The sequence below is a fragment of the Nitratireductor sp. PBL-C9 genome, from assembly GCF_050877045.1.
Classification (GTDB): domain Bacteria; phylum Pseudomonadota; class Alphaproteobacteria; order Rhizobiales; family Rhizobiaceae; genus Nitratireductor; species Nitratireductor aquimarinus.
The window spans coordinates 55,082-110,338 of record NZ_JBPAXW010000011.1; the positions used below are offsets into that span (position 1 = coordinate 55,082).

Consider the following 55,257-nt stretch of genomic DNA (forward strand, 5'->3'; position numbering starts at 1 on the left):
CCAGCTGAAACCGGCAGACCGCGCGCTTATACAGGTTCTGGGCAAAGATGCAAGGCGATTGCCTCAGGCGAGCACATACCAGAAATCGAGGTCCAGACTGGCCGGATCGCACAGATCCAGAAGCGGCTGGCAGACCGGGTGCCCGACATAACCATCGCACAGACGCTTTGTCTTTCCAAGTGAGCGGCCGCTTCGACCCGTTCTTGCCTTCACGTCTTCAGGCGGTAGCCGGTTCTGAAGATCCACCAGATCGCGCCGAGGCACAGAACCAGGAAGAACGAGATCATGCCGATGCTCACGCCGATTCCCACATCCGAGGTCTCGTAGAAGCTCCAGCGGAAGCCGCTGATGAGATAGAGAACAGGGTTGGCGAGCGTCACCTTCTGCCAGAATTCCGGCAGCATCTGGATCGAGTAGAACGAGCCGCCCAGAAACACGAGCGGCGTGATCACCAGCAGCGGAATGAGCTGCAGTTTCTCGAAATTGTCGGCCCAGATGCCGATGATGAAGCCGAACAGGCTGAAGGTCACCGCCGTCATCACCAGAAAGAAGAGCATCCAGAAGGGGTGCCTGATCTCGATGGGCACGAAGAGATGCGCCGTGGCCAGAATGATCAGGCCCAGAATGATCGATTTGGTGGCCGCAGCCCCCACATAGCCGAGGACGATCTCGAAGAACGAAATCGGCGCCGACAGAACCTCATAGATCGTGCCGATGAATTTTGGGAAATAGATGCCGAAGGATGCGTTGGAGATCGAGTTCTGCAACAGTGTGAGCATCATCAGGCCCGGCACGATGAACGCGCCATACTGCACGCCGTCGATCTCCTCGATGCGCGAGCCGATGGCCGCGCCGAAGACGATGAAATAGAGAGAGGTGGAGAGCACCGGCGAGATCACGCTTTGCAGGAGCGTGCGCTTCATGCGCGCCATCTCGAAGAGATAGATGGATTTGACGGCTTCGAAGTTCACTGCTTTTCCTCCACCACCAGGCTCACGAAGATGTCTTCAAGCGAGCGCTGCTGTGTATCGAGATCCTTGACGATGATGTCGGCCTCGCCAAGCGCCGAGAGAAGCGTGGCGATGCCTGTCCGGTTTGCCTGCGTGTCATAGGAATAGATGATCTGCTGGCCGTCGTCGGTCAGCTTCAGATCAAAATGGGAGAGCGTCTCGGGCAGGCTCTCGAGCGGCTTTTGCAGGTCGAGCGTCAGTTGCTTCTGGCCGAGCTTGCGCATCAGTTCGGCCTTGTCCTCGACCAGAAGAAGCTCACCCTTCCGGATGACGCCCACCCGGTCGGCGATTTCTTCCGCCTCCTCGATGTAATGCGTGGTCAGAATGATGGTGACGCCCGTGTCGCGCAGGCGCTTGACCAGCCGCCACATATCCTTGCGCAGCTCCACGTCGACGCCGGCGGTCGGCTCGTCCAGAAAGAGGATGCGCGGCTCATGGGCCAGAGCCTTGGCGATCATGACACGCCGCTTCATGCCGCCTGAAAGCGCGATGATCTGGCTGTCTTTCTTTTCGTAGAGCGAGAGGTCGCGCAAAATCTGCTCGACCAGAGCCGGGTTCGGCTTCTTGCCGAACAGGCCGCGGCTGTAGCTCACCGTGGCCCAGACCGTCTCGAAGGTTTCGGTGTGCAGTTCCTGCGGCACGAGGCCGATCAGCTTTCGCGCCTCGCGGTACTGGCTGACAATGTCATTGCCTTCCACCGTCACCGTGCCGGTGGAAGGGCGCACAAGCCCGCAGATGATGGAGATCATCGTCGTCTTGCCGGCGCCATTGGGGCCGAGCAGGGCGAGGATTTCACCGCGTTCGATGTCGAGATCGACCGATTTGAGCGCGGTGACGCCGCCTTTATAGGTCTTGGATAGATTCTTTATGGAAAGGGCTGTCGTCATGGAAGCGCGTCCGTGAGATCGGAAAAGGGGAGCCGCGCAGATATAGGCAATAAGCCGTCATCATGCCAGCGGACCGCCATGCCCGCTGACAAACCCTGACATCGTCCGGATGGAAAGGTGAGGGGCGAACGCTCCTCGGGACAGACCTAATTGTTTTCCGGGTCCGTCTCCGCCTCGAAGGCGAGCTTTCCGCAGCGCACCATTGCATAAAGCGCCGGCAGGCCGACGATCACTGCAAGCACGATTTCTCCGACCGAGTTGAGGTGCAGAAGACCGGAAAGTCCCCACACGCCCGCAGCTGATGCCACGGCCACTTCGGTGGACACAAAAAGCGTCACCGAAACAAAGCCAAGCATCTGGAGAAGTGTGACCTTGCGCGCCGACACCTTCACCTGCGGCTGTTCAGTTTCAAAAGACATGTCTGAAAATACCCCTGCACGCCACCGGAATTGGGGCGGAGCCCGGCAACTACTCTCCTCAATTGTGGAGTTTTCATGTCAGGGCAGGAGCAGGACCCGAAATGCCCAAAAAGCTTGACGCGCCAGTTGTGTTGCGTCACCAGATGCGCCCGATAACGATGTTATTTTGGAGATTTGGCGATGGGCATCGCTTTCACCTTTCCGGGACAGGGCAGCCAGGCTGTCGGCATGGGACGCGATCTGGCGGATGCGTTTCCGGAAGCACGGGATGTGTTCCACGAGGTCGACGACGCGCTGGAGCAGAAGCTTTCCAGCATCATGTGGGAAGGCCCCGAGGATGAGCTGACGCTCACGGCCAATGCGCAGCCGGCGCTGATGGCGGTTTCCATTGCCGCAATGCGTGTCATGGAAAAGGGTGGTCTGTCGCTGAAGGACAAGGTGTCCTGCGTGGCCGGTCATTCGCTCGGCGAATATTCCGCGCTCTGCGCTGCCGGCATGTTCTCGCTGGCCGATACGGCGCGCCTCCTGCGCATTCGCGGCAACGCCATGCAGGCAGCTGTTCCGGTTGGCGAGGGTGCGATGGCGGCGATCATCGGCCTTGAGGCGGCAGACGTCGAAGAGATCTGCAAGGCGGCCGCCGGGAGCGGCGTATGCCAGATCGCCAATGACAATGGCGGCGGACAGCTGGTGATTTCCGGCGCAAAGGCGGCTGTTGAGCAGGCAGCGGCGTTTGCCACGGAGAAGGGCGCGAAGCGCGCGATCATGCTGCCGGTGTCCGCGCCGTTCCACTCCGCGCTCATGAAGCCGGCCGCAGACGCCATGCGCGAAGCACTGGCCGATGTGAAGAAAAACGCGCCGGTCGTGCCCGTCGTGGCCAATGTCACGGTGTCGTCGCTGAGCGATCCCGAAGAGATTGCCGAGCGGCTGGTCGAGCAGGTGACGGGCCGCGTGCGCTGGCGCGAAACGGTTGGCTGGTTCGGCGAGAATGGCGTCGACACGCTTTACGAGATCGGTTCGGGCAAGGTCCTGTCGGGGCTGGCGCGCCGCATCAACCGCGATCTCAAGGCGGTTCCGGTTAACACGCCGGCCGATATCGAAACGGCAATGGCTGCGCTCGTCTGAGCTGCAGCGCCACGATGGGCAATCGTGCCCAAACAATGAATCAGGTGACTGAAAAGGACAACGTCATGTTTGATCTGAGCGGCCGCAAGGCACTGGTGACGGGCGCCACCGGCGGCATTGGCGAGGCGATTGCGCGCATTCTGCATGCGCAGGGCGCCATTGTCGGCCTGCATGGCACGCGCGTCGAGAAGCTCGAGGCGCTCGCCGCCGATCTGGGCGACCGCGTAAAGCTTCTGCCGGCGAACCTGTCGGATCGCAGTGAAGTCAAGCAGTTGGCCGAGAAGGCGGAATCTGAACTCGAAGGCGTCGACATTCTGGTCAACAATGCGGGCATCACCCGCGACGGCCTGTTCGTGCGCATGAGCGACGAAGACTGGGATTCGGTCCTCGAGATCAATCTCGGCTCGGTTTTCCGTCTGACCCGCGAGCTGACGCACCCGATGATGCGCCGCCGATTCGGCCGCATCATCAACATCACCTCCGTGGTGGGCGTCACCGGCAATCCCGGCCAGGCGAATTACTGCGCCTCCAAGGCGGGCCTGATCGGCTTTTCCAAGTCGCTGGCGCAGGAAATCGCCAGCCGCTCGATCACGGTCAACTGCGTTGCTCCGGGCTTCATCGAATCGGCCATGACCGACAAGCTCAACGACAAGCAGCGTGACGCCATCATGGGCGCCATTCCGATGAAGCGCATGGGCAATGGTGCGGAAGTCGCATCGGCTGTCGCCTATCTCGCATCCAACGAGGCTTCCTACGTGACCGGCCAGACCGTGCACGTGAATGGCGGCATGGCAATGATCTGATCGGTTCACACCGGTCGACACGATGAGCGGGCTCGAGACAAAACGCTTTGTTCTGCGGGATTTCGAGCCCGCCGATGTGGCCGCGCTTGCGGCCTATCAGGCGGATCCGCGTTTCGTTTCCGCACGCCGCAGGGCCGGACAGGCCGCAGGCGATCCGGCAGAGCTTGTTGCGCTCTTTCGCCAGTGGGCAGCGGAGAATCCGCGCAAAAACCACCAGTTTGCAGTGATCTGTCGTAAAACCGGCCGCCTTGTCGGCTGTGCGGGGCTGCGCGCGGCGAATTGTCCACAGGACAGTGGCGAACTCGGAATCGAACTCTCTCCCGACCTCTGGGGACGTTATGGCAGCGCTGCCGAGATCGCATGCGCATTGCTCGATTTCGGCTTCTCAGAGCTCGGCCTGGTGGAAATATTCGGCGACACCACTGCTGAAAATCATCAGGCGGCCCGGCTCGCCTCGTTTCTGGGCGCACAGCCGGAAACCGTCGAAGCAGCCGCAAAGCAAGGTGAGGAAAGCGGTTCAGCGCCTGTCCGATGGCGGTTCTCGCACAAGGCATGGTGGGCACGGGATGGATCGCGTCCGGGGGCTCGTCCAAAGTGGATGTCGGGTGATTAACGCTTGGCTCGCGCAGTTAAATCGTGATATGCGCCCGCCGAAAGCCGTTCCACGAGCCGCGCGTAACCCGTGTATCGAGGACGGAATAACGAAGGCTTCGCGCTGGCCATGTCAGCGGGTTAGTCGTCATTTAGCTTGATTAGCGGCAATCGTGCGGCTAACGAAGATCGGAAATTCAGAAAGTCGAGGGTTCTCTCATGAGCGATACTGCAGAACGCGTTAAGAAAATCGTTGTCGAGCATCTGGGCGTCGAAGGCGACAAGGTGAACGAAGGCGCAAGCTTCATTGATGATCTTGGCGCAGACAGCCTCGACACCGTCGAGCTGGTCATGGCCTTTGAAGAAGAGTTCGGCGTTGAAATCCCGGACGACGCTGCCGAGACGATCCTCACCGTCGGCGACGCCGTGAAGTACATCGACAAGGCGACCGCCTAACGCCTCCGGCGTTATCGCTACAAAAACGTAGTCAAGGCGGATATTCAGCATATGAGACGTGTTGTCGTCACCGGTATGGGGCTTCTTTCACCGTTCGGCCTCGGTGTTGATCATGGGTGGAAGAGCCTGCTTTCGGGCAAGAGTGCGGCCAGCCGCATCGACAGTTTTGAGGTCGATGATCTGCCGTGCAAGATCGCCAATACGATCCCGCGCGAAGGCGAAGGGGCGTTCAACCCCGACGCCTTTCTGGAACCCCGCGAGCAGCGCAAGATCGGTGAGTTCATCACCTACGGCATTGCTGCGGCAGACCAGGCGCTGGAAGATTCCGGCTGGAAGCCGGAAACCGAAGACGACAGATACGCCACCGGCGTTCTGATCGGTTCGGGTATCGGCGGCATCGAAGGCATTGCTGAAAACGCCTTGACGCTGGAGCAGCGCGGTCCGCGCCGCATCAGCCCCTTCTTCATCCCCGGCAACATCATCAACATGGTGTCCGGCCAGGTGTCCATTCGACACGGATTGAAGGGGCCGAACCATGCGGTCGTGACCGCTTGCTCCACCGGCGCGCACGCCATTGGCGATGCCGCGCGCCTCATCATGCTTGGTGACGCCGACGTCATGCTTGCGGGTGGTGCTGAAGCACCGATCACCCGTCTGTCGATCGCCGGCTTCTCCGCATGCAAGGCTCTCTCCACCAGCTTCAACGATACGCCGGAAATCGCTTCCAGGCCCTATGACCGCGACCGCGATGGTTTCGTCATGGGCGAGGGTGCAGGCGTGCTCGTGCTGGAAGAGCTGGAGCATGCAAAGGCGCGTGGCGCCAAGATTTACGCCGAAGTGGTTGGCTATGGCCTGACGGGCGACGCCTATCACATAACGGCGCCGGCGGAAGATGGCGACGGTGCCTATCGCTGCATGAAGGCAGCGTTGAAGCGCGCCGGCATGACACCTGCCGATCTGGACTACATCAACGCACATGGCACTTCGACCATGGCGGACACCATCGAGCTTGGAGCCGTGGAGCGCCTCATGGGCGATGCCGCAGGCAATGTTTCGATGTCGTCCACCAAGTCGGCCATCGGCCATCTGCTTGGTGCCGCGGGTGCAGCAGAAGCGATCTTCTCGGTTCTGGCCATTCGCGACAACATCGTGCCGCCGACCATCAATCTGGACAATCCACAGGTTGAAACGGCCATCGATCTGGTGCCCAACAAGCCGCGCGAACGTCAGGTTGACGTAGCGCTCTCCAACTCCTTTGGCTTTGGCGGCACCAACGCGTCTCTCGTATTCAAGCGTTATGAGGCCTGAACGTTTCCGATAGCGGGCTTGCAGTTTTGCCATTTTCGCAATTCATTCTGTTCAGACACGAATCGAAATGGCGCGCGGCAAGCTCCGGTGACGCAATTTTCGAAACTTGCGTAAACGTTCATAACGCGAACACAGAATAGGACAGGACCGGCGGCAATTGGCGCCGTTCTGAAAGGGAGCGGTCCAAGAAGCATGACAGGGACTTCCGGCGATAATTCCAGCGGCTATGGCCGCCAGCCAGACGAAGAGCGCGGCCGTACTTTCAAACCGGCCAGCCAGACATTACGACCGGAGGCGGGAACCCCGCCGCCGAAGCGCTCCAGGCGCGCGCGCAGCCAGTTCGTGGTGTTCTTCAACTTCGTCTTCTCTTCCATCGTCTTTCTGGTGGTTCTGGCCGGCTTCGCCTTCTATTTCGGCAAGCGCGAATTCCATCAGCCCGGCCCGTCAAGCACGGCCGAGACCGTTCTCATCAAACCGAACACGGGTGTGAACCAGATCGCCAGCCTGCTCGAGCGCGAGGGCGTGATCAGCGATGCGCGCATCTTCTCCATCGGTGTGCGCGCCTATGGTGCCGATTCCGAGCTCAAGGCCGGTGAGTACGCCATCGACGCCCGCGCTTCGATGCATGACGTCATGGAGCTTCTGAAGAGCGGCAAGAGCGTTCTTTACTCGCTCACCATCCCGGAAGGGCGGACCGTCGTCGAGGTGTTCCAGCGTATTCAGGATACCCCGGAACTCTCCGGCAAGCTGCCGGATGAGATGCCGCCGGAAGGCAGTCTTGCAGCCGACACGCTGCGCTTTACGCGCGGCATGGACCGCACGGCGGTCGTCGAGAAGCTCCTTGAGGATCAGCGCGAGCTGGTCGACAGCATCTGGGAGCGCCGCGACGAGGGACTTCCGGTCAAGGACAAGAACGAGTTCGTAACGCTGGCCTCCATCGTGGAGAAGGAAACCGGCATTGCCGACGAGCGCCCGCGCGTTGCAGCCGTCTTCATCAACCGTCTGAACAAGGGCATGCGTCTGCAGTCGGACCCGACCATCATCTATGGTCTGTTTGGCGGCCAGGGCAAACCGGCCGATCGCCCGATCTACCGGTCCGACATCGACAAGAAGACGCCTTACAACACCTATCAGATCGACGGGCTTCCGCCCACACCGATCGCCAATCCGGGCCGTGCGGCGCTTGAGGCCGTGGCAAACCCGTCGCAGACCGACGAACTTTACTTCGTCGCGGACGGTACGGGCGGCCACGCCTTTGCCAAGACGCTCAAAGAGCACAATGAGAACGTCGCACGCTGGCGCAAGCTGGAGCGCGAGCGCCAGACGGAAGACGAGGCCGGCTCCAACTGAGCCGGACCGTCGCGCGAAGAGGGGGACGCATGAGCAGGCTTCAAAGCATGACGGGCTTTGCCCGTGCTTCGCGCGACCATGATGCCGGTGGCATCGCCTGGGAGCTGAAATCGGTAAACGGGCGCAGCCTTGAAACCCGCTTTCGCCTCCCTCCCGGTTTTGAACGGATCGAGCAGGGCGCGCGCCAGCGTCTGCAGAAGCGCTTTTCGCGCGGCAATGTGCAGGCTTCGCTGAATTTTACGCAGAATGGCGCTCTGCGCCGCCCGGTTGTCGATGAAGAGTTCCTGAAAGAGGTCGCAGAGCTGGCCGGTCGCCTGCACGAGCAGTTCGGCGCTGCTCCTGCAACGGCAGACGGGCTGCTGGGCTTGCGCGGTGTGCTCGACTATGCCGATCCCGTGGCGGATGAAGAGGTTCGCGCCTCGCTCGATGAAGCCATTCTTTCGACCTTCGATGAGGCGCTTGTCAGCCTTGAGAGCGCGCGGCGGGATGAGGGCGCGGCGCTCGAACGCATCCTGCTTGACCAGGTGGCGCGCATCGAGACGCTGACCGATCAGGTCGAAAATGATTCCTCCCGCTCGCCCGAGGCCATACGCCAGCGTCTGAGCGAGCAGGTCGCCCGCCTCATGGATGCGACCACCGGCTTCGATGAAGCCCGCCTCCACGCCGAGGCCGCCATCCTTGCAGGCAAGGCGGATATCCGTGAAGAGATCGACCGTTTGCGCGCACATATCGCATCGGCCCGGGCTCTGATCGCCTCCGGCGGCCCCATAGGTCGAAAGCTTGACTTCCTCGGTCAGGAGTTCAACCGCGAATCCAACACGCTTTGCTCAAAGTCCAACGCGACAACCGTCACGGCCATCGGCCTTGAATTAAAGGCCGTCGTCGATCAGTTCCGCGAGCAGGTCCAAAATCTGGAGTAGACCATGTCCTCGCAGACGTCTCCTGCCGTTTCGACCGAAGTCGCGCGCCGCGGCCTTATGCTCGTCCTGTCTTCACCTTCGGGTGCAGGCAAGTCGACCATCGCACGCACGCTTCTGGCCGAGGTGAAGGGGTTTGAACTTTCGGTAAGCGTTACCACGCGCCCCCGCCGCGCCAGCGAAATTGAAGGGGTGCACTACCACTTCAAGACGCAGCGCGAATTCGAGATCATGCGCGACAATGACGAATTGCTGGAGTGGGCCGAGGTTCACGGCAATTTCTACGGTACCCCCCGCGCGCCTGTCGAAAAGGCGCTGACCGAGGGGCGCGACATGCTGTTCGACATCGACTGGCAGGGCGCGGAGCAGCTGCGCGAGAAAATGCGCGGGGATGTGGTCTCCATCTTCATCCTGCCGCCCAGCATGAAGGAGCTGCTTGGCCGTCTCACGCGGCGCGCCGAGGATACGCCCGAGATCATCCAGACGCGTCTGAAGAATGCGCGGACGGAAATCGAGAAATGGCTGGATTACGATTATGTCGTGATCAATGAAGAGCTCGATCACGCCTTTTCGTCGGTGCGCTCCATCGTAGAGGCAGAGCGCCTGCGGCGCGACCGCCGCCCCGGCCTGTTCGATTTCGTTTCGGGCCTGCTCAGCGAAGACGGCAACTGAGCTTCATTTGCATTTCATGGTCGGGCTGCCTTACCCGACCATCTGCAAAATCTGTCAGGATGAACTGGTCTGGGAAGCGTTGGCCAGCGCCACGAATTCGGCCACAGAGAGCGTTTCCGCACGTCGCGTCGCATCGATCCCTGCGCGCGCCAGAAGCGCTTCACCACCCAGCGATTTGACGCTCTGGCGCAGCATCTTGCGGCGTTGGCCAAACGCTGCTTCCGTGATCTTCGCCAGCCTTTTGGGCTCGACCGCCAGCGGCTCGGCGCGCGGCACGATATGCACCACGGACGACGTCACTTTCGGCGGGGGCGTAAAGGCCTGTGGAGGCAGGTCAAAGGCGATCTTGGAGACGGTGCGCCAGCCGGCCAGAACGCCAAGCCGACCATAGGCCTTGTCGCCGGGTTCGGCGACGATGCGCTGCGCCACTTCGCGCTGGAACATCAGCGTCATCGAGGCGTAGAAGGGCGGCCATGCGTCGGGCGTCAGCCAGCGTACGAGAAGCTCCGTTCCGATATTGTAGGGCAGGTTGGCGACAATCCGCACCTTGCCGTGCGCCTCCGGGGCGAGGGCTGCGAAGTCCGTTTCCATGGCGTCGCCATTCACCACGTCGAGCCGGCCCGGATAGTTCGCGGCGATCTCCGCCAGCGCATCGAGACAGCGCTCGTCACGTTCGATGGCGATCACGCGTTCTGCGCCGGCCATCAGCAGGGCGCGCGTCAGACCGCCCGGTCCGGGGCCGACCTCGATCACCGTCGCGCCTTCCAGATCGCCCGCAGCCCGGGCGACCTTGGCCGTCAGGTTCAGATCCAGAAGAAAGTTCTGGCCGAGCGATTTCTTGGCGGCGAGGCCATGCCTGGCGATGACCTCTCTGAGTGGTGGCAGGCCATCGGCCGTCATTTTATGGTGTCCGTATTGTCTGAGAGCCGGCGCGCAAGCCTGATCGCCGCAATCAGGCTGTCGGGCCGGGCGATGCCGCGTCCGGCAATGTCGAATGCCGTGCCGTGATCGGGCGATGTGCGGATGAAGGGAAGGCCGAGCGTGACGTTCACCGTCTCGTCAAAGGCAATGGTCTTCACGGGGATCAGCGCCTGATCGTGATACATGCAAAGTGCGGCGTCATAGCCAGCGCGGGCGCGGGCGTGAAACATCGTGTCGGCGGGCAGGGGGCCGAATGCGTTGATCCCGTCTTCCTGAAGCGCGTGGATCGCCGGCGCGATGACGTCACGGTCTTCCGTGCCCATGGCCCCGCCTTCGCCGGCATGCGGGTTGAGCCCGGCAATGGCAAGGCGCGGTTCTGCTATGCCGAAGCGCTGGCGCAGCTCCCGATCTGTGATCCGCGCGACCTCTTCCACGAGCGCCTGTGTCAGGGTTTCAGGAACCCCTGCCAGCGCCTGATGAACGGTCACCGGAACGGTCCGCAGATCGGGGCCCGCAAGCATCATGACAGGCGTGGCCGGCCTTCCGGTCAGCTCCTCTGCCAGATGGCCCAGAAACTCCGTGTGGCCCGGAAAACGAAAGCCTGCATCATAGAGTGGCTTCTTGGCGATGGGCGCGGTGACCACAGCCGCCGCACGGCTTTCCACCGTGTCCGTCACGGCGCGTGATATGGCCTCGATGACACCCGCCGCATTCACCGTCTCGGGCTGGCCTGCGCTGTCGGTCAGACGGTTTTCGAGCGGTGCGACCGGCAGCCGATTGTCAAAAGCGCTCGCTGCCGCCTCGGGCTCAGCCTCGCACAGCGGTACGTCGAGCCCCAGATGGCGCGCGCGTGCGGCCAGAAGGGCAGGGTCGCCGAGAACATAGAAGGGCGACAGCTTATCCTGGTCGCGCCGAAGCCAGGCCTGAAGAATGACCTCCGGGCCGATTCCGGACGGATCGCCAATGCTGAGCGCGAGCGGGCGCAAGAGCCACCTCGTTGGATCTAGGGTCGAAGAAAGATGAGCCCGGCAAGGCCGGGCTCATGAAGAACAATCAGCGCTTGGTGATGCGCGCGTTCTTGCGCAGCTCGGCGAGATATTCCTGCGAGGCCTTTTCCATGTCCTCGCCGCCCGAGCCTTCACTCTGGAACATCATCTGAGCGACACGGTCGTCGGAAACTTCGCGCGTGCTGCAAACGCCGATGAACTCGACGCCGCGCTCTGTCGTGCGCACGCCGGTCGCGTTTCCGGGAGACGTCTTCTTGATCTGGTCTTTCCAGTCGCCCGGCAGCTCCGGTTCAAGAATACGGCCAAGGTCACGCACGGTCACGTCGATCAGCCCCTTGGCGAACTCACGGGTCGAATCGCAGCCCCGGAAGCGGCCACGCAGCGCCTGTGCCTCGCGCTGGCGCTTGCCAAGTAACTTCGAGCGCTCGGCAGACGGAACGACGAAGATGACCTGCTGAAGCATGTATTCGGTCGCGCTCGGTTTGTTGCCACCCTGCTGAAGCATCTTGGCGACAACATCCTGCTCGCTCATGCCGCCGGAAGAGCTGTTGCGCGCCTGCATGACGCGGCTCCAGCCGATCTGCGAACGGATGAAATCCTTGAAGTGCGCTGCCGTCACGCCCGACTGCGCCATCACCTGGTTCAACTGGCTGGTGGTCATCCGGTTTCCGCTGGCGAAGCGCTGATAGGCCTGATCCACCATCTCTTTGGGGATGTTGATGTTGCGCCGCTGCATTTCCTGCAGCTTGAGCGTCTGCTCGATCATCTGATCGGTGGCTTTCTGGCGCAGATTGCCACCCTCGCGCTGCAGTCGCAGAAATGCGACGCGCCGGTCGATATCGTAGCTGGTCACCGGAAGATTGTTGACCACATAGCGAATTTCGGTCGCCATGGCACTGGTACCGCCGAGAATGGGCATTGCCGTCGCCACGGCCAACGTCAACACGCTCGCGCGCACAATACGCCTGCAATTGCTAAACATCGTCACATTTCTCACTTTTGCACCCCGCAATTGCGTCTGGGATAACAGCAAATGCACTGGAGCTACAGTCCCTTGGACCGTTTTATCCGCCAGCCTGGGGCAAAATCATGACTTTAGGGGAGGTCATGTCCAAATGAGGCCGGAAGCGAAGCTCCCGGCCTGCCTGTTCAAAGGCTCACAGCCTCAGAAGCTTGACCCGAAGTCGCCGCTGCTGGTGCCGAAATCGCCGATGGTGCGCAGCGACACGCGGAAGCCGAACGAATGGTCGGTTTCCTTGGTCACGCGGTTTTCGCTGCGCGAATAGGTCATCGAATAGATGAAGCACTCATCGCCATAGGAGAACCCGTAGTCGTTCTTGACGACCGTCTCGCTCTCGATGTCGTAAGTGCCCGAAGCAAAACCGCTCCAGTTCTCGTCGAACTTGATCCTCGCGACGCCCGTCACTTCCTGTCGGTCGGTTTCAAACCCGTATAGTGGCTGGGCCTCGATATAGGCGTACTGCAACGAACCGGTTACCGCGCCAACGGTGGCGGCGGTCTTCAGGTCGGTACGGCGTACGTCGAAGGTCTCCTCGTCGAACCGTGCACCGGCGGAGAATGCAAAGCCGCCCGGGCTGGCGAAACCGATCATGCCGACAAAGTCGGAGACATCCGTCTCAAGGCCGGAATAGGCGCCGACATTGACCAGATCAGGAGCCGCATAGGGGTTCGCGCCGGCAATCTGGTAGGACTGACCGAAGAGGCCCTGAGCAGTCCAGCCATTGGCGAAACTGCCGGAGTAGCGGATGCCGACATTGGCGCGCGTACCACCCTCAATGCGGTCATAGCCGGAGAACTTGTCACGCTCGAACAGCGTCGTCGCGTCGAACACGAGCGACTGCGCATCTTCGTTCGGAATGCCGAGCTTGTCCTGATAGGGAGCGTCGGGCCGGACGAAGATCTGCGCCACGGGTTCCAGCACGTGGCTGGCGCTCGTGGTGGAGAAAAGGATCGGCCAGCGCGCTTCCAGACCTGCCGTCGCCATGTAGCGATAGTAGGAGGAGCGCATATCGCTGCCGACCGGGGTGCCATTCAGCTCGAAGCTGGTGATGCCATTCACCGTGGTGGCATCGTAATCGGTATAGATCGCGTCGCCACGGGCCTGCAGAAGCGGGGTCACGACGAGACCGCCCGACGTGACGAAAGAGCGCTTCCACTCGGCTTCGGCCGTCATGCGGCTGGCAAGCCCATCCATACCGTCGATGCGTGACGTGTCGTTCGGATTGATGCCGTTGACCTTGTTGAGGCTCAGCTGATCCCGATAGATGTTTTGAACATTGATATCGAGATTTAGCTCGCCGCCAGCCACCGACATGTCCGGTGTATAGGAATAATCGAAGGTTGGCAGAACCCAGGGCTGCTGATCGTCACGCGCACTGGGGGAGGAGTCCAACACGTCTTCCTGAACGTCGAAATGGTAGGCGCGCAGGTCGAAGAAGTTCCGGTCATCAAGGCCGGTCAGATAAAGCTGGGATGTCTGAACCGTGTCCGAGAACCCGTCGATGCCATAGGTGCGCGAGAAGTTCTTGTCGGTCTGCGCAAGCACGTCCCAGCCGAAGGTCCAGCGCGGATTGACGCGGAACTGGCCCTTGGAGCCGATCATACCGCGGCCGTCTTCGCTGCCATTGACCGTGTTCGGGCTCCAGGCCTCGGGGTCCTGCTGCTTGATGCCGGCAATCTTGACGCTGTACTGGCCGTTGTCGAAACGCTGACGCCACTCGGCTTCGCCAAGGAAGCCCTGATTCGTATAGTAGGTGCCTGTTACCGTAAGGTCATACGTAGGCGAGAGCGCGAGGTAATAGGGAACGCTGACGCCGAAGCCGAGCTCGTCATTGTATGAAGCGCTCGGAATCAGGAAGCCCGTTTTGCGCTTCACCGTCGGGTCCGCCACCTCGAGATAGGGGAGGTAGGCAATCGGCATGCCGAAGAATTCGAATCGCGAACGCTCAAAACGAACTGTCTTGGATTCGCCGTTCCAGATAATCTTCTGCGCCTTGATCTGCCAGATCGGCGGTTTGCCGGGTTTGTCACGGCAGGGTTCGCACGCGGTGTAGACACCATTGTTGAAGGTGGTCAGCCGACCGCCTGAGCGTTCGGCGCTCTCGGCAGCGAAATAGGTCTTGTCGACAGTCTCGACGCGCAGCGCATTGACGAAGCCATCGCGGAAATCGTCGGTGACGTCGATCTCGTCTGCGTAAATCTTGTTGCCGTCTTTCTCAATGATCTGCACACGGCCGCGCGCAACAACGCGGGACGTTGCCCGGTCATAGACGACCCGGTCTGCAACGAGATTGTTTCCGGCATACTCGATCTGCACACCGCCGGCGGCAGTGATCGTGCTCTGATCGTTGTCGTAAATGAGATTGTCCGCCGTCAGCAGCATCTGTGCGTCTTGCGGAAGGTCCGATACGTCCAGCCCGCCGGTCTGCGCCAGGGCAGTGCCCTGCGGAAGCAATGCATAGGTGCACAAGGTCGCCAACGCGGTCGCGCCCATCAAATGCGCTAACCGTGCGGACATGCCGGCTCTGTTTGCCGAAACCCCCACTAACCGTCCTCCTTGTACAATAGGAAAGTCACCCCATAGAACATCGCCACGACCACAGGCGTCCAGGCAGCTACAACCGGAGGTACAACTCCGGCGCTACCGAACGCCTTGACCAGGACCGAAACCACATAAAGCAGAAAGCCGGCGAGGATTCCACCCAGAATCACCGTTGCTGACTGTCCCATTCGCGTAAATCTCATGGATACCGTAGCGGCAATCAGCGTCATGGCGACGAGCAGGAGGGGTAATACTACAAGTGAATGAAAATGCGTGGCAAAGGCGTTTGCCTTGAGCCCGAAGGAGCGCGCGACTTCGATCTTTCCAGGCAGTGCATAGATGGATGTCGCTTCAGGGCGCGCAAGCTGCTCGCCAACGAATTCTGGCTGGAGATTCGTTTCGATCTGCAGCGTTGCGATACGTTCTGCCGCAGCGGTACCGCGGCGACGTGACACGTCCTGCAATTCCCAGAAACCATCGCGCAGAAATGCGCGTTCGGCGTCGAGTCGCTCATAGATGCGTCCATCGGCATCGATTCGGAAGAAAGTCGGGCGAATCAGGGTCTGCCCGCCGCTGAGGACAGAGGTGGAACCGATGATGGTTTCCTCATTGCCCGTACGCTGTTTGAGCCACTGTTCGGCTTCGGAATTGGTTGTGCTCTTTGCCCCGCGCACCTCGGCCTCGACAAGCTGCGCCTGGGCAAAGCCGTTGGCTGCCAGCGGGTTCAGCGCAGCAACGGCGATCACGCCGAAAACGAAGGAGCCGAATGCGATGGGCGTGAGGAACTGCCAGGCTGAAACGCCCGCCGCACGCGCCACCACAAGCTCATACTTGCGGTTGAGACTGATGAGCGTGGCCATGGCCGCAATCAGACCGATGAAGGGGATCGCCTGCAAAAGGATGATCGGTGTCTGCAGCGCGGCCAGCGAAAAGGCCCATTGAGGCGTGTAGCCCGGCAATCCCGCCGAGCGGCTCGAAACCTCGGCAAAGGTCACGATGAAGATCAGAAGACCGATGCCGAAAAAGTTCCAGGCTGCAATCGAGGCGTAGCGGCGGAAGAAATAGCCGCCAAGTGTCAGGCCGATCATCCGCGACCTCCTTCGGGCGAGCGCTTGCTGGCCAGCTTGATGCGAAGGCGGGTCATTGCCTCGGTCAGTTTCTGTGTGCGTGCGTTGAGCTTCTCAACCCAGTGTGTGGGCAGTTCCATCACACGATTTGTGAAGATGAAGAACGCGCATACGCCAATCATCAAAAGTGGCGCGGCGTAAAGCACGAAGGAGAAAACGCGCGAGCTTTCGGCCTCGGTGCCCGAATAGAACCCGACCCACCGCACAAGCAGCGCGATCACCATCGTGGTCACCATCGGGTGCAGCCTGGCTTCGCGGAAGGAGCGCGCATCGCCGGCCACGGCCAGTCCGATCATGGCGAAGACCAGCGGGTAGAGCCATTCGGAGAAGCGCATGTGAAGTTCCGCCCGGAAGATCTGTGGCGACTTCTTGTAGAACTGGTCGTCCGGGTCGGGATTCAGGAGGAAGGCGAGGGAACGGTCCTTGGGGTGCAGGGTGGGTTCACCGCCGCCGCTGCTGGAAAACTGCGAGAGGTCGAAGGCGTAGGAATCAAAGCGGATCGTCGAGACGTCGCCATTCGCCGACTGCCGCTGCACCATGCCGTCCTGCATGACCAGAATGGAGCCACCATCGCGTTCAACGGCAGCACCTGTGCGCGCATGATAAATGAGCTTGGTGTTCTCTTCGCGCGAATCGGCGACGAAAATTCCGCCCAGAAGACCGTTGGGAAGGCGTTCCGAGACCTGAACGAAGAGACCGTCATCCACTTTCTGGAAGCTGCCTTCCTGAAGAACCGTGGTGATCAGGTCGGCGCGGGCATTGGCAAGCAGCGTGCGAAAGGCCTGGCGGGACGCGGGCTCAACCGTGTTGTTGATCAGGAAGGATGCAACGCTGGCGCCGATGGCGATGATCAGGATCGGCCGGATGATGGTGGCGCGCGGCGCGCCCGACGCATTGATGACCACCAGTTCCGAATCGGAATTCATGGTGGCGAGCGTCTGCGCCACGGCAATGCCGAGCGCGAAGGGGATCACGATGGGAATGACGGCAGGCAGGACAAGGGCGGCGACCATGAAGAACGTGCCGGCCGACTGGCCGCTATCGGTCACAAGGTCGATGCGGTTCAGGACCTGGGTGGTCCACACCAGCGCGAGCACCCACAGCAACGCGGCTGCGAACAGCGCGAAGGTACGGCGCATGATGTAAAGTTCGATTACCCGCATGGAAATCGGCAATCCGTTTCGTTGGAACAGCCCTCAACCGGCGCGCGCGAACCTAACGGCCCGCTTCCACGTGCACAATGCTCAACTGCCGGCTTTGAAGGGCGGCCCACCATTTCTTGTCACAGGGGTGAAAGTGGGCGGGATTGGTTAGAAAAAGCGAAACAAACGCAGTTAACAGATTGCTTACTGCCCAATAGCCGCACCGCAATCAATGATTGCGCGCGCGAAAAAACAGAATGCGCCTCGGCACAGCCCTTGCCAATCTTCATAAAACCTCCAAGATCGCCGGCATCTCTCAAAACGAGAAATCACGCAAATCTGGGAATTATCATGACCGACAGACCGAGCGTCTCTTTCGCCAAGTTCGCAATGCCCGAAAAGGGCACCGCCATTGTCCTGGCTTCGCAGGGTGGCGGACTGGGAGACAATGCGAAGGCCTGCGATCCGGAAGGCGTTCTGGCGCGCGCCTTCGAGGTGTCCGGCTTTTCCGGGAAACTGGCAAAGAGCGTTGAGGTTCTGGCGCCGGCCGGCTCGCAGCTTGACCGGTTGACCGCGATCGGCGCAGGCAAGACGGACGAACTCGGCGAGGAAAGCTGGGTGAAGATCGGGGGCGCCGCCCTTGCCGCCGCGAAGTCTGCCGATGCTGTCAGCGTTGTCGCCGATCTCGATGGTGCCGAGGTCAGCGCCGAGGATGCCGCCAATATCGCGCTCGGCATGCTGCTGCGCACCTACAGTTTTGACAAATACAAGACGAAGAGCCGTGACAACGGCAATGACAAGCCGTCGAAGAAGCTCAAGATCACCATTCAGTGCGCTGACCCGTCCGCCGCCAAGAAGGCGTTCGTGCGGGCAGAGGCCGTGGCGAACGGCGTTCTTGTCGCCCGCGATCTCGTCAATGAGCCCGCCAATGTGCTGGGACCGGTCGAGTTTGCAGCGAAGGCCAAGGAACTCGAGAAGCTCGGCGCAAAGGTCGAGATCCTCACCGAAAAAGAGATGAAGAAGCTCGGCATGGGCTCGCTGCTCGGCGTTGCGCAGGGTTCCGTGCGTCCGCCGCGTCTGGCGGTCATCGAGTGGAACGGCGGCAAGTCCAAGGACAAGCCGGTCGCCTTCATCGGCAAAGGCGTCGTCTTCGACACAGGCGGCATTTCCATCAAGCCGGCAGGCGGTATGGAAGAGATGAAGGGCGACATGGGCGGTGCGGCTGCCGTTGTCGGCGTCATGCATGCACTGGCCGCCCGCAAGGCGAAGGTCAACGCCATCGGCATGATCGGCCTCGTGGAAAACATGCCCGACGGCAATGCCCAGCGCCCCGGCGACATCGTCACCTCCATGTCCGGTCAAACCATCGAGGTCATCAACACGGACGCGGAAGGCCGTCTCGTGCTCGCTGATGTGCTCTGGTACTGCAATGACCGCTACAAGCCGCAGTTCATGATCGATCTCGCCACGCTGACGGGCGCGATCATGGTGGCGCTCGGTCATCACCGCGCGGGTCTCTTCAGCAATGACGACACGCTGGCCGAACGTCTCTCCGCCGCCGGCGAGACGACGGGCGAGAAGGTGTGGCGCATGCCGCTCGGCGAGGAATACGACAAGCTGATCGATTCGAAGAATGCCGACATGAAGAACTCGTCCGGCCGCATGGCCGGCTCGATCACGGCCGCCCAGTTCCTCCAGCGTTTCGTCAAGGACGGCGCATGGGCGCATCTGGATATCGCCGGAACCGCCATGGGCGCGCCGCTCAGCGAGATCAACCGCTCCTGGGGCTCGGGCTACGGCGTACGTCTGCTCGACCGCCTCGTGGCCGACAGCTACGAATAGGTCGATGGACGTTCTCTTCTATCACCTCACCGAATCGACGCTGGAGGAGGCGCTGCCTCCTCTGGTGGAGAAAAGCCTCGAGAGGGGATGGAGGGTGGCCATCCAGACCGGAAGCCGGGAGCGCTGCGAGGCGCTCGACAACTGGCTTTGGACATGGCGCGAGGAGGCCTTTCTCGCCCATGGCACGGATCGGGATGAGCATCCCGAACACCAGCCCGTGCTTCTGACCGATGTGTCGGCCAACCCAAACGATGCGCAGATCCGCTTTTTCGTGGATGGCGCGGATCCGGGCGCGGTGGATGGTTATGAACGTGCGGTTCTCATGTTCGATGGCCATGATGCCGACCAGCTCAACGCCGCGCGCCAGCACTGGAAGATGCTGAAATCGGCAGGCCACGCCGTGACCTACTGGCAGCAGGGGCCGGATCGGCGCTGGCAGAAGAAGGCCTGAGGCCTCCCGTCCATTTGCCGAACCAATACGAAAAGGGCTGCCTTGCGCAGCCCTTTTTTCGTTTCAGAATGTTCAGCCGGGCTAAGGCATCGGCCGAAAATCGGGGTCGATTTTCGGAAAGCACGATGCGTGGATTCAAGAGGTTAGAGTGCCCTTTGTGCGCCCGAATGGACGCACGGCGCTCTAACCGATCTCCGCGAGCAATTCTTCCAGTTCGCCCAGATGCGCGATCTCGCGAAAGCGCGGCGCGTCTTCCGGCGCTTCCGCATGCTCGTGCGACCAGGTGAGGTCATGCGGCACGAAAACACCCCACGAACCGGCCTCAATGGCGGGAATCACATCGGACTTCAGCGAATTGCCGATCATCATCGCGTGTTCGGGGCCATCGCCATGGGCCGCGAAAACCCGCTCATAGGTCGTGCGTGATTTGTCGCTGACGATCTCGACCGCGTCGAACCAGTCGCCGAGACCCGAAGCCGCCAGCTTGCGCTCCTGATCGAAGAGGTCGCCCTTGGTGATCAGCACCAGCCGGTGCCGACCGACAAGCCGCTCCAGCGCTTCGCGGGCATGGGGCAGGGTCTCGACCGGGTGGTCGAGCATCTCGCGCCCCGCGTCGAGAATGTTTTGAATGGTCGCCGCCGGCACACGGCCCCCGGTCACCTCGATCGCGGTTTCGATCATCGACAGGGTAAAGCCCTTGATGCCGAAACCATACTTTCCGAGATTGCGCTTCTCGGCATCGAGAAGCCGCTCCGTCAGGTGATCGGGATCGGCAAAGTCGCCAAGCAGTTCGGCGAAGCGCGCTTCGGTCATGCGGAAGAAGCGCTCATTCTGCCAGAGCGTGTCATCCGCATCGAAGCCGATGGTAAGCGCGCGCGTCACGAGGCCATTTCCTCCTCATACTCGGTGGAAAGCGTCAGCCAGCGATCTTCATGCTTTGAAAGCATGTCGGCAAGGTCCGAACGCTCCTTGGCGAGCGAAGAGACCTTTTCCGGCTCCTTGTCGTAGAGGCTTGTATCGGCAAGCCGCGCCTCAATGGCTTCGATCCGCTTGCGCGTTCGGTCGATCAGTCCCTCGGTCGCCTTGATCTCCTTGGACAAGGGCTCGAGAGCGGCGCGCTTGCGCGCAGCCTCCTTGCGCTTGTCGGCCTTGGAGGCCTTGTCGCTTTCCCGCTTTTCCCGGTTGCGGCTCGCGCCTCCGGTCATCTGACTGCGGTAATCGTCCATGTCGCCGTCGAAAGGCGATACGGTGCCGCCGCCGACGATCCACAGCCGGTCGGCCGTGGCCTCGATCAGGTGCCGGTCATGGCTGATGAGGATCACCGCGCCCTCGAACATGTTGAGCGCCTCGACCAGCGCTTCACGGCTGTCGATGTCCAGATGGTTGGTCGGTTCGTCGAGGATGAGCAGGTGCGGGGCCTCGAATGTGGCCAGCCCCATCAGCAGCCGCGCCTTCTCGCCACCCGACAGATCGCGCGCCGGCGTCGACATCTTTTCCGTCGTCAGGCCGAACTGCGCGACCCGCGCCCGCACCTTCGCCTCCGGTGCATCCGGCATCAGCCGGCGCAGATGCTGATAGGCGTCTTCATCGGGACGCAGATCGTCGAGCTGGTGCTGCGCGAAGATCGAAACCTTTAGCCCCGGCGCGACGGTCTTGGTGCCCTTTTCGAGCGTGAGCCGGTCGGCGATCAGTTTGGCGAAGGTCGATTTGCCGTTGCCGTTGGAGCCGAGAAGCGCGATCCGGTCATCATTGTCGATGCGCAGCGTGAGCCCGCGCAGAACGGGTTTGCCGGGCGTGTAGCCGACCGTTCCGCCATCAAGGGCGATGATCGGGGAGGCGACGGCCTTCTCCGGATTGGGAAAACGGAAGGGCAACACCGTCTCGTTCAGCACGGCGGCCATGGGCGACATGCGCTCCAGCGCCTTCAGGCGCGACTGCGCCTGGCGCGCTTTCGACGCCTTGTAGCGGAAGCGGTCGACAAAGGCCTGCATGTGCTTGCGCTGGGCGTCCTGCTTGACGCGCATCTTCTCCTGCAGCTCCGCCTTCTCGGCATACTGCTTGGCGAACTGGTCGTAGCCGCCGCGCCAGAACGTCAGCTTCTTGTGTTCCAGATGCACGATGGACGAGACCGCCCGGTTGAGCAGGTCGCGATCATGGCTGATGAGGAGCACGGTATGCGGATAGCGCGAGAGATAGTTCTCGAGCCACAGCGTGCCTTCCAGATCCAGATAGTTGGTCGGTTCGTCGAGCAACAGAAGATCGGGCTGGGTGAAAAGAACCGCCGCCAGCGCCACGCGCATGCGCCAGCCGCCGGAAAACGACGAGGCCGGGCGCTTCTGCGCTTCGGCGTCGAAACCCAGGCCGGAAAGGATCGCGGCTGCCCGCGCTTCCGCCGAGTGGGCGTCGATATCGGTCAGCCGGGTCTGGATCTCGGCGATGCGATGCGCGTCGGTTGCCGTCTGTGCCTCGGCCAGAAGCGCTTCGCGTTCGGTGTCTGCACGCAGAACGATGTCGATCAGCGGCTCTTCCGTCCCCGGCGCTTCCTGCGCAACCTGGCCGATGCGCATGCCCCTGGGCAGGCTGATCGTGCCGGACTCGGAGGCAAGGTCTCCGGTGATGGCGCGGAAAAGGGTCGTCTTGCCGGTGCCATTGCGGCCGACAATACCCGCCTTGGTGCCAGCGGGGAGGGAGAGCGATGCCTGGTCGATCAGAAGGCGGCCGGCAATGCGCAGCGAAAGGTTTGAAATCGTCAACATGACGGCGTTTTGACGGTTCGCCGTCTGGCTGGCAAGACGTCACTGTAAAAGCAGCTGACTTGACGCAACAGAACCGCCTCAGTGTTGCCAAAAGCAGACAGGTGTGGCCCATGGAATTTAGGCCGCACGCGGAGCCCCTGTTGCAGCCATATTAACGGGTTCTGACCCTAGCGGGCCGCAGCCTGGCGAAGCGCCTTGCACATCTGCACCAGCGCATAATCCCAGGCGTTCGGATCACGCAGAATGCTGACGCAGCGTTTGCGATAGACGGCGATCTGCTGATTGCTCATGCTGCTCAGCGCGCGCTGGCCGATATTGTTGCCGCTGCTGAAAATGCCGGTATTGGTGCTGCCCGGTCGTCCCGCGCGGGGTGTTCCTGTGCCGGGCGTTCCTGTGCCGCCCGGGCCAATGCCGACACCAACGCCAACACCAATCCCGCCACCGCCGCCGCCAATATTGGCGTCGACACCGGCATTCACGCCGCCGGTGCCGCCGAGGGAAGCCGTCGTGCCGGAATCGACCACGCCGCCGCTTCCGCCCACGCTCGTGCTGCTGGAGACGCTCGCCGCGCCGCCGACAGAGGCATTGGCGTCAACGCCTGCCACACTGCCACCGCCCACTGACGCGCCCACACCGGCGCTTGTGCCGCCCTGATCCACACCGACGCTGGCGCCAAGGCCGTTATCCGTATCTACCGATGCGGAGATGCCGCCGACGCTGACATCAATCGCCTGACTTGGGGTGATCATGGCCAATGCAATGACCCCGCTGGCCACGCCTGCGAGAATTCCATTCTGCACTTTGTTCATGGTTCTCCTCCTTGATGGCGGCTTTCGTCCATTCAAGGATGGTAGGGGCAATATGAAAAAGTGAAGGGTACTATTGGGTTGAAGGTTTAATTGTAGAGTCGAAGTTTGTGAAATATATAATCAATTTTATTGCTTTAAGTCTGTAATGAGTGGTCGCTTGTCAGGCGAACCTTGCTCCGTCTTTTGTGCGGTGGAAATATATGAGATCCAGTGACGGTGCTTCCACGCCCAGTATCGACAATGCGGCATGCGCCTGACCGCGATGATGCGTCTGGTGATTGAAGAAATGCACAAGTGCGGGCGCAAGACGCTGTGAAACCGTGCGAACATCCGTAACGGTCACATAGGTAAAACGTCCTGAAAACGCAGCCTCGTCCAGACTATCGATCCATTCCACAATGCGTTTGTCTTCGTCGTCACGGGCAATCCGCAGGGCGGGCAGCGCGCTGTGCAGGATGGTGTCGAGCGCACCGGGGGATGCGCCTTCGCCGGTGAAGCGCTTCATCCAGATCAGGTCGCCCACCAGAATGTGATTGAGGGTTCTGAGCAGCGATTTGAAGTAGAGGCCGATATCGCGATCAAGCGCGTCGGGGTCCAGCGTCTCGGCTGCATCGTAGATCCGGGCGTTGGCCCAGAGATTGTAGGCGGCCAACATTTGGAATTGCTGTTTCATTGCTTTGTCCGGGAGGCTGGAACAAGAGAATCTCGCCCCAGCGTATTGCATGGCGAACGGATTATGAAATCCTCTCGCACCTGACAGCGCCAATCGCAATCGAGAGGACGAGTTGTGACCATTACACTTTATGAACTGGTGGGCGTGGATGCAGCGCGTCCTTTCAGCCCGCATTGCTGGAAAGTGGCGTTTGCTCTGGCGCATAAGGGACTCGATTTCACGACCGTACCGGTGCCCTTCACGCAAATCGGCGCAATCGAGGGCGGGGCCACGAAAACGGTTCCGCTGATCCGGGATGGCGAAACGCTGGTCGGCGATTCCTTCGCCATCGCGCTCCATCTGGAAGAAGCCTATCCGGACCGGCCAAGCCTGTTTGGCGGAGAGGGCGGCGTGGTGCTGTCCCGTTTCATCGAGAAATGGGCCAATGCAACGCTTGTCCCGTTCGTCGGCGCGTCTCTTCTGCCGGAGATACACGCGGCTCTGGAAGAAGATGACCAGGCCTATTTCCGCCAGACCCGCGAGGCGCGCTTCGGTGGTGCGCTCGAGGATGTCGCCCGGGGGCGCGAGGAGCGGCTTGAAGCGTTTCGCGATGCGCTCGTGCCGCTGCGCGCCGTGGTCAAGCGGCAACCATTCCTGGGCGGGGAGGGACCGCTTTTCGCCGACTATATCGTGGCCGGTGTCTTCCAGTGGGCGCGCGTCATATCGCCGTTCCCTTTCATCGTGGAGGACGATCCCGTCGCACACTGGTTCGAGCGGTGTCTGGAACTGCATGACGGTCTGGGCCGTCGCGTGCCGGCTGCATGAGCGGCCTCGGCGCGTTTCGATGAAGGAGAGATGACGGATCGGGTGTGAAAACCGCCGTTCAGCGGGCTGAAATCATGCAAGGCGGCGTTGGCCCTTCCCATGTGGGCTCTGGCCGGTTATAGACCGCGCCATCTTCAAACATGGGCCAAGGCCCTAAATCCAGACAATCGAAGGACAGACCATGGCGATCGAACGCACTTTCTCTATGATCAAGCCGGACGCAACGAAGCGCAACCTGACCGGCGCAATCACCAAGAAGCTCGAGGACGCCGGCCTGCGCGTCGTCGCTTCCAAGCGCGTGTGGATGAGCCGCCGTCAGGCAGAAGGCTTCTACGCCGTTCACAAAGAGCGCCCGTTCTTTGACGAACTGTGCGAGTTCATGTCTTCCGGCCCGACCGTCGTTCAGGTTCTCGAAGGCGAGAACGCAATCCTGAAGAACCGCGAAGTGATGGGCGCCACCAACCCGGCAGACGCTGACGAGGGCACCATCCGCAAGGAATTCGCCACTTCGATCGGCGAAAACTCCGTCCACGGTTCCGATGCTCCGGAAACGGCTGCTGAAGAGATCCGTTACTGGTTCTCCGATCTCGAGATCGTCGGCTAAAGCAATTCCAGGAAAAGTGGGAACCGGTTTCCCGTCCGGAATTGCGCAAGAACAATGAATGAGAGCGTTTTCGCGATTCAACGAAAAGCTGAAATGCTCTAATTCTAAGGGTTCTTCACGAACCACCAGTTTGAAAACCGGGGCTCAGGCCCCGGTTTTTTTATGCGCCCTGCCGGGTGGAGCCGGGAAAGCGCAGAATGGAGGTGGGGTTGCGGTCGAGAACGAACCTGGCAAAGTCCTCGCCCGTCATGGCGCGCCCGTAGAGCCAGCCCTGGAAGAAGGCGCAGCCGGATGCTTTCAGAAGCGCTTCCTGCCGGGCCGTCTGAACATGCTCCGCCACGGCCGAAAGGCCGAGCGTGGAGGCCATGTCGAGCATGCTCTGTACCAGTGCGCGGTTGTTTTCGCTCGCTTCGATATCGGCGATGAAGCTGCCATCCACCTTCAATTCGTCGAAAGGCAGTTTCTTCAGATAGGCGATGGAGGAATAGCCGGTTCCGAAATCGTCCAGCGACAGCCGCACGCCAAGCGCCTTCAGTTCGTTCATGCGGCGCTGGATCTGCATCTGGTCGCTGGTCAGCACACGCTCCGTCATCTCCAGTGTGAGAAGCTGCGGATTGAGCCCATGCTCTTCCAGCCGGTCATGCAGGAAGGCGACGAAATCCGGATCGCGCAGCGATTTGAGGCTGATGTTCACCGCCATGCGCAGCCCTTCCAGCCGCGGGTTCTTCTTCCATTCGGCCAGGGTTCGAACACTGGTTTCGATGACACCGCGGCCCAGAAGCTCCGAGAGACCGTGCTGTTCGGCCAGTCCCACGAAATCGCTTGGCGACAGGGCGCCGTGATCGGCGTGGTTCCAGCGCAACAGCGCCTCGGCCCCCACCACATGCCCCGCCATGTTCACCTGCGGCTGGTAGTGGAGCTCCAGATTGTTCTCCACCAGCGCGCCGCGCATGTCGCTCAGGAGGCGGAAGCGCTTGCGCTCCTTCTGCAGAACGCGCGGGTCGAACAGCGCGACATTGTTCCGGCCCGAACTCTTGGCCTGATACATGGCCATGTCGGCATTCTTCATCAAAACTTCGGGACCGCGCTCGCTGCCATCGAAAACGAGCACGCCAACGCTTGCGGAGGTGCGATGGGTCATCTGCCCAAGCGTAAACTCCTGGCGCAGGGCGGCAAGCACACGGTTGGCCGCCACAATCGCGTTGCGCGTGGCGCTGGCGGCGGTGGTGTCGCTCAGAGAGAGGACGATGACGAACTCGTCGCCGCCGATACGCCCGACCGTGTCGCCCGGGGCGACGGCTGCCTGCAGGCGCGTGGCGACCTGCTTGAGGAAGATGTCGCCGACATCGTGCCCCATCGTGTCATTGAGCGTCTTGAAATTGTCGAGGTCGATGAAGAGGATCGCGCCGCGATTGCCGTTCCTGCTGCATGCCTCCATCTGTTTGCCGACCGCATCGAAAAGGCAGCGGCGGTTGGGCAGTCCCGTTAGCGGATCAAAGAAGGCAAGCCGCTCGATTTCGAGCTCGTTTTTTCTGCGCGCAGACGTGTCTGAGAGGTAGCCGTGCCAGACGATGCCGTCCTCCGTGCTTTCGGGCATCGCGGCGACGCGCAGCCATTTCTCCGAACCATCGACGGCATGCAGGCGGAACTCGCACTCCCAGGCGGAGAGGTTCATGCCCGATTGGCGCAGCGTCTCCAGATACCGTGCGCGGTCTTCAGCATGCACCATATGGAGGATCGAATTGGGGTCGCCGGGCACCGCATTATACTCATAACCGAGCAGATCACGGAAACCGCGCGAGGTGTAGAGTACGGAAAACCGGCCGCCATTGCGCCGCAGCATCTGGAACAGGCCGCCGGGAAGCTGCGATGTCAGCTTCTCGAACATGTCCTGCAGTCGCAGGCGCTTCACGGTTTCGGTGATCTCGCGGACCGATCCTTCATAATAGAGCGGTTTGCCGGTGCGGCGGTCGCGCACGAGACGCGCCGATTCACTGATCCAGATGCGCTCGCGTGTCTTGTGGCGATAGATCTCCGAGATGAAGTTCTCGACCTTGCCGTTCTTCTCCAGCTCCGCGCGAAACGCGTCGCGGCGGGCCGGGTCCACATACCATTCGCTGCCAATATCCGTGACGCCGGCCAGGAGCTCGGCTTCGCTGTCATAGCCATTGAGGCGTACGAGCGCCGGGTTGGCGCTCAGCTGGCGGCCGTTGGGCAGCGAGCGGTAGATGCCCTCGGAAAGATTGTCGATCAGCTCCTGATGGTTCACCTGCTCGTCACGAACCGCGCGATAGAGTGAGCGCATGCGAAACAGGCAATAGGCCAGCGCAAGACAGCCAAGAAGGCCGCCAGCTGCGATCCACCAGGCGAGGCCCGCCTGCGTCGCCAGCATCGTCTGGATATTCTCAGACATTGCTCTCCCACCAAGATAACTCAGGGGAAAGCTATAACCTGTAACGGCTTGCCCAAATGTCTAGGAACGGGAGAAAAGCCGGCTATCGTTAGTGAAGGGTAAAGGGAAGAGGCTTGCTCAGCGCTGCCAGCGTTTCATGTCTTCCAGATCGCCCGCCCTGGCCTCGACCCAGTCTCCGCTGTTTTTCTCGGAAACATGCTCTTTTTTCCAGAAAGGAGCGCGGGATTTCAGGAAATCCATGAGGAAATCGGCAGATTCGAAGGCAGCCCGGCGGTGCGAGGAGGCAGCGACCACGAGCACGATGTTTTCCCCAGGGGCAATGCGGCCAAACCGGTGGATAACCGTCAGGCCGGTCAGGGGCCAGCGCTCGACCGCCTCGGCAGCGATGCGCGCGATCTCGGCCTCGGCCATGCCCGGATAGTGTTCGAGTTCGAGCGCATCAAGCCGCCCGTTCTCATCGCGGCAAAGCCCGGTGAAGCTCACCACCGCGCCCACATCGCGGCGGCCTTCGGTCAGGCGGCGGCTTTCGGCGGCAGGGTCGAAATCCTCTGCCTGAACACGCACCAGAGGCTCGCAAGGCGCAGTCATGGTCAGCCCCCGGTCATGGGCGGAAAGAGTGCCACTTCACCGTTCCGGGGCAGCGCGGCCGTGTGTTCGGCATGCTCCTGATTGATTGCGACGCGGATCACGTCGGACCGCTCAAGGGCGGTTTCGTAGTTTTCGCCACGGGTTTTCAGCCAGGCGAGCAGGTCCGTCACTGTCTTGACGTCGGCGGGCAGGTCAACGGTCTCTTCCGGCAGGCCGATGCGCTCACGAACCCAGGCGAAATAGACGAGTTTCACGGTTATTCCTCCACAATATGCTTCAGCCCGGCGCGGAAGTAGTCATAACCGGTGTAAAGCGTCACGACGGCCGAGATCCAAAGAAGCACAATGCCCATCTCGGTGGTGTAAGGCAGGATCTTGTCACCGGCGGGGCCGGCCAGCAGGAAGGCGATGGCGACCATCTGGATCGTCGTCTTCCATTTGGCGAGCTGCGTCACGGGAACGCTGACCTTGAGTGCGGCGAGATATTCGCGCAGGCCAGAAACGAGAATTTCGCGGCACAGGATGATGATCGCCGCCCACAGTGACCATCCGGCGATGGTGCGGTCGGTATCGGCTGCCAGGAGGAGAAGGCAGGTGGAGACGAGAAGCTTGTCGGCGATGGGATCAAGCATCTTGCCGATATTCGAGGTCTGCTTCCAGATGCGCGCCAGGTAGCCATCGAAGTAATCGGTAATGCTGGCGAGGATGAAGAGCGCCAGCGCCGACCAGCGGGCGAAGTCGCTCGATTGCAGCCGCCCCTCCAGGAAAAAGCACAGCACGATTGCCGGCACCGCAAGAATGCGGCCATAGGTCAGGAGGTTCGGGATGTTGAATGCCGGCGTTCTGCGTCTGGTCATGAAGCGCAATCCTGCTCAGGTCTGCCCCGGAATGTGCGGACACATTCCAACCCATTGATTTTAAAATCACCGCGTCCCAAGCGCGAGGACACGACGAACACACGCCCGTCGGGCTCGACTGGCAAATACCAATCGTTACCTGTCAAATCAGAACCGGGAGCGAACGGCAAGCGCCAACCGGGGTAACCGCGACGAAAGAACGCCGCTTCAGCCGTTTTCGTGGAAATGATTGTAGATCTGGCGGGCAATTGCCTCGGAGATGCCGTCCACGGCGATCAGGTCATCAATGCCGGCGCGGCTGACAGCCTTGGCCGTGCCGAAGTGATGCAGCAATGCGCGCTTGCGGCCGGGGCCGATGCCGCTGATCTCATCAAGCGGGTTCTTCACCATCTCCTTCTTGCGGCGCGCCCGGTGCGAGCCGATGGCGAAACGGTGCGCCTCGTCGCGCAGCCGCTGGATGAAATATAGCACGGGATCACGCACCGGCAGGGTGAACGAGCTTTTGCCGGCCATGAAGAAGCGCTCGCGTCCGGCATCGCGGTCGACGCCCTTGGCGACGCCGATGGCTGTCACCATTTCCGTGATGCCGAGTTCCTCGAGGATCTGCGCGGCGGCCGCCAGCTGTCCCTGACCACCATCGATCAGAATGACATCGGGCCAGGCGGGCATGTCCGCCATCTCGGGGGCGTCGGCCTCGTCATCACCGGTCTTCTGTGCGTCCCCGGCAATCGGGAGACCGTTCTCCTTGATGAGGCGGGAGAAGCGCCTCTGCATCACCTCGCGCATCATGCCGTAGTCATCGCCGGGGGTGATGTCGGTCGAACGGATGTTGAACTTGCGATACTGGTTCTTGGCGAAGCCTTCCGCTCCGGCGACGATCATGCCGCCCACCGCGTTGGTGCCCATGATGTGCGAGTTGTCGTAGACCTCGATGCGGCGCGGGGCTTCTTCCAGTCCGAAGGTTTCGGCAAACCCCTCCATCAGGCGCGCCTGCGAAGAGGTTTCCGCCAGTCGCCGTCCAAGCGCCTCGCGGGCGTTTTGAAGCGCGTGGTCGGTCAAATCCTTCTTCTCGCCGCGCTGCGGGCACAGCACCTGAACCTTGCGGCCGGCGCGGGTGGAAAGCGCCTCGGTGAGAAGCTCCTGCTCTTCGACTTCATGCGACAGGAGCACCATGCGCGGGCAGGGCTTGTCGTCATAGAACTGGGCGAGGAACGCGCCGAGCACCTCATTGGCCTCAAGCGCCGGGTCCGCCTTGGGGAAATAGGCGCGGTTGCCCCAGTTCTGCCCGGTGCGGAAGAAGAAGACCTGGATGCAGTTCTGCCCGCCTTCCTGATGGATGGCGAACACATCGGCTTCCTCAACACCCTGCGGGTTGATGCCCTGATGGCTCTGCACGTGGCTAAGGGCGGAAAGCCGGTCGCGATAGATCGCGGCACGCTCGAAATCGAGCGCCTCGGAGGCTTCCTGCATGGATTTGGCGATCTCCGCCTTCACCCTGCTGGAGCGACCGGAGAGGAAAGCCTTCGCTTCCGAAACAAGTTCGCCGTAATCGGATTCGCTGATTTCGCCGGTGCAGGGGCCGGAGCAACGCTTGATCTGATAGAGCAGGCAGGGGCGGGTACGGCTTTCGAACACGGAATCCGTGCAGGTGCGCAGCAAAAAGGCGCGTTGCAGCGAGTTGATGGTGCGGCTGACGGCGCCGGCGGAGGCGAAGGGGCCGAAATAATCGCCCTTCTTGGAGCGCGCGCCGCGATGCTTGAAGATGCCGGGCGCGGAATGGTCGCCGGTCAGAAGGATATAGGGAAACGATTTGTCGTCGCGCAGCAGCACGTTGAAACGCGGGCGCAGACGCTTGATCAGATTGGCTTCCAGAAGCAGCGCTTCGGTTTCCGTTCGCGTGACCACGAACTCCATCGACGCCGTTTCGCGCACCATCCGGCCAATGCGGTTGGTGTGGCCGCGCCCCTGCGCGTAGTTTGTGACGCGCTTCTTCAGGCTGCGGGCTTTGCCCACATAGAGAACATCGCCCTCGGCGTTCATCATCCGGTAGACGCCGGGTGCGTTCGGTAGCCGCTTGACCGCAGACTGGATGACCTCGATGCCGACCACGCCATCGGTGGTCTCGCCGCTGTCCCAGTCGAGGGCGAGGTTTGCCGGTTCCTTGAGGGCAGTCTCCTTGAGGACGGTTTTGGCGTTCACTCGGGCACTCCCGCCACGTCAGGCGTTTCCCAGGCCAGGTGCTGGCCGCCGTCGAGCGCGATCATCTGGCCGGTGATCGAGCGCGTCTCCCAGAGATAGCGCACCGTGCGGCCGAAATCGTCCAGATCCGGCGCGCGCCCCAGAATGAGGCCGTCGGTCTGACGGTCGAAATCTTCCTGCTGCTGGCGCTGGTTGGGCAGGGTGGGGCCGGGGCCGATGGCGTTGACGCGGATGTTCGGGCCAAGCGCCTGCGCCATGGTGCGTGTCGCGGTCCAGAGCGCGGATTTGGAAAGCGTGTAGCTGAAGAAGCGCGGGTTCAGCCGCCATACGCGCTGGTCGATCATGTTGACGATCAGGGCCTGCGCATCGTCGGGCAAAGCCTGTGTCAGCGCCTGCGCGATCAGCGCAGGGGCTTTGACGTGAAGGTCGAAATGGGCGTCCCAGCCTTCGTCGGTAAAGTCGGAGACTGCATCATCCTCGAAGATCGAGGCATTGTTGATCACGATGGACGGCAGGCCCAGCGCCTCTTCTGTCTGGCCGATCAGCGCCCGTGTCGCCTTGCCGTCGCGCAGGTCGGCCTGCAGAACGGCGGCCCGTCCGCCTGCCTCGATGATTTCGGCAGCGAGCCGGTCGGCAGCGTCGCGCGAATGGCTGCAATGGATGGCGACGGAAAAGCCGTGACGGCCCAGATCGCGCGCGATGGCCGCGCCGATGCGTTTTGCGCCGCCGGTAATCAGTGCCGTTCCATTGGTCTGTGCCATGTCGCTCCCGTCCATGTCAGTCAGCCGCGAATCCTGTGCGTCTGAAAGCTGAATTTCCATGATGTCATTTAGGCCGAATGAGGCGCGTCTCCAACCCCGTAGCCGCGACATGCGTATTCTCCTGACAGAGAGGGCAAAGGCCAGGGATTTTGGTTTTGATGACTAAGAATTATAAGGCTTATTTTCTGTTGTTTACGTATTCGTACATGTAACTGAAATTTCCGAAGAGTGCCAAAATTCGGACAAGATTGGAAATGATGGAGGGCTGTCTTCGGGTTAAGAAGATTGTTTACGTATGTTTTGTTTTATAAACGGGAAAATTTCATGAAATCGAGTTTTATCCTTCGCTTGAGCACCATGGTTGCCGTGTTGGCAGTCGCCATGGGCATTGGTCCGGCCCTGGCTGCCGACCTTTCGGGTTCGAATGCAGCACCGGATCCCGTCATTCAGCTTCCCGGTTGGGAAGGCACCTATCTGGGCGCCACGTCCGGCGTGGTTCGCACACGTGGCGATGAGGACGGGGACGCAAAGACGAGCACTGACTATATCGGTGGCGTGTTCGCTGGCTACAATGCCCAGACAGGCAAAGTTGTTTACGGTGTCGAGGGCGAGCTCGGCTATAACGGCCTGAAGGCTTCCAGCCTGGGCGCTGACATCAAGGGCGGTGTCAATGGTGCGGTTCGCGGACGCCTTGGTTACGCGGTCAATGACCGCCTGCTGATCTACACGGCCGCCGGTCTGGCTGCCGGGCGCTACAGCGTAAAGGACGGCAGTGTGTCGGATTCCAGGATGCTTACCGGCTGGACGGCAGGTGTCGGCGCTGACGTGGCGCTGACGGACAAGGTGTTTGCCCGTGGCGAGTATCGCTACACGAATATCGGCAGCATCGGGAGCAACACCTTCGAGACGGCAGGCGGCCCCGCAAAGCTCTCTGGCGGCATGAACGAGTTTCGCATCGGCCTCGGCGTGCGCTTCTGATCACCCGATCAAAGTCAGGCCAGATGTATTGATCTGGTCCTTAAATAGAGATGAAGCCGGCGCGAGGCCGGCTTCATCATTTTCTTTTCGTCGCTGGACATGCGCGATCCGGAAGGCCGCGATCCGGAAGGCCGCGAACCAGAAGACCGCGATCTAGAACACCGTGGCGATGTATCCGGCGAACGCCGCCAGCATTGCGCCGCCAACCGCCTTTCCGGCGGGCAGGCGCAGGAAACCCAGAAGCGCCAGCGCAAGGCTCGCGCCCAGCATTACCCACATGTCGACGGAAATGATGCGCGGATCGACTGCGACCGGTGTGATCAGCGCCGTCAGTCCCATGATGCATGCGATGTTGAAGATGTTCGAGCCGACAATGTTGCCCAGCGCCATCGTCGACTGACGCTTGATTGCTGCGGCCACGCTGGTTGCGAGCTCGGGCAGCGAAGTGCCGATGGCGACAATGGTCAGGCCGATGGCGGCGTCGCTGACGCCGAAGCTCTCAGCAATCCGCACGGCGCCGGCAACAGTCAGCTGCGCGGCGATGGGGAGGCCGACGACGCCGGCAACAAGATAGATGATGACCCGTTTGCGGTCATGCGGTGCTTCCCCGATATCGTCATGGAAGTCATGGTTTTCCGGAGCCCCGCTGCTTCTCGCATCGTAAATCTGCCAGGCGATGAAGGCGCAAAGACCTGCGAAGAGTGCAGCGCCTTCAAGCCGGGTGATGACGCCCCCCGCAAGCATCCACATGAAAACTGCCGTCGTACCCAGCATGGCGACCAGATTGCGGCGCAGCCCCTTCTCATTGGAGATGACAGGGTAGATGAGCGCTGGCACACCCAGCACCAGAAGCACATTGGCGATGTTGGAGCCAACCACGTTGCCGACGGCAAGGCCAGGCGCGCCGGAAAGCGCAGCCTGCACGGATGTGAAAAGTTCAGGTGCGGAGGTTCCGAACGCCACCACGGTCAAGCCGATGATGAGAGGGGAAATTCCGAGATTCTCGGCAAGGCCGACGGCGCCCTTCACAAAGATGTCGCCTGCGAAGAATAGAAGCGTGACGCCGACTGCCAGTATAAGCAGACTGAAAAGCATGAATGTCCCCATGTGAGCCGCGATTTCTCGCGGTATATAGGTGCTCACCTGTCGGCCCCCAAGGCCCGGAAATAATTCTGTTGCCAAATTGCAACGTCAATTTTCCGCCTCATTGGCGCCCCCGAAAGACCTATTTTTGGGGCACGTTCAGCCTCATTTCACGCCCAGATAAGGGCATGCGACGTCGGGATAGCTTCCTCCCAAGGTTCCTGGCCTCGCCAGCGTGGTGCGTTTTACGGGCATGATGCTCAAGAGGGACGACCACAGCTTTGAAAATGCTAGTGGCTTAAGGAGTATGGACCATGAAAGCCCATAAGAACGTCATTCTGTCGACGGCCGCAGCCGTTGGTTTTGTCGCAGTCGCAGGCGTTGCCAATGCAGCCGATGCGGTCATCGAGCAGCCGCCGGCACCGCCCGCAGCGCCGGTGATCTCCACCCCGATCAACAATTGGGAAGGCGGCTACGCCGGTATCGCACTCGGCTACGGCTTCTCTGGCGAAACCTCCGCCAACCAGCCGGTCGTCGGCAACGACATCGGCACCGATGGCTTCGTCGGCAACGGCTTTGCCGGTTGGAACTTCCAGTCCGGTAGCTTTGTCTACGGTGTCGAAGGTGATGTCGGTTACAACGGCATGAAGGGCACCAATGCCGGTGTCGAATCCAAGGGTGGCGTCGACGGTACGCTGCGCGCACGTCTTGGTGTTGCCGCGACCGACAACATCCTGATCTACGGTACGGCCGGTGGTGCTGCAGAGCGCCTGAAGGTTTCCGATGCAGCCGGTTCCGACACCAACACCATGCTCGGCTGGACGGCCGGCGCAGGTGTCGACGCCAAGCTGACCGAGCGCGTCTTCGGTCGCGTCGAGTATCGCTACACGAAGTTCGGCAGCGAGACGTTCAACACCGGCAGCGGTGCACAGGACGTCAGCGACAGCTCCAACAAGGTCATGTTCGGCCTTGGTATGCAGTTCTAATCGAACTGAAGAGCAATCGGGAAAAGCCGGGCCATGCGCCCGGCTTTTTCTTTATCTGCCGCTTCTTTATCTACCGCGGGCCGGGGGCAGGAGAACGCGCTTGCTGCGGCAGTCCTTGCGGTCCACCGCTTCGCAGGCGCGGAATTCCATGTCCTTCGTCATGCAGATGCGCACCTCGCGCAGATAGCGCCTGTCACAGGTGACCGCGATCGCATCCTTCTCCAGCCCCGGATTGGCGGCAAGGAAAGCCTCCTCCACGGCCTCAGGCGAGACCATCACCGGTTTTTCCAGGTTTCTGAATGCGGGCGGCGTCTCTACGCGCTCACGCGCCTTGCGGGTGAGGGCGAAATAGTCTTCCTGCGCAACGCCCGTGCACATGCCGTGCTTGCGCCACTGGTGCCCCATCAGGCCGGCGGATGGCATGATGTCGCGATAGCGGTCTACCAGCGCGTTGGGCACGCGCTGCGGGCGTTTGGAGCGGCAATACTCCGGATAGCCATCCTCATATTGCGGCCACAGACCGTGGACAACGAAGGCATAGGGACGCTCGCGCCCGCATTGCTGCCGGTTTGCGTCTGCGCCTTCAGCGGCGCAATAGCTGGGCGACCAGCTCAGAGACAAGACGTAGAAGTCGAACACCCCAGTCGGCGCGCCGCGCTCGCCGGCAAGCGCCGGCGCAGCCCCTGACAGAATCAGACAGGCGAAAGCTGCGGCCCGCAGCCGTTTGCCAATGCGCATGGATTGCCCCGGAACTGAATTGCCTATCGCAGAACGCGGCAGCCGCCGTCATAGACGTTCCAGCGGTCGAAGCCGGAAACGCAAAACTCCACATTGTTGCCGAGGCCGGCGAAGCCCTGACCGTATTCGACCAGATACCAGATGGCGCGGTCGCGTCCGTCGGACAGGCGCGCCGTCGCACGGCAATAGCGCCGCTCGATGGGGCTGTCTGCCGAAGACGGGTTGTAGCGGGTCTGATAGGCGCCGTGGAAATCGACGATGTCGACATTCGGCAGATTCGGTACGTGGGTGACCTGATAGCGAAAACGCTTCTGGATCGTCGACTGGACGCCTGCATCCGCGCAGACATCACCGGTCGCGCCATATGCGCCAACCGGATCGGCCGCTTGCGCCTGCATTGGAATGAATGCGGTGGCGAAAATTGCGGCGAGGCTGGCTGCCAGAGCCTTGAAGCGCGCCATGAGACTGTCTCCCGGATGAGTGTTACCGTGTAATGCGTAGAGTTTTGCGCCAGCCCGTCTTCGGGGTCAAGCACGGGCGGGTCATTCTGCCGCCAGCCTTTCGATGCTCCAGCGTCCCTTGCCATTGTCGCCGAGTATGCGGGCGAGCGGCGGCAGGACGGTTTCCATTTCCTTCTGCAGCACGAAGGGCGGGTTGACGATGATCATTCCCGTGCCGTCGAGGCGCGGTTCGGATGAGGGTGCGCGCAGCTCCAGCCGGATGTCGATCACATCGGCGATGCCGCTGTCGGCAAGCGTCTTGCGGAAGGCGTCGACCGCCCTGTGGTCCTTGATCGGGTACCAGATGGCATAGATGCCGCCCGGCCAACGCGCATGTGCTTTCTGAAGCCTGGCCGCGATGCGTGTGAACTCGCCTTCCTGCTCGAAGGGCGGGTCAATGAGGACCAGTCCACGCTTCTCCTTGGGCGGCAGATGCGCGCCGAGCGCCAGCCAGCCGTCTAGCTCGATCACGCGCGTCTGGAAATCGCCGGCGAATTCCTCTTTCAGACGGGCGGCGTCCTGCGGGTGCAGCTCGACGGCGGTCAGGCGGTCCTGTTTGCGCAGGAGGTGGCGTGTGACGCGGGGCGAGCCCGGATAGCGCTGGATGCCGCCTTCCTGATTCACTGCGTGAACGGCATCGAGCAAGGGATTCAAAAGGCTGGCGGTTTCAGCGTCGAGCGAAGCCTCCATCAGCCGTCCGATGCCGCCCTGCCATTCACCCGTCTTCTGCGCCTCCTCGGAAGAAAGGTCATAGAGGCCGATGCCGGCATGGGTGTCGATGACGCGAAAGGCTTTGTCCTTGCGCTTCAGATATTCGACGATGCGCGCCAGCACTGCGTGTTTGACCACATCCGCAAAGTTTCCGGCGTGATAGACGTGACGATAGTTCATGTTTCCCGCTTCGGTGGCGTTTGCACCTGATTTTCTGAAAACTGGCTCTACGCGTGTGCAGAGAAAATCGCTAGTGTCCCCGCCATGAACACACACGCAAACATCCATATCGGACATTCGGCCTGCCCGCATGACTGCCCCTCGACCTGTGCGCTCGACGTTGAGGTGAAGGACGGTCGCATCGGTCGCGTTTATGGCGCGAAGGACAATAGCTACACCGCCGGCGTGATCTGCGCCAAGGTGGCGCGCTATTCGGAGCGCATCCATCACCCGGACCGGCTTTTGAAGCCACGGGTGCGTTCGGGCGCGAAGGGTGAGGGCAACTGGAAGGAAGCGAGTTGGGACGCCGCGCTCGATCTGGTGGCGGAAGCCTTCCTCAAGGCCGAGGAAAAGCATGGAAGCGAGGCCATCTGGCCTTACTACTATGCCGGGACGATGGGGCTTGTGCAGCGCGACTCCATCGACAGGCTGCGCCACGCCAAGCGCTATTCGGGCTTCTTCGGCACGGTCTGCACCAATGCGGCATGGACGGGTTTCGTGATGGGGGCGGGCGATCTGCGTGGTCCCGATCCGCGCGAGATGGCCAAATCCGACTGCGTGGTGATCTGGGGCACCAATGCGGTTGCCACACAGGTCAATGTGATGACGCACGCGATCCGCGCGCGCAAGGAGCGCGGCGCGAAGATCGTGGTGATCGACGTCTACGACAACGCCACGATGAAACAGGCGGATATCGGCCTCGTCCTTAAGCCGGGAACGGACGCCGCGCTTGCCTGCGCGACGATGCATGTTCTCTTCCGTGAAGGGCTGGCGGACCGGGCATTTCTCGCAAAATACACGGATGACCCCGCCGGGCTCGAGGCGCATCTTGCAACGCGCACGCCCGAATGGGCGTCCGCCATCACCGGCCTTTCGGTGGCGGAAATCGAGACCTTCGCACGGCTGGTGGGCGAGACGAAGCGCACCTTCTTCCGCCTCGGCTACGGCTTTACGCGCAATCGCAACGGCGTGGTGAACATGCACGCGGCCCTGTCTGTCGCCGCCGTCACCGGCTGCTGGCAATATGAGGGTGGTGGCGCGTTTCACTCCAATTCATCGATCTTTCGGCTGGACAAGTCGCTGATCGAGGGCGAGGCGCTGCGCGATCCCGCGATCCGCTCGCTCGATCAATCGCAGATCGGCCGCATTCTCACCAATGATGAAGAGGCGCTGCGTGGCGGCCCGCCGGTCACCGCGCTTCTGATCCAGAACACCAATCCGGCCAACATCGCGCCGGAGCAACGGCTGGTGAAAGAGGGCTTCCTGCGCGAAGATCTCTTCACCTGTGTGCACGAGCAGTTCATGACCGACACGGCGAAGCTTGCCGATGTGGTTCTGCCGGCCACCATGTTCCTGGAGCATGACGACATTTATCGCGGCGGCGGCCACCAGCACATCGTGCTTGGGCCCAAACTGGTGGATGCGCCGGGCGAGGCGCGCGAGAACATCTTTGTCATCGAAGAACTGGCAAAACGCCTCGGCGTTGCCGATCAGCCTGGCTTTGGGCTCTCCGCGCGTGCGCATGTGGACTGGATGCTGGAGCGCCGTGGCCTCGGTGATTTCGACAGTCTCAAGGAAGAGCGCTGGGCCGATGTGCAGCCGGATTTCGACACGGCGCATTTCGTCAACGGGTTCGGTCATCCGGATGGCAAGTTCCGTTTCCGCCCGGACTGGACCGGCACGCCCGCGCCCAATCGTCCACCCGCATCCATCGGATTGCAGGGGCCGCATCAGCGTATGCCGGAATTCCCTGACCATATGGATTTCATTGAGACGGCCGATCCCGGGCATCCCTTCAGGCTCGCCACCTCGCCCGCGCGCACCTTCCTGAATTCGAGCTTTACGGAGACGCCGGGCTCGATTAAACGGGAAGGACGCCCGGAACTGATGCTGCATCCCGACGACGCTGCCGGGCTTGGGCTTTCTGTCGGAGACCGCGTGGAAATCGGCAATCAGCGCGGCGAGGTGGTGCTTCACGTCAAGCTGTTTGATGGCGTGCGGCGCGGCGTGGTGATCGCCGAAGGCATCTGGCCGAACACCGCTCATGAACGCGGTGAGGGCATCAACGTGCTGACGGGAGCCGATTCCATCGCACCTTACGGCGGTGCCGCGTTCCATGACACGAAGGTCTGGGTGCGGGCCGTCTGAAGCGTTTTTCAGACCTGTCAGAAAGGACGAAGCCTCTCAATGCACTGGCTTCGTCCGTGTTTCTGGGTGGTCCGGCGCCCATTCAGACGCCACGCGCACAACATCTCATGGCATGAACGTGGTGCGTGGTTCGACAGGCTCACCATGAATCAAGTGGTGGCTGGGAGGCAAGTGGTGGCTGGGAGGGAAGTGGTGGCTGGCGGAGAGCCTCGAACAAAGGCGTTGCGCCGGGTTTGACAAGCAACGCCCTCCCTCGTTCAACAAGCAACACACGCCCTCATGGTGAGCCTGTCGAACCACGCACAGCTTGAACGTCAGGAGCGCTTCTGGTGATAGGTCAATGCCAAGGCAAGACAATGGCTTAGGGCGTCTTCCGGAATCACTTCGTCAGGCCGGAAGAGCAGTGCGCGGTTGCCTTCGAAAGTGAAGCGGTCGGGATAGTGCTCGCGGAATTGCCGGATGAGCGATGTCTGGCAGTGGACGAAAAGCGCCCAGCCATCTGACGGAGATTTGGGAATGCCCAGCCGGATCGTGCTGCCGGACCTGGTCTCCGGCGTCAGATAGGCGGGTTGACCCCATTTCAGCGTCTCCTCAATCCGGCCAATGCCTGCGGTGCGGCGGGCTGTCTCGAAGATCAGTTCACGGGCGCGAAGCAATTGCGGCCGAACGGCATCGGGAAAGGCTGCAAAGGCAGCCGCGATGGCAGGCGAAGGGAAGGGAGGCTCGGTTGCGCTCAACCTGCCGCCCTCAGTCCCGGCGCTGACCGGGGGACACGATGGCGAGATCGCCGCGTTCCTCGTCGACGCCGGAGAATACGGCTGCGCCGCCGGACATGCGCACCTTGCCTTCAACGAGGTAGCGAAGCGCCAGCGGATAGAGACGGTGCTCCACCTTGAGCACGCGCGCGCCCAGCGTTTCCTCGGTGTCGTTGCTCAGAACCGGCACGGCTGCCTGCGCGATGATCGGTCCCTCATCCATTTCCGGCGTGACGAAATGAACGGTGCAGCCATGAACGCGCACGCCATTTGCGAGCGCCCGGGCATGGGTGTCGAGCCCGCGGAAACTGGGCAGAAGGGCCGGGTGGATGTTGATCATCCGGCCTTTCCACTTCTGAACGAATTCCGGTGTCAGAAGGCGCATGTAACCGGCAAGGCAGACGATTTCGGCCTTCAGTTCGGTCAGCGCCTCGTGGATTGCCGCGTCATGCGCTGCACGACCGTCATACTCGCGCGAAGGCACAACCCTGGTGGGGATGCTGTGGGTCTCGGCGATCTCGAGGCCGCGCGCATCGGCGCGGTTGGAGATGACACCAACGATCTCGGCTGGAAAGGCAGGGTCGATGGCAGCGGCAACCAGCGCCGCCATGTTCGAACCACGGCCGGAGATGAGGATCGCAACCCGTTTGCGCGCGCGCCTGGTCATAGGTCGAGTTCACCGCGATAGGTGACGCCGGCTGCCTGACGCGGCACGATCTGGCCGAGCATGGTGACGCTCTCGCCCGCTTCCTGAAGCAGGGCTGCGATCTGGGCGGCCTCATCGGCAGCCACGGCAACAACCATGCCGATGCCGCAGTTGAAGGTGGAAAGCATCTCGCGCTCGGCAACGCCGCCTGTCCCGGCAAGCCAGGAGAACACCGGCGGCACGTCGATCGCATCGAGGTCGATCTCCGCTGCCAGATGATCAGGCAGAACGCGCGGCAGGTTTTCAGGGAACCCGCCACCGGTGATATGGGCAAGCGCCTTGATGCCCCAGGCGGCTTTCAGCGTCGCGAGCAGGGATTTGACGTAGATGCGCGTCGGCTCCAGCAGCGCCTCGCCGAGCGTCTGCCCGGGGGCGAAGGGGGCCTTGTCGCTCCATTCGAGCCCGGCATCGGAAACGATGCGGCGCACAAGCGAGAAACCGTTGGAATGGACACCGGAGGAGGCGAGGCCGAGCAGAACGTCGCCCTCGGCAATGTCGCCGGTGGGCAGAAGCCTGCCACGCTCGGCCGCGCCCACGGCGAAGCCGGCGAGGTCGTAATCATCACCGTGATACATGCCGGGCATTTCCGCCGTTTCGCCGCCGATCAGCGCACAGCCGGCCTGCTTGCAGCCTTCCGCAATGCCCGAAACGATGGCCGCGCCCTGATCGGGATCGAGCTTGCCGGTGGCGAAATAGTCGAGGAAGAAGAGGGGTTCTGCGCCCTGAACGACCAGATCGTTCACGCACATGGCCACAAGGTCGATGCCGACCGTATCGTGCTTGTCCGCTTCGATGGCAATCTTGAGCTTGGTGCCGACGCCATCATTGGCAGCCACCAGCACCGGGTCGGTAAAGCCCGCCGCCTTCAGGTCGAACAGGCCGCCAAAGCCGCCGATCTCGCTGTCAGCGCCCGGACGGCGCGTCGCGCGCACCATGGGCTTGATCTTGTCCACCAGCCGGCTGCCCGCATCGATGTCGACGCCCGCATCCGCGTAGGTAAGGCCGTTCTTGGGTTCCTGAGCCATATCGTTCTCGCCGCCGCGTTTTTCTGGGCTTCTTGCATGAAGGCGGCGCTTCCGCAAGGCGCGAGATATCAACAAGCTGGCCTATTGAAAGCGCGGGGCTCTCCCACAATCTGAGAAAGCCTGCGATAAGTGTGCGCCGAAACGTGGTCTGGCCGCAATGGTCCGATAGGAGGCGCGAGACGGGCGCGAGGCTGGAGTAGGAACCATGACGATACCCAACGTCATAACATTGATGCGCTTTATTCTGGTGCCGGGTGTGGTGTTTGCGCTTCTGACCGGTGACAATGGCTGGGCGTTTGCCGGGTTCCTGATCGCCGGCATTTCCGATGGCGTGGACGGTTTCATTGCGCGCCATTTCAACCAGCGCACGGAACTGGGCGCTTATCTGGACCCGATTGCCGACAAGCTGCTGCTGGTCAGCGTCTTTGTCGTGCTGGGCTACATGATGGAACTGCCCCTGTGGCTGGTGATCGCCGTGGTGTCGCGCGATGCGCTCATCATTGGCGGCGTGCTGTTGGCCAATGTGATGGGGCATCCCGTGGCCATGAAGCCGCTGTTCGTCTCCAAGGCCAACACGCTGGCGCAGATATTGCTGGCGCTTCTCGTGCTGGCCGAACTTGCCTTTGGATATAGTTCCGGTGCCGTGCGACTGTGGCTGATCGTGGCCACCGGCCTCTTGACCGTGGCTTCCGGAGCGGCCTATCTCATCGCCTGGATCAAGCACATGAGTGGATACGCAGAAAGTGACGCCGAAGGACACTGACAGCAACGCTGGGCCTGCGGTCGCCCGCTCGCCCCAACGCCCGCCATTGATACGCAACATTGCCTTCTGGCTGTTGGCGGCGCTGGCGCTTGTGCTGTTCCTCTACGTGTTCAGCTCGATCCTGCTGCCTTTCCTCGCCGGCATGGTTCTGGCCTATTTTCTGGACCCGGTCGCCGACCGGCTGGAGCGCATGGGCCAGTCGCGCACCTCGGCCACGGTGGTGATCCTGATCGGCTTCGTGGTCGTTTTGGCGGTCGGGCTGATGATTGTGGTGCCGGTGCTTGGCAAGCAGCTTGCGGATTTCGCCAGCCGCCTGCCGGAATATCTCACACGCCTTCATGAGCTGATGATCCGGCTGGAGCCGAAATGGGTCGACAGCCTGCTGAACGGCGAGACGGAAGCGCTGCGCGAAAACCTGACCTCCATCCTGGCGCAGGGCACAAGCTTCTTGGGCACGCTGTTCAAATCCGTATGGAGTTCGGGTGTCGCCATCGTCAACGTGGCGAGCCTTTTCGTGGTCACGCCGGTGGTTGCCTTCTACATGCTGCTCGACTGGGACCGCATGGTGGAAAAGGTGGACAGCTGGGTGCCGCGCGACCATGTGGAGACGGTGCGCCAGATCGCCCGCGACATCAATGTGGCGACGGCAGGGTTCGTGCGCGGGCAGGGCACGCTGTGCCTTATCCTCGGCGTCTTCTATGCGGTCGGCCTTTCGCTGGTCGGGCTCAATTTCGGCCTGCTGATCGGTCTGTTCGCCGGCCTTATCAGCTTCATTCCCTATGTCGGCTCGCTGGTCGGCTTCGGCCTGTCCATCGGCATTGCCGTGGTGCAGTTCTGGCCGGAATGGTGGTGGGTGCTGGCGGTGGCCGCAATCTTCTTCTCCGGCCAGTTTCTCGAAGGCAACATCCTGCAGCCCAAACTGGTGGGCAAGAGCGTGGGCCTGCATCCTGTCTGGCTGATGTTCGCGCTGTTCGCCTTTGGTTATCTGTTCGGCTTTGCAGGCCTTCTGATCGCCGTTCCTGCGGCTGCGGCGGTGGCCGTGCTCGTGCGTTTTGCGATCAAGCAATATCTCGCTTCGCCGCTCTATAGCGGGCATCAGAAGCCGGGCAATACGCCCGAATCCTAGGACGACAAGAAATGCCTTCCCGCCAGCTTCCGCTAGACCTGCCTTCCGGAGAAGCGCTGACACGCGATGATCTCGTGGTGACGCCCGCCAATGCGCGCGCGGCGGCGCTGATCGAGAACTGGCCGTCCTGGCCCGCGCCGGTGGTGATCCTTGCAGGCCCCGCCGGCAGCGGAAAATCGCATCTGGCGGCTATCTGGTGCGAGGAGGCGGATGCCGCCGTCATCGCGTCCGATGGCATTGGCGCGGAGGCCATCGAGCTGGCCGGGGAGCGGCCGATCCTGATCGACAACGCCGATCGTGGCCCGGTGGACGAGAACGGTCTTTTTCACCTGATCAATGCGGCGCGCGCCGGCGGACAGCCCATGCTTCTCACTGCGCGCAGCTTTCCCGGCGCGTGGGGCGTGAAGCTGCCGGATCTTCTGTCGCGTTTGAAGGCGGCTGCGACCGTCGAGATCGACGAGCCCGACGACATGCTGCTTGCCGGCGTCATCACCAAGCTCTTCGCCGACCGGCAGGTGGATGTGGAGCCGCATGTGGTGCAGTTTCTGGTGCGCCGCATCGAGCGCTCGCTTTCGAGCGCGATCAGCGCCGTCGACGCCATCGACCGCGCCGCACTGGAGCGCAAGACGCGCATCACAAGGCCGCTGGCAGCCGAGGTGATCAACGCGCTTGAGGCAAAGGCTTCCTGAAGCCGGACCATTTGCGCCCCACGTGGAAACCGGCCTCCTGGTGACAGCGCTATCCCATCAAGGGATTTGCGCGCCGCGCAGCCAGCGTCGGAACCATTTGCGTCTCTGTCGGTTTGTTTCCCCGAAGCGAACCAACACGCGAAGGAGCGCCAGATGGACCATGAACAGAAAGAACGCACGACCGTTGTGACCACCGGAGGCGGCGGTGGCGGCGGGGCAGGCTGGTTTATCGCCGGTGGCCTGATCGTGGCGCTGATTCTGGGCGGTTTCCTCTTCTTCGGCGGCTTTATCGGCGGCGGCGGAAATGGCGGCATCAACATCGATGTGCCCGAAAAGGTGACCATCGAGACGCCCAAGCCTGCCGAATGATGAATTGTGCGCGGGCGGCGCCCGGGGCTTGCCCCGGAGCTGCCCGCTCTCCAGAGGCTCAGCGCACGATAAAGACCGAAACCGGTGTGTGGGAGGCAAGATAACCGGCGTTTGACGCGAATATGTGATCTGCAAATGTCGGCACGTGCGACGCCATCACGACAAGGTCGGCGCCAATTTCTCCCACGGTGCGCCCCAGAACGTCGTCGAGATCGCGCACGGGATCGTGGCTAACCGCTGTCTTGACCTCTATGCCAACGCCATCGTCATTGCTGCGGGCTTCTGCAAATTGGGTGAGCTTGGCCGCGAAATCCGCTTCGCCATGGGCCACCGAGCTGGGCAGCGCGGTCGTCACACCCACATAGCACAGCGACGCGCCGTAGAGTTTTGCGAGGCCGGATGCGGCATCAAGCGCTTTGTCCAGCTTGTCGGCATGTGCGAGGTCGACGGGAACCATGATTCTCTTGAACATCGATTTTCCTCCTCGTTTCAGGGCAAGACGCCCGGTTTCTCCAACACTTCGAATGTCTGAACCCTGACAGTTCGGGGGCAGGGCGCATTGACCTGAGGCAAATTATCGATTTTGCGCTGCACCCCCTTGCTTTCGATATCTGCAGACCCTAATGAAGCCGGACGTTCGGAGCGTAGCGCAGCCTGGTAGCGCATCTGGTTTGGGACCAGAGGGTCGCAGGTTCGAATCCTGCCGCTCCGACCATCTTTTCGCATGCTGCCCCGTGTGGCATGTTGCTTGTTTCGGCGTTTCGACGCCTGCAGGGAACGAGGTTCAAGACGTGTCTGCGCGCATTTTCAGCCCGGCCAAGACGGCCATGCAGTCCGGCAAGGCCAAAACCGGCCGTTGGGTTCTCGAATTCGATCCGGCAGTACCGCGCAAGATCGATCCGCTGATGGGCTATACTTCTTCGTCCGACATGAAGAGCCAGGTTCGCCTGACTTTCGAGAGCCGGGAAGAGGCGGTCGCCTATGCGGAGCGTAACGGCATTCCTTTCCGTGTGGAAGAACCGCATCAGCCCAAGCGCCGTCAGGTTTCCTACTCTGACAATTTCCGCTATGACCGCAAGACCCCGTGGACGCACTGATTTCTGCTTCCACATCGTGGTCCCGTAGCTCAGTTGGATAGAGCACCGGCCTTCTAAGCCGATGGTCGCAGGTTCGAATCCTGCCGGGATCGCCATATTTTCAGTTTTTTTAGTGACCCCGGCGCTGGCCCTGCAGGGTGCGGCTTGGCAGTTGATCCACCGGCCGACAGGCCCAAGAGACTAGCCTTTCCATGGCGAGTTGCGGATGATGCTGCAGAAATTTCCGCAATGGAAGCCGGGCTCCTTGTCCGCGAGAACATCAGCCTTCACATTGCCGAATGTCGTCTCCGGCTTGTGCCTGATGCCTTCGTAAAAGGCCTGAATGATCTCTTCCTTGAAGTGCGCAGGTCGCGGGAAGGCGTTTGTGATCTTTTCCCGCTCCGCATCGCTATAGGCTTCATAGCCGATGCCCAGAACATCCATCTCCACGCCGGTGGTGACCAGGGCGATGACCGGATGCATGTGTTCAGGGATGCCGGGTGTGGTGTGCAGGGCAATCGCCGTCCAGACCGTGTCCATATCATGTTGCGAAATGCCCTGCCGTCGCAGGAAGGCGCGGGCTGCATTTGCTCCGTCGACTTCGAAGCGGGCTGTTTTGCTGCGATGTGGCTCGGTCAGCCCCATGTCGTGGAACATGGCGGCGGTGTAGAGCAGCTCGGCGTCATAGGTGAGGCCGCGACGCTCGCCCGCCATCGCGCCGAACAGATAGACGCGGCTTGAATGGTTGAACAGGAGTTCGCCGGCGGTGTCGCGGACGATCTCCGTAACCTCGCGCGCCATGCTGCTGTCCGGAATTTTTACTGAGCTGATAGCCATGATTGATGGATCTCCTTCAAAGACAGGGAGAGCCTAGAAAATCTTAGATGCGTCTACTATCGTCGTGAGACGACGAATATGGACAATTGACATGCCTGCAAGACACCCGGCTCGACCTCTGACGATCGGCATCCTCGCTGTCCCGGGTGTACAGATGCTTGATGTTGCCGGTCCGCTGGATGTCTTTGCCGAGGCCAACGCCCAGTCGGGCGCTGAGGTCTACAGAACAAGCGTGATCTCCGGCGTGTCAGGGCCGCTTTCGGCGTCTTCCGGGCTTCGAATACTGGCCGATATGGTTTTCGAAACCGAGCGCTGCAGCCGCTTTGACACATTGCTGGTCGCCGGAGCGCCGCATATGGCGGAAACGGCGTCCGACCCTGCGATGATCGACTGGATCAGGCGCAGCGCGCCTGCCTGTCGCCGGTTCGGCTCGGTGTGCAGCGGCGCGCTGCTTTTGGCCAAGACCGGGCTGCTGGAGGGCAGGCGCGTGACCACGCACTGGTCCGTCGCTGCCACGCTTGAGCGGCGATTTCCCGAAATCACAGTCGAGATTGATGCCCTGCATGTGCGGGATGGCAGGGTGAGGACGGCCGCCGGCGTGACGGCGGGGCTCGATCTCGCGCTGGCGCTTGTGGAGGAGGATCTTGGGAGCGAGGTCGCGAAGCGCGTTGCCGCTCAGCTGGTCATGTTCTTCAAGCGACCGGGCGGTCAGCTTCAGTTCAGCAGGCGAGGCGAAAGCAGCGTTTCCGGTCGCTCGGCGCTCCAGGAGGTTCAGCGCTGGGTGCTTGCAAACCCTGCACAGGATGCCAGAACCGGTACCCTGGCGTGTCGTGCGGGCCTGAGCCCCCGGCATTTTGTCCGTCTTTTCCAGCACGAGATAGGCCAAACCCCGGCGGCATGGGTTGAGGCGGTTCGTGTCGACATTGCGCGGCGCATGCTGGAAGACGGAGATCGCCCGAAGCAGGTCGCTGCGGCCTGCGGTTTCAGCAATGTGGACACTTTTCGGCGCGTGTTCCAGCGTCATGCGGGCATAAGCCCTGCGGAGTATCGACGGCGTTACGAGGCGCCAGGATTTGGCTAGGGTCCTGACCCTAGGCCAAGGGCGCGTTTCGGGAAGCCCGGCCGCTGCGAACTGCAAAAACTATCCGGAGATGCCATGAAAGATGGCGCACCGCACCGGGTGAAGATGACAAATATATCTACGCCATAGCCCTCTAAAATCGGCTTGAAAAAGGGACGAATCCCACTCAGAAGGCGCGCTCAATGGGTGTGCCTGCAACGCGATGTCGATTGTGACGGAGTTGAGATATTCGCTATGCAGGTGACGCCTCTTGATCTTTATAAACGGGGCTGCCGGTCGATGCCGGCTGCACGCGGGCGAAGCTGAGCTCCGCCAGATCGAGTTCATCGACAAAGGCGCTGATCACGCGGACCGGATTGTTCGTATCCACATAGTCTTCAAGACAGGCCGGCAGAAAGCTCGCCTGGTGACGGTCAGCAGCCTCGACAAAACGTCCCATCTGGCACCTCCGAAGCAGTCCCAGACATACCGTAATCAAGGGTTTTCACACAGCCTCGGGCCGATACTACACCCGCCGCTGGCTGGGCAAATCCGGGCGATGGCTGACCTCCCTGTTGGGGATTCATCGCAACCACGGTGAGGGCATGTCAGGCTGTGCCATTCCTACAATAGCCGATCTCGTCTGAGAACGTATCGAACGGGTTTGTTTTTCTTCTCAAGGACCCCTTCTTCAACCAATCGCTTTAACCAGACCTTCGCTTGGATCCTTTCGATCTGAAGTGCGTCAGCGACCTGCGCTTCAACCATCGGTGTGTTTCCTAGACGCTCGATCGACTTGCGCACTGCGCTGAACAACAAATCAGCTGGATTGCCATCGTGTTCCGCAGCCCCGACTGAAGCAATAGAAGGCGCCTCAGTGTTTTTTTCCGAAGTTTCCAACACCATTGGATGTGGAATGTCGGGCGGTAATGCAGCCTGGGTCGTGTCTTCTGCACGTTCGTCGGGATGGAAGTCGAGGCTTCCTTGTGATGGCCCAGCCATGGGTGCACTCAAGACCTCTTCCAAGGCTTGTGGTGTATCGGGCTGGGGCCAAGCAAGCGCACCCTTTCTTCGCAGCTCGGCGAGCCCAGACGATAGTACATCTCCTGACCTGACATAGACTTGTACGAACTTGAGCTTTTCGAGTTGCTCGACCGCACCGGCCCATGTGCCCCCCTTGTTCACATCGGAGCTGACGACCAACGCTGCATCAGCGAGAGCATAGATCAACTTGTTACGCTGCATGGCATTGCCGACGTTGAATCCGGCATTGGGATCATAGGGAGAAACCAATGTGAGCCTCCCTTCAAGAAGCATGCTGCGATGCTCTCGGTTCATCGCTTGCTTTTCGAGGCTGTCAGCCAGAACCCCGCACGCTTGTCCGCCCGCCTCCAAGGCTCCTCTCATGGCAGCCTGATCAATACCTCTAGCACCACCTGAAACGATAGACTTTCCGCTCGAAGCAGCGAGATGCCCAACAGTCATAGTGTAGTCGATCAAGGTTTCATCGACATGGCGGGATCCAACCACCGCCAATCCACCTTCGTCCAGCAAGCGCACTTCTCCGCAGCCGTATAGAACTGCCGGGGCATCTTCACGCAATCGCATTTTCAAGCGACGAGGATAGTCGGCATCCGCACGACTCAACACCCAGATGGCACGGGTTTGCCAACGCTCAACGGCCTGACTGAGTTGAAAGCCTCGCCCCATTAGACGCCGGAGGCGTTCAGAATCGACAGCCGCCTTGCATGCTTCGAGGATTTCAATCGGATTCGAGACAAGAAGGTCAGCGGGCTCACGCTCGATTTCACGCAAGCAGCGGGCAAGTCGCTTATATTCGCCGGCACCAAGCAAGTCGGAGTTTGCCGAGTTCCGCCCTACGATTAGAGGCGCGGTCAGAAGCAGGATCGCTTGGGTGTTAGGGGACAGCGCAATCATCACTCGTTGTGCCCCGTCAATGAGAGAGCGATTGGCCAAACCTCGCCGCTTCCATTCAGGCGCAACAGCCAAGCTGAAACCGTCAGCGTCCAACGGGAATCAACCATATCATCGACTAGAAGAACCGGCCCTGCCGGCATCCCTTCGTCATCGAGCGCAAGCGAGCCATCGATGTTGCGCGCCTGCTGCGTACTGTTGGCCATGGTTTTTTGCTCCGGCCGATTGTCATTTTTCACCAGTACCGCATGAAATGGCAGACCTAGAGCATTCGCCAACCGTTCGGCGAAATCGGGCACTAGCTCGGGATGACGCAAGGACGGCACGCAAGTGACCCAGGTCGGAGCGGGTTCAGGGCTCCATTCGCCGATCATTTCCACACAAGCCTCAACCAGATCGTCCGAGAAATGGCCGTCATGATACTTACCGCGCCGAACGAGTCCGCCCCAGCCAGCATCACCCCAGACGCAAAGGGCCTTGCCTTGCTCGGCCTGAAATTCGACGCTGATACGCCCTTTCAAATCATATTGGGGCAGGCCACCTGCGGGCCATTGCTTACGCGGTTCGATCGGCAAGCTCGTCCGCCTCAGAAATGCGACCGCCTCTCTTACTAACCGATCATCCACAGCTGCTGACAATGGCGGCAACGTCGGGTCCGTAACCTGATTGGGATCACCATCCAACGCATTGATGAGGAAGCCCATATGCTGGCCAAACGGCAGATCGACATAATCCTGCATCTGTTGATATTCGTCCCGTCGCAACGCAGTCAGCCGTTCCGCACGCTCCCAAAAGCCTTCGCCAAGATTCGCTGCGGTGAGCTGCCATTTGCTACCCTGCTTGGCGATCGGTGCAGGGGATTCGAGTGAAAGCAAAGAGATCGCCTTTTCGATACGACCTTTACTCAGATTGACCCTGCCGAGCAATTCCGGAACCGACAATCCTTCCGGTTCAACTTCCAATGCCGAAAGCACTTCCGCCACCTCGTCTCGTGCTGGAAAAGCGCTGCGAATAAACCAGTCGGAAATCTCGACCTCCTCCTGGCCGCTGAGTAGCACGCCATAAGCGGTCTCCAGCGCACGCCCGGCACGGCCGACCTGCTGATAATAGGCAACGGCCGAACCGGGTGTTTGATAGTGAACCACAAACGCCAGGTCCGGTTTGTCATATCCCATTCCCAAAGCCGTGGTGGCGACCAACGCCTTGAGCTGATTGCCGAGCAGAGCTTGCTCCAACTCTTCCCGTCGTTCACCTGTTTCGCCAGTATAGGCCTCCACCTCGAAGCCGCGAGTTTTGAGCCACTCAGCAACCTGGTTCGCATCACGCACGGTAAGCGCATAAATGATCCCATGGCCTTCCAGCGTTTCAAGCTGTTGGGCGAGCCATGCGAGGCGTTCGGCCTGACTGGGTAGCTGAATGGTCTGCAACGTCAGCGATGGACGGTTCAAATCCCCCCGCGAAACGGAAATATCCGGACCGAGAACATCCTTCAGATCATCCATCACCCGATTGTTTGCCGTCGCGGTGGTTGCAAGCAGTCGCACATTTTGAGGTAAGCTTTTGACGATCCGTTCCAGCAGCCGATAGTGCGGCCGGAAATCGTGTCCCCAATCCGAAATACAGTGCGCCTCATCCACCACAAGCAAGGATATTTGGGCCGCTATGCCGGAAAGCACCTGCGTTCGAAAACGTTCATTGGCCAGCCGCTCGGGCGAGATAAGCAAAATGTCGATCTCGCCATTTGCAAGCCTTTTCTCCACATCCGCCCATTCATTCGTGTTGTCGGAGTTTATCGTGGCAGCACGAACGCCCATGCGCTCCGCGGCGCCGATCTGATTCCGCATCAGAGCCAGAAGTGGTGAAATCAGCAGTGCCGGCCCACGCCCAGCTTCGCGCAGCAGCTTGGTGGCGATAAAATAGACGAAACTCTTGCCCCAACCCGTTTTTTGTACGACCAGCAATCGTCCGAGCCCATCGACGATATGTCGAATTGCCTCCTCCTGACCCTCACGAAAAACCGCGTCAGCACGTCCGGAACCGATAGTAAGTAACTGCAGTGCGCGGATTGGGTCGTAGGTCACGTTTTGGCTTTCCACTTCCAACAAAATTCAATCGGTCGATTCGGCTGAGAGTGTATCGGAACAATTGGCATATGGCTTGGAAGACTCAGGCGTTATTTGAACGATGTAAATCTCAATCGAAGTGCATCAAGCAATCCGGTCCCGAAGCAACGTATCGCGATCAGGGTGTCGATCGTTTGCCTCCGGTGGCACCCACCCCCCACTCAGCGTGTCGCCTGTGAAGAATCCGGTTTTGTCAGGCCACGGGCATATTGGCCGCGCTGCTCGGGAACAGGATTGCGGCCAGGATCAACAACAAGAGCTCCCTGACCATGCCTGGAGGAGCCGGAAGTTGTGGTCGATGGCGCAGACCAGGACGTTGATGGCGTCTTCCTCGGCGTCCTTGAAGGCGTTTCGTCGCAACATTTCGCGTCTGATAGCGGGGGAGGCGTTGCCGCGCCTATGGGAAACGTGGACCTCGAGTCCCTCGACCGCAATCACGTGAGAGGAGCCCTATTGCGGTGTGGACGACGCCGATGCCGCGTTTGGCTGAGGAGTATGGGACCAGCGGCAATGGTCTCGCCAACATTTGCGATTGGAAGGATATCCCGTATCTGCCGCGCGGATACCGAATGGGATTCGAACTTTTTCACCGCCAAACACCGCCGCTTCTACGCTTTTCACACACAGGCTATCTCCCGTTCGTTGCACGGGCGTGGTCTCGGCGGCCATAGCGTACTGTAGAGGGCAATCGGCGGAATGTGGCGCACCCGACAGGATTCGAACCTGTGACCTCTGCCTTCGGAGGGCAGCGCTCTATCCAGCTGAGCTACGGGTGCTGGCCGTGGCGGAGGCGGCGAAGCGCCAGCGCGTCGCTTTCATAGCCGAAGCATTCGCATGCATCAACGATGAAATTAATGTTCCGGCAATCCGATTGAAAAGTCGGGGCAGGGCGCGTGGGTTTTCTCAATCCGCGTGGGACGGGCTGACCGACAGTCGTTTCCTCGATGCAGGAAGCAGTGTCAGCATTCTTGTTCGGGCGTTTGAGCGTTGAGCAAGAAATGGAAGCCGGTTTTCGGGCATTCCGGTGTCCGGTTGATCGTTCAACTTGCCCTTGGCGCGCCCAAACGGACGGTGGCGATCTAGCGCTCGGCCTGTTCCATCATCATGAAGTCAACCAGCCGGTCGGGGTCGCAGATGTGGCGGCGCATTTCGGTGGCTGCGCGGGCGCCGTCGCCGGCCTCGATTGCTTCGAGGATCACCGCATGCTCGTTATGCGACTGGCGCATGCGGTCGAGACGGCGCAGAAGCCAGCGGCGGTAGGGGGCGAGCTTGGTGCGAAGCCCCTCCAGCTGCTCCAGCAGATAGGGATTGCCCGCACCGCGATAGATCGCCTGGTGGAACTGGTAGTTCAGCCGGTCGAAACCATCCCGGTCGCCGGCATCCACGATGGCCGTCGTTTCCTCGTGTATGGAGCGCAGCTGCTCGATCTGCTGCTGGTTCATGCGCCGCGCCGCGCATTCGACGGCGAAGGATTCGAGCCCGGACAAAACCTCGAACATCTGCGCCAGGTTCTGCGCCGTCAGCGAGCGCACGATGGCGCTGCGGCGCGGGCGAAGCTCGATCAGACGCTCCACGCCAAGCCTGCGCAGCGCTTCGCGGATCGGCGTGCGCGACACGCCAAAACGCTCCGCAAGCCGGCGCTCGTCCAGCTCGTCGCCCGGCCTGATAACGCCGTCGATGATTTCCTGTTCAAGTTGCCGCGCCAGCCCCTCGGCCAGCGGCTTGTCGTCGGAAACAGTCCTGTGCCTTGCCGTCACCTTGCACCCGCCACCTTGCATCCGCATCCATACCCGGTTTCGAATCTCTTGGCCCTTCTTCCGGCTATTGACAAGCCGGAGCGCCCCAAACTACGTTTTGGTATACCAGATTTAATATCTGGTGTTCAAATGGGAGCGAGAGCCGGGAAACCGGCGGGAGGAGATTTATGAACAGATTCATGGCGGCAGCGCTTGCCTGCGCCGCTTCGGTCATCGCCGTGGAGGCGGCGTCGGCCGAAACCGTTCTGCGGCTCAGCCATTCCTACACCGATGGCGACACACGCGATCTGTGGGCCGATCGAATCGCCGAAATCGTGGCCGAGAAGACCGGTGGCGAGGTGAAGGTTGAGGTCTATCCCAACCAGCAGCTCGGCAAGGCGCGGGCGCAGGCCGATTTCGTCGCGCGCGACCGGATCGATATGGCGATCTACCCGCTGCCCTGGCTCTCGGGAAAAGTGCCGATGGCGGAAATCGGCGCACTTCCGGGCCTCGTCGCTTCCCCGCAGGACGGGCTGGTGTGGCGCGAGCGGGCGATCTGGCCGATGCTGGAGGAGGCAGTGTCGGAAGCAGGTCTGGTGTTCGCCGGCGGTGGCTGGGCCATGGGCACGATTGGCAACAAGGGCGAGGCAATCGTCCTGCCCGAGGATCTGAAGGGCCACAAGGTGAGGGGACTTGGCAAGGCCACCGAGATCATGATGAACGGCTATGGCGCGACGATTACATCGCTGCCCGCGTCCGAAATCTACCAGTCGCTGCAGACCGGTGTTCTGAGCGGGGTGCTGACGATCTATGCGTCCTTTGAAGGGTACAATCTGCAGGAGGTGATCGATCACCTGATGGTCGGGCCGGGTTTTGTGGGCGCGATGCATTCGGTGCTTCTGTCGCCGGGCGTGGAAGAAAAGATCGGCGAGACGCATTACGCAGCCCTTCTTGAGGCGATTGCCGAATCCGAGGCCTGGTTCGCCGACCAGACAATCGCGGACAACAGGCAGATTGCCGATGCCTTCCGGGAGGCCGGTGTCAGCGTGCACGAGCTCACGGAAGAGCAGGTGGCGCAGTGGCATGATGCGGCGCGTGAGCACGCCTGGGCCTATTTCCGGGAAAGCGTGCCCGATGGCGATGCCGTTCTGAAGGCGGTGGACCAGCCGCGGCAATGAACGCGCTCGATGAAGCAAAGTCAGATTATGGCGGTGCGCCCGAAGGGGCGCCCGCAGCGCAGTCGCCGTTCCTGAAGCTGCTTTTCAGGGTGCGTGCAGTGCTGCAGCGCATGTCGGCCGCCGCAGCCATGGTGTCGGCGGTCGGCGTCGTGGTGGCGTCCGTGGTCATTACCTGGGCCGTGTTTGCGCGCGGCCTGCTTGGCGTCAACACGATCTGGGAGCTGGAATTCAGCGTCTACCTCCTGATCTATGCGGCCTTCCTGTCGGCCGCCTTTACCGATCGCAGCGGCGGTCAGATCAGCGTCCAGATTCTTGCCGGATATCTGAAGGGTCGCGCCGCGCGGGCGCACACCGCCCTGCTTGAGTTCCTGGCACTCTGTCTTTTCGTGCTGGTCACCTATTCCGGCTGGAACATGTTTCTCCATTCCTGGGAAACCGGCTGGCGCTCGGAAACCCTGTGGGGGCC

Annotated in this window: 56 protein-coding genes and 3 tRNA genes (1 of these 59 running past the window's edge); 25 read left to right on the forward strand and 34 right to left on the reverse strand. The window is 61.2% G+C overall.

Annotated elements, in window-relative coordinates:
* Positions 1–63: 63 nt before the first annotated feature.
* From ACRTG1_RS21150 to ACRTG1_RS21165, 4 genes are all read right to left on the reverse strand, one after another.
* On the reverse strand, positions 64–213 hold the full coding sequence (locus ACRTG1_RS21150) for a hypothetical protein (RefSeq protein WP_432517105.1): 150 nt from the start codon (positions 211–213) through the stop codon (positions 64–66).
* Positions 210–971 carry an ABC transporter permease gene (locus tag ACRTG1_RS21155; protein ID WP_206547376.1) on the reverse strand — a complete coding sequence of 254 codons (762 nt, stop codon included), beginning with the start codon at positions 969–971 and terminating at the stop codon, positions 210–212. The genes ACRTG1_RS21150 and ACRTG1_RS21155 overlap by 4 nt, the downstream gene beginning before the upstream one ends.
* Positions 968–1,897 carry an ABC transporter ATP-binding protein gene (locus tag ACRTG1_RS21160; protein WP_206547377.1) on the reverse strand — a complete coding sequence of 310 codons (930 nt, stop codon included), beginning with the start codon at positions 1,895–1,897 and terminating at the stop codon, positions 968–970. Before ACRTG1_RS21160 ends, ACRTG1_RS21155 begins: the two co-directional genes overlap by 4 nt.
* A 146-nt stretch (positions 1,898–2,043) precedes the next feature.
* Positions 2,044–2,316 (reverse strand): hypothetical protein, encoded by a 273-nt coding sequence (locus tag ACRTG1_RS21165; protein ID WP_432517106.1) that lies wholly within the window; start codon positions 2,314–2,316, stop codon positions 2,044–2,046.
* Positions 2,317–2,496: 180 nt separating this feature from the next.
* On the opposite strand from ACRTG1_RS21165, the gene fabD reads away from it, so the two are divergent.
* The 8 genes from fabD (at position 2,497) to gmk (ending at position 9,535) form a co-directional block, all read left to right on the forward strand.
* Positions 2,497–3,438 carry an ACP S-malonyltransferase gene (fabD, locus tag ACRTG1_RS21170; protein ID WP_206547379.1) on the forward strand — a complete coding sequence of 314 codons (942 nt, stop codon included), beginning with the start codon at positions 2,497–2,499 and terminating at the stop codon, positions 3,436–3,438.
* Between the two features lie 65 nt (positions 3,439–3,503).
* A complete protein-coding gene (gene fabG, locus ACRTG1_RS21175) occupies positions 3,504–4,241 on the forward strand; it encodes a 3-oxoacyl-[acyl-carrier-protein] reductase (protein WP_206546641.1) in 738 nt (245 codons plus the stop codon).
* Between the two features lie 22 nt (positions 4,242–4,263).
* Positions 4,264–4,854, forward strand: a complete 591-nt coding sequence (locus ACRTG1_RS21180; RefSeq protein WP_432517107.1) for a GNAT family N-acetyltransferase — start codon at positions 4,264–4,266, stop codon at positions 4,852–4,854.
* Between the two features lie 197 nt (positions 4,855–5,051).
* On the forward strand, positions 5,052–5,288 hold the full coding sequence (locus tag ACRTG1_RS21185; RefSeq protein WP_113154713.1) for an acyl carrier protein: 237 nt from the start codon (positions 5,052–5,054) through the stop codon (positions 5,286–5,288).
* Positions 5,289–5,339: 51 nt separating this feature from the next.
* On the forward strand, positions 5,340–6,596 hold the full coding sequence (gene fabF / locus ACRTG1_RS21190) for a beta-ketoacyl-ACP synthase II (RefSeq protein ID WP_432517108.1): 1,257 nt from the start codon (positions 5,340–5,342) through the stop codon (positions 6,594–6,596).
* 192 nt (positions 6,597–6,788) lie between these two features.
* Entirely contained in the window at positions 6,789–7,946 is a 1,158-nt protein-coding gene (mltG, locus tag ACRTG1_RS21195) for an endolytic transglycosylase MltG (RefSeq protein ID WP_113154715.1), read from the forward strand.
* A 29-nt stretch (positions 7,947–7,975) separates the two neighbouring features.
* Positions 7,976–8,866 (forward strand): YicC/YloC family endoribonuclease, encoded by an 891-nt coding sequence (locus tag ACRTG1_RS21200; protein ID WP_317089711.1) that lies wholly within the window; start codon positions 7,976–7,978, stop codon positions 8,864–8,866.
* A 3-nt stretch (positions 8,867–8,869) separates the two neighbouring features.
* The gene (gmk, locus tag ACRTG1_RS21205; RefSeq protein ID WP_113154717.1) at positions 8,870–9,535 is read left to right on the forward strand and encodes a guanylate kinase; all 666 of its coding nucleotides are present in this window, start codon (positions 8,870–8,872) and stop codon (positions 9,533–9,535) included.
* 54 nt (positions 9,536–9,589) lie between these two features.
* On the opposite strand, the gene rsmA is transcribed toward gmk, so the two are convergent.
* The 6 genes from rsmA to lptF form a co-directional block, all read right to left on the reverse strand.
* Positions 9,590–10,435, reverse strand: a complete 846-nt coding sequence (rsmA, locus tag ACRTG1_RS21210) for a 16S rRNA (adenine(1518)-N(6)/adenine(1519)-N(6))-dimethyltransferase RsmA (protein ID WP_432517110.1) — start codon at positions 10,433–10,435, stop codon at positions 9,590–9,592.
* The gene (gene pdxA, locus ACRTG1_RS21215; protein ID WP_432517111.1) at positions 10,432–11,442 is read right to left on the reverse strand and encodes a 4-hydroxythreonine-4-phosphate dehydrogenase PdxA; all 1,011 of its coding nucleotides are present in this window, start codon (positions 11,440–11,442) and stop codon (positions 10,432–10,434) included. Before pdxA ends, rsmA begins: the two co-directional genes overlap by 4 nt.
* Before the next feature lie 67 nt (positions 11,443–11,509).
* Complete coding sequence (locus ACRTG1_RS21220) at positions 11,510–12,445, reverse strand: peptidylprolyl isomerase (RefSeq protein WP_113154720.1); 936 nt, start codon at positions 12,443–12,445, stop codon at positions 11,510–11,512.
* Between the two features lie 183 nt (positions 12,446–12,628).
* Positions 12,629–15,001 (reverse strand): LPS-assembly protein LptD, encoded by a 2,373-nt coding sequence (locus ACRTG1_RS21225; RefSeq protein ID WP_432517112.1) that lies wholly within the window; start codon positions 14,999–15,001, stop codon positions 12,629–12,631.
* A gap of 26 nt (positions 15,002–15,027) precedes the next feature.
* Positions 15,028–16,113 carry an LPS export ABC transporter permease LptG gene (gene lptG / locus ACRTG1_RS21230; protein ID WP_113154722.1) on the reverse strand — a complete coding sequence of 362 codons (1,086 nt, stop codon included), beginning with the start codon at positions 16,111–16,113 and terminating at the stop codon, positions 15,028–15,030.
* Positions 16,110–17,315 (reverse strand): LPS export ABC transporter permease LptF, encoded by a 1,206-nt coding sequence (lptF, locus tag ACRTG1_RS21235; RefSeq protein WP_113154723.1) that lies wholly within the window; start codon positions 17,313–17,315, stop codon positions 16,110–16,112. Before lptF ends, lptG begins: the two co-directional genes overlap by 4 nt.
* Before the next feature lie 330 nt (positions 17,316–17,645).
* Between lptF and ACRTG1_RS21240 the strand changes: the two genes are divergently transcribed.
* Positions 17,646–19,136, forward strand: a complete 1,491-nt coding sequence (locus tag ACRTG1_RS21240; protein WP_206546649.1) for a leucyl aminopeptidase — start codon at positions 17,646–17,648, stop codon at positions 19,134–19,136.
* Positions 19,137–19,140: 4 nt separating this feature from the next.
* Entirely contained in the window at positions 19,141–19,587 is a 447-nt protein-coding gene (locus ACRTG1_RS21245) for a DNA polymerase III subunit chi (RefSeq protein WP_206554721.1), read from the forward strand.
* Positions 19,588–19,770: 183 nt separating this feature from the next.
* On the opposite strand, the gene ACRTG1_RS21250 is transcribed toward ACRTG1_RS21245, so the two are convergent.
* The 4 genes from ACRTG1_RS21250 to ACRTG1_RS21265 all read right to left on the reverse strand — a co-directional run bounded on the left by ACRTG1_RS21250 (position 19,771) and on the right by ACRTG1_RS21265 (position 23,825).
* Complete coding sequence (locus tag ACRTG1_RS21250; RefSeq protein WP_206554720.1) at positions 19,771–20,469, reverse strand: HAD family hydrolase; 699 nt, start codon at positions 20,467–20,469, stop codon at positions 19,771–19,773.
* Positions 20,466–22,343: an ABC-F family ATP-binding cassette domain-containing protein gene (locus ACRTG1_RS21255; protein WP_113154726.1), complete on the reverse strand. Its 1,878-nt coding sequence runs from the start codon at positions 22,341–22,343 to the stop codon at positions 20,466–20,468. The genes ACRTG1_RS21250 and ACRTG1_RS21255 overlap by 4 nt, the downstream gene beginning before the upstream one ends.
* A 167-nt stretch (positions 22,344–22,510) precedes the next feature.
* Positions 22,511–23,152, reverse strand: a complete 642-nt coding sequence (locus ACRTG1_RS21260; protein WP_206547386.1) for a hypothetical protein — start codon at positions 23,150–23,152, stop codon at positions 22,511–22,513.
* A 160-nt stretch (positions 23,153–23,312) separates the two neighbouring features.
* Positions 23,313–23,825, reverse strand: a complete 513-nt coding sequence (locus ACRTG1_RS21265) for a DinB family protein (RefSeq protein WP_206547387.1) — start codon at positions 23,823–23,825, stop codon at positions 23,313–23,315.
* Between the two features lie 114 nt (positions 23,826–23,939).
* Between ACRTG1_RS21265 and ACRTG1_RS21270 the strand changes: the two genes are divergently transcribed.
* A complete protein-coding gene (locus ACRTG1_RS21270) occupies positions 23,940–24,629 on the forward strand; it encodes a glutathione S-transferase family protein (protein WP_206546653.1) in 690 nt (229 codons plus the stop codon).
* Positions 24,630–24,810: 181 nt separating this feature from the next.
* On the forward strand, positions 24,811–25,233 hold the full coding sequence (gene ndk, locus ACRTG1_RS21275; RefSeq protein WP_113154730.1) for a nucleoside-diphosphate kinase: 423 nt from the start codon (positions 24,811–24,813) through the stop codon (positions 25,231–25,233).
* Between the two features lie 160 nt (positions 25,234–25,393).
* Here ndk and ACRTG1_RS21280 read toward each other — a convergent pair whose 3' ends face one another.
* The 6 genes from ACRTG1_RS21280 to ACRTG1_RS21305 form a co-directional block, all read right to left on the reverse strand.
* Positions 25,394–27,646 carry a putative bifunctional diguanylate cyclase/phosphodiesterase gene (locus ACRTG1_RS21280; protein ID WP_206547390.1) on the reverse strand — a complete coding sequence of 751 codons (2,253 nt, stop codon included), beginning with the start codon at positions 27,644–27,646 and terminating at the stop codon, positions 25,394–25,396.
* 117 nt (positions 27,647–27,763) lie between these two features.
* Complete coding sequence (locus ACRTG1_RS21285) at positions 27,764–28,234, reverse strand: molybdenum cofactor biosynthesis protein MoaE (RefSeq protein ID WP_283799373.1); 471 nt, start codon at positions 28,232–28,234, stop codon at positions 27,764–27,766.
* 2 nt (positions 28,235–28,236) lie between these two features.
* Positions 28,237–28,494 (reverse strand): molybdopterin converting factor subunit 1, encoded by a 258-nt coding sequence (moaD, locus tag ACRTG1_RS21290; protein ID WP_206546656.1) that lies wholly within the window; start codon positions 28,492–28,494, stop codon positions 28,237–28,239.
* The gene (gene pgsA, locus ACRTG1_RS21295; protein WP_432517116.1) at positions 28,491–29,090 is read right to left on the reverse strand and encodes a CDP-diacylglycerol--glycerol-3-phosphate 3-phosphatidyltransferase; all 600 of its coding nucleotides are present in this window, start codon (positions 29,088–29,090) and stop codon (positions 28,491–28,493) included. Before pgsA ends, moaD begins: the two co-directional genes overlap by 4 nt.
* A 207-nt stretch (positions 29,091–29,297) precedes the next feature.
* Positions 29,298–31,289, reverse strand: a complete 1,992-nt coding sequence (uvrC, locus tag ACRTG1_RS21300; protein WP_206546657.1) for an excinuclease ABC subunit UvrC — start codon at positions 31,287–31,289, stop codon at positions 29,298–29,300.
* A complete protein-coding gene (locus tag ACRTG1_RS21305) occupies positions 31,286–32,050 on the reverse strand; it encodes an SDR family oxidoreductase (protein ID WP_206546658.1) in 765 nt (254 codons plus the stop codon). Before ACRTG1_RS21305 ends, uvrC begins: the two co-directional genes overlap by 4 nt.
* A 324-nt stretch (positions 32,051–32,374) precedes the next feature.
* On the opposite strand from ACRTG1_RS21305, the gene ACRTG1_RS21310 reads away from it, so the two are divergent.
* Complete coding sequence (locus ACRTG1_RS21310) at positions 32,375–33,028, forward strand: outer membrane protein (protein WP_113154736.1); 654 nt, start codon at positions 32,375–32,377, stop codon at positions 33,026–33,028.
* 153 nt (positions 33,029–33,181) lie between these two features.
* Here the strand turns inward: ACRTG1_RS21310 and ACRTG1_RS21315 are convergent, their stop codons facing one another.
* Entirely contained in the window at positions 33,182–34,123 is a 942-nt protein-coding gene (locus ACRTG1_RS21315) for a calcium/sodium antiporter (protein WP_206546660.1), read from the reverse strand.
* A gap of 302 nt (positions 34,124–34,425) precedes the next feature.
* Here ACRTG1_RS21315 and ACRTG1_RS21320 point away from each other — a divergent pair, with 302 nt between their 5' ends.
* On the forward strand, positions 34,426–35,097 hold the full coding sequence (locus ACRTG1_RS21320) for an outer membrane protein (RefSeq protein ID WP_113154737.1): 672 nt from the start codon (positions 34,426–34,428) through the stop codon (positions 35,095–35,097).
* Positions 35,098–35,163: 66 nt separating this feature from the next.
* Here the strand turns inward: ACRTG1_RS21320 and ACRTG1_RS21325 are convergent, their stop codons facing one another.
* The 3 genes from ACRTG1_RS21325 to ACRTG1_RS21335 all read right to left on the reverse strand — a co-directional run bounded on the left by ACRTG1_RS21325 (position 35,164) and on the right by ACRTG1_RS21335 (position 37,226).
* Positions 35,164–35,835, reverse strand: a complete 672-nt coding sequence (locus tag ACRTG1_RS21325; protein ID WP_206554714.1) for a ribonuclease T2 family protein — start codon at positions 35,833–35,835, stop codon at positions 35,164–35,166.
* 23 nt (positions 35,836–35,858) lie between these two features.
* Positions 35,859–36,296 carry a hypothetical protein gene (locus tag ACRTG1_RS21330; RefSeq protein ID WP_113154739.1) on the reverse strand — a complete coding sequence of 146 codons (438 nt, stop codon included), beginning with the start codon at positions 36,294–36,296 and terminating at the stop codon, positions 35,859–35,861.
* A gap of 81 nt (positions 36,297–36,377) precedes the next feature.
* Positions 36,378–37,226 (reverse strand): 23S rRNA (adenine(2030)-N(6))-methyltransferase RlmJ, encoded by an 849-nt coding sequence (locus ACRTG1_RS21335; RefSeq protein ID WP_299937330.1) that lies wholly within the window; start codon positions 37,224–37,226, stop codon positions 36,378–36,380.
* Positions 37,227–37,310: 84 nt separating this feature from the next.
* On the opposite strand from ACRTG1_RS21335, the gene ACRTG1_RS21340 reads away from it, so the two are divergent.
* Positions 37,311–39,413 (forward strand): molybdopterin-containing oxidoreductase family protein, encoded by a 2,103-nt coding sequence (locus ACRTG1_RS21340; RefSeq protein ID WP_432517117.1) that lies wholly within the window; start codon positions 37,311–37,313, stop codon positions 39,411–39,413.
* A 314-nt stretch (positions 39,414–39,727) separates the two neighbouring features.
* On the opposite strand, the gene ACRTG1_RS21345 is transcribed toward ACRTG1_RS21340, so the two are convergent.
* The 3 genes from ACRTG1_RS21345 to purM are packed head-to-tail and all read right to left on the reverse strand — an operon-like array spanning position 39,728 to position 41,899.
* The gene (locus tag ACRTG1_RS21345; RefSeq protein ID WP_432517118.1) at positions 39,728–40,150 is read right to left on the reverse strand and encodes a DUF1801 domain-containing protein; all 423 of its coding nucleotides are present in this window, start codon (positions 40,148–40,150) and stop codon (positions 39,728–39,730) included.
* Between the two features lie 10 nt (positions 40,151–40,160).
* The gene (gene purN, locus ACRTG1_RS21350; protein WP_113154743.1) at positions 40,161–40,835 is read right to left on the reverse strand and encodes a phosphoribosylglycinamide formyltransferase; all 675 of its coding nucleotides are present in this window, start codon (positions 40,833–40,835) and stop codon (positions 40,161–40,163) included.
* Positions 40,832–41,899: a phosphoribosylformylglycinamidine cyclo-ligase gene (gene purM / locus ACRTG1_RS21355; protein WP_113154744.1), complete on the reverse strand. Its 1,068-nt coding sequence runs from the start codon at positions 41,897–41,899 to the stop codon at positions 40,832–40,834. Before purM ends, purN begins: the two co-directional genes overlap by 4 nt.
* 205 nt (positions 41,900–42,104) lie before the next feature.
* On the opposite strand from purM, the gene ACRTG1_RS21360 reads away from it, so the two are divergent.
* From ACRTG1_RS21360 to ACRTG1_RS21375, 4 genes are all read left to right on the forward strand, one after another.
* Positions 42,105–42,662 carry a CDP-alcohol phosphatidyltransferase family protein gene (locus ACRTG1_RS21360; protein ID WP_113154745.1) on the forward strand — a complete coding sequence of 186 codons (558 nt, stop codon included), beginning with the start codon at positions 42,105–42,107 and terminating at the stop codon, positions 42,660–42,662.
* Entirely contained in the window at positions 42,628–43,788 is a 1,161-nt protein-coding gene (locus ACRTG1_RS21365; RefSeq protein ID WP_432517120.1) for an AI-2E family transporter, read from the forward strand. The genes ACRTG1_RS21360 and ACRTG1_RS21365 overlap by 35 nt, the downstream gene beginning before the upstream one ends.
* Positions 43,789–43,799: 11 nt before the next feature.
* Positions 43,800–44,477: a DnaA regulatory inactivator HdaA gene (gene hdaA / locus ACRTG1_RS21370; protein ID WP_113154747.1), complete on the forward strand. Its 678-nt coding sequence runs from the start codon at positions 43,800–43,802 to the stop codon at positions 44,475–44,477.
* Positions 44,478–44,630: 153 nt separating this feature from the next.
* Positions 44,631–44,846, forward strand: a complete 216-nt coding sequence (locus ACRTG1_RS21375; protein WP_113154748.1) for a hypothetical protein — start codon at positions 44,631–44,633, stop codon at positions 44,844–44,846.
* A gap of 58 nt (positions 44,847–44,904) precedes the next feature.
* Here ACRTG1_RS21375 and ACRTG1_RS21380 read toward each other — a convergent pair whose 3' ends face one another.
* Positions 44,905–45,318 carry a universal stress protein gene (locus ACRTG1_RS21380; protein WP_206547399.1) on the reverse strand — a complete coding sequence of 138 codons (414 nt, stop codon included), beginning with the start codon at positions 45,316–45,318 and terminating at the stop codon, positions 44,905–44,907.
* 166 nt (positions 45,319–45,484) lie between these two features.
* Between ACRTG1_RS21380 and ACRTG1_RS21385 the strand changes: the two genes are divergently transcribed.
* From ACRTG1_RS21385 to ACRTG1_RS21395, 3 genes are all read left to right on the forward strand, one after another.
* Positions 45,485–45,561 (forward strand) — tRNA-Pro (locus ACRTG1_RS21385).
* Between the two features lie 76 nt (positions 45,562–45,637).
* The gene (locus tag ACRTG1_RS21390; RefSeq protein ID WP_113154809.1) at positions 45,638–45,943 is read left to right on the forward strand and encodes an ETC complex I subunit; all 306 of its coding nucleotides are present in this window, start codon (positions 45,638–45,640) and stop codon (positions 45,941–45,943) included.
* Positions 45,944–45,961: 18 nt separating this feature from the next.
* Positions 45,962–46,038: transfer RNA gene (locus ACRTG1_RS21395), tRNA-Arg, on the forward strand.
* An 85-nt stretch (positions 46,039–46,123) separates the two neighbouring features.
* Here the strand turns inward: ACRTG1_RS21395 and ACRTG1_RS21400 are convergent.
* Positions 46,124–46,759 carry an HD domain-containing protein gene (locus ACRTG1_RS21400; RefSeq protein WP_412033096.1) on the reverse strand — a complete coding sequence of 212 codons (636 nt, stop codon included), beginning with the start codon at positions 46,757–46,759 and terminating at the stop codon, positions 46,124–46,126.
* Between the two features lie 91 nt (positions 46,760–46,850).
* On the opposite strand from ACRTG1_RS21400, the gene ACRTG1_RS21405 reads away from it, so the two are divergent.
* Positions 46,851–47,840, forward strand: a complete 990-nt coding sequence (locus ACRTG1_RS21405) for a GlxA family transcriptional regulator (protein ID WP_432517121.1) — start codon at positions 46,851–46,853, stop codon at positions 47,838–47,840.
* 232 nt (positions 47,841–48,072) lie between these two features.
* Here ACRTG1_RS21405 and ACRTG1_RS21410 read toward each other — a convergent pair whose 3' ends face one another.
* The 5 genes from ACRTG1_RS21410 to ACRTG1_RS21430 form a co-directional block, all read right to left on the reverse strand.
* Positions 48,073–48,279: a hypothetical protein gene (locus tag ACRTG1_RS21410; RefSeq protein WP_432517122.1), complete on the reverse strand. Its 207-nt coding sequence runs from the start codon at positions 48,277–48,279 to the stop codon at positions 48,073–48,075.
* A gap of 164 nt (positions 48,280–48,443) precedes the next feature.
* Entirely contained in the window at positions 48,444–49,757 is a 1,314-nt protein-coding gene (locus ACRTG1_RS21415) for a DNA-processing protein DprA (RefSeq protein WP_432517222.1), read from the reverse strand.
* Positions 49,757–51,850: a RecQ family ATP-dependent DNA helicase gene (locus ACRTG1_RS21420; RefSeq protein WP_432517223.1), complete on the reverse strand. Its 2,094-nt coding sequence runs from the start codon at positions 51,848–51,850 to the stop codon at positions 49,757–49,759. Before ACRTG1_RS21420 ends, ACRTG1_RS21415 begins: the two co-directional genes overlap by 1 nt.
* A gap of 726 nt (positions 51,851–52,576) precedes the next feature.
* Positions 52,577–52,653 (reverse strand) — tRNA-Arg (locus ACRTG1_RS21425).
* Between the two features lie 303 nt (positions 52,654–52,956).
* A complete protein-coding gene (locus ACRTG1_RS21430; RefSeq protein ID WP_432517123.1) occupies positions 52,957–53,634 on the reverse strand; it encodes a GntR family transcriptional regulator in 678 nt (225 codons plus the stop codon).
* Between the two features lie 167 nt (positions 53,635–53,801).
* On the opposite strand from ACRTG1_RS21430, the gene dctP reads away from it, so the two are divergent.
* The gene (dctP, locus tag ACRTG1_RS21435; RefSeq protein WP_432517124.1) at positions 53,802–54,791 is read left to right on the forward strand and encodes a TRAP transporter substrate-binding protein DctP; all 990 of its coding nucleotides are present in this window, start codon (positions 53,802–53,804) and stop codon (positions 54,789–54,791) included.
* Positions 54,788–55,257: the 5' portion of a TRAP transporter small permease gene (locus ACRTG1_RS21440; RefSeq protein WP_432517126.1), read on the forward strand. 127 nt of this gene lie beyond the right edge of the window; the window shows 470 of its 597 coding nt (coding positions 1–470); it begins with the start codon at positions 54,788–54,790; its stop codon lies beyond the right edge, outside the window. Before dctP ends, ACRTG1_RS21440 begins: the two co-directional genes overlap by 4 nt.

What these genes read in the sequence shown, in the direction of transcription:
- ACRTG1_RS21285 (WP_283799373.1), bottom strand. Translation starts at nt 28,234, where the DNA reads ATGACTGCGCCTTGCGAGCCTCTGGTGCGTGTTCAGGCAGAGGATTTC.
- ACRTG1_RS21200 (WP_317089711.1), top strand. Translation starts at nt 7,976, where the DNA reads ATGAGCAGGCTTCAAAGCATGACGGGCTTTGCCCGTGCTTCGCGCGAC.
- lptF (WP_113154723.1), bottom strand. Translation starts at nt 17,315, where the DNA reads ATGCGGGTAATCGAACTTTACATCATGCGCCGTACCTTCGCGCTGTTC.
- ACRTG1_RS21410 (WP_432517122.1), bottom strand. Translation starts at nt 48,279, where the DNA reads ATGGGACGTTTTGTCGAGGCTGCTGACCGTCACCAGGCGAGCTTTCTG.
- ACRTG1_RS21240 (WP_206546649.1), top strand. Translation starts at nt 17,646, where the DNA reads ATGACCGACAGACCGAGCGTCTCTTTCGCCAAGTTCGCAATGCCCGAA.
- ACRTG1_RS21360 (WP_113154745.1), top strand. Translation starts at nt 42,105, where the DNA reads ATGACGATACCCAACGTCATAACATTGATGCGCTTTATTCTGGTGCCG.
- ndk (WP_113154730.1), top strand. Translation starts at nt 24,811, where the DNA reads ATGGCGATCGAACGCACTTTCTCTATGATCAAGCCGGACGCAACGAAG.
- ACRTG1_RS21375 (WP_113154748.1), top strand. Translation starts at nt 44,631, where the DNA reads ATGGACCATGAACAGAAAGAACGCACGACCGTTGTGACCACCGGAGGC.
- ACRTG1_RS21335 (WP_299937330.1), bottom strand. Translation starts at nt 37,226, where the DNA reads ATGAACTATCGTCACGTCTATCACGCCGGAAACTTTGCGGATGTGGTC.
- ACRTG1_RS21320 (WP_113154737.1), top strand. Translation starts at nt 34,426, where the DNA reads ATGAAAGCCCATAAGAACGTCATTCTGTCGACGGCCGCAGCCGTTGGT.
- ACRTG1_RS21400 (WP_412033096.1), bottom strand. Translation starts at nt 46,759, where the DNA reads ATGGCTATCAGCTCAGTAAAAATTCCGGACAGCAGCATGGCGCGCGAG.
- fabG (WP_206546641.1), top strand. Translation starts at nt 3,504, where the DNA reads ATGTTTGATCTGAGCGGCCGCAAGGCACTGGTGACGGGCGCCACCGGC.
- purM (WP_113154744.1), bottom strand. Translation starts at nt 41,899, where the DNA reads ATGGCTCAGGAACCCAAGAACGGCCTTACCTACGCGGATGCGGGCGTC.
- ACRTG1_RS21165 (WP_432517106.1), bottom strand. Translation starts at nt 2,316, where the DNA reads ATGTCTTTTGAAACTGAACAGCCGCAGGTGAAGGTGTCGGCGCGCAAG.
- ACRTG1_RS21245 (WP_206554721.1), top strand. Translation starts at nt 19,141, where the DNA reads ATGGACGTTCTCTTCTATCACCTCACCGAATCGACGCTGGAGGAGGCG.
- ACRTG1_RS21185 (WP_113154713.1), top strand. Translation starts at nt 5,052, where the DNA reads ATGAGCGATACTGCAGAACGCGTTAAGAAAATCGTTGTCGAGCATCTG.
- ACRTG1_RS21220 (WP_113154720.1), bottom strand. Translation starts at nt 12,445, where the DNA reads ATGTTTAGCAATTGCAGGCGTATTGTGCGCGCGAGCGTGTTGACGTTG.
- ACRTG1_RS21265 (WP_206547387.1), bottom strand. Translation starts at nt 23,825, where the DNA reads ATGAAACAGCAATTCCAAATGTTGGCCGCCTACAATCTCTGGGCCAAC.
- ACRTG1_RS21340 (WP_432517117.1), top strand. Translation starts at nt 37,311, where the DNA reads ATGAACACACACGCAAACATCCATATCGGACATTCGGCCTGCCCGCAT.
- ACRTG1_RS21280 (WP_206547390.1), bottom strand. Translation starts at nt 27,646, where the DNA reads ATGTCTGAGAATATCCAGACGATGCTGGCGACGCAGGCGGGCCTCGCC.
- ACRTG1_RS21315 (WP_206546660.1), bottom strand. Translation starts at nt 34,123, where the DNA reads ATGCTTTTCAGTCTGCTTATACTGGCAGTCGGCGTCACGCTTCTATTC.
- mltG (WP_113154715.1), top strand. Translation starts at nt 6,789, where the DNA reads ATGACAGGGACTTCCGGCGATAATTCCAGCGGCTATGGCCGCCAGCCA.
- ACRTG1_RS21260 (WP_206547386.1), bottom strand. Translation starts at nt 23,152, where the DNA reads ATGAACAAAGTGCAGAATGGAATTCTCGCAGGCGTGGCCAGCGGGGTC.
- ACRTG1_RS21255 (WP_113154726.1), bottom strand. Translation starts at nt 22,343, where the DNA reads ATGTTGACGATTTCAAACCTTTCGCTGCGCATTGCCGGCCGCCTTCTG.
- ACRTG1_RS21180 (WP_432517107.1), top strand. Translation starts at nt 4,264, where the DNA reads ATGAGCGGGCTCGAGACAAAACGCTTTGTTCTGCGGGATTTCGAGCCC.
- ACRTG1_RS21225 (WP_432517112.1), bottom strand. Translation starts at nt 15,001, where the DNA reads ATGTCCGCACGGTTAGCGCATTTGATGGGCGCGACCGCGTTGGCGACC.
- ACRTG1_RS21305 (WP_206546658.1), bottom strand. Translation starts at nt 32,050, where the DNA reads ATGGCACAGACCAATGGAACGGCACTGATTACCGGCGGCGCAAAACGC.
- purN (WP_113154743.1), bottom strand. Translation starts at nt 40,835, where the DNA reads ATGACCAGGCGCGCGCGCAAACGGGTTGCGATCCTCATCTCCGGCCGT.
- hdaA (WP_113154747.1), top strand. Translation starts at nt 43,800, where the DNA reads ATGCCTTCCCGCCAGCTTCCGCTAGACCTGCCTTCCGGAGAAGCGCTG.
- lptG (WP_113154722.1), bottom strand. Translation starts at nt 16,113, where the DNA reads ATGATCGGCCTGACACTTGGCGGCTATTTCTTCCGCCGCTACGCCTCG.
- ACRTG1_RS21160 (WP_206547377.1), bottom strand. Translation starts at nt 1,897, where the DNA reads ATGACGACAGCCCTTTCCATAAAGAATCTATCCAAGACCTATAAAGGC.
- rsmA (WP_432517110.1), bottom strand. Translation starts at nt 10,435, where the DNA reads ATGACGGCCGATGGCCTGCCACCACTCAGAGAGGTCATCGCCAGGCAT.
- ACRTG1_RS21310 (WP_113154736.1), top strand. Translation starts at nt 32,375, where the DNA reads ATGAAATCGAGTTTTATCCTTCGCTTGAGCACCATGGTTGCCGTGTTG.
- gmk (WP_113154717.1), top strand. Translation starts at nt 8,870, where the DNA reads ATGTCCTCGCAGACGTCTCCTGCCGTTTCGACCGAAGTCGCGCGCCGC.
- ACRTG1_RS21330 (WP_113154739.1), bottom strand. Translation starts at nt 36,296, where the DNA reads ATGGCGCGCTTCAAGGCTCTGGCAGCCAGCCTCGCCGCAATTTTCGCC.
- ACRTG1_RS21380 (WP_206547399.1), bottom strand. Translation starts at nt 45,318, where the DNA reads ATGTTCAAGAGAATCATGGTTCCCGTCGACCTCGCACATGCCGACAAG.
- ACRTG1_RS21405 (WP_432517121.1), top strand. Translation starts at nt 46,851, where the DNA reads ATGCCTGCAAGACACCCGGCTCGACCTCTGACGATCGGCATCCTCGCT.
- fabD (WP_206547379.1), top strand. Translation starts at nt 2,497, where the DNA reads ATGGGCATCGCTTTCACCTTTCCGGGACAGGGCAGCCAGGCTGTCGGC.
- ACRTG1_RS21325 (WP_206554714.1), bottom strand. Translation starts at nt 35,835, where the DNA reads ATGCGCATTGGCAAACGGCTGCGGGCCGCAGCTTTCGCCTGTCTGATT.
- dctP (WP_432517124.1), top strand. Translation starts at nt 53,802, where the DNA reads ATGAACAGATTCATGGCGGCAGCGCTTGCCTGCGCCGCTTCGGTCATC.
- pgsA (WP_432517116.1), bottom strand. Translation starts at nt 29,090, where the DNA reads ATGACCAGACGCAGAACGCCGGCATTCAACATCCCGAACCTCCTGACC.
- fabF (WP_432517108.1), top strand. Translation starts at nt 5,340, where the DNA reads ATGAGACGTGTTGTCGTCACCGGTATGGGGCTTCTTTCACCGTTCGGC.
- ACRTG1_RS21415 (WP_432517222.1), bottom strand. Translation starts at nt 49,757, where the DNA reads ATGATTGCGCTGTCCCCTAACACCCAAGCGATCCTGCTTCTGACCGCG.